This window comes from Novosphingobium sp. FG137 (assembly GCF_057809735.1).
This window is the reverse complement of sequence record NZ_JBMDKN010000012.1, coordinates 1-55,687: the sequence shown is the minus strand read 5'-3', so window position 1 is coordinate 55,687 and position 55,687 is coordinate 1. Positions and strand designations below refer to the sequence as shown.

The 55,687-nt window shown below is 65.3% G+C and carries 56 protein-coding genes (1 of these 56 cut by a window edge); 24 read left to right on the top strand and 32 right to left on the bottom strand.

Annotated features, from left to right (window positions below; translation table 11 throughout):
• The 3 genes in view from ACODS2_RS22480 to ACODS2_RS22470 are tightly spaced (at most 5 nt apart) and all read left to right on the top strand, a layout consistent with a single transcriptional unit that may run on beyond the window.
• On the top strand, positions 1-410 hold the end of the coding sequence (locus tag ACODS2_RS22480; RefSeq protein WP_489000730.1) for a serine hydrolase domain-containing protein. The gene continues 901 nt to the left of window position 1, outside the view; the window shows 410 of its 1,311 coding nt (coding positions 902-1,311); the start codon falls outside the window, past its left edge; the stop codon is at positions 408-410.
• A 5-nt stretch (positions 411-415) separates the two neighbouring features.
• Positions 416-1,321, top strand: coding sequence for an NAD(+) diphosphatase (nudC, locus tag ACODS2_RS22475; RefSeq protein ID WP_489000729.1), 906 nt, complete (start codon positions 416-418; stop codon positions 1,319-1,321).
• Complete coding sequence (locus ACODS2_RS22470; RefSeq protein ID WP_489000728.1) at positions 1,318-2,016, top strand: DsbA family oxidoreductase; 699 nt, start codon at positions 1,318-1,320, stop codon at positions 2,014-2,016. The genes nudC and ACODS2_RS22470 overlap by 4 nt, the downstream gene beginning before the upstream one ends.
• 124 nt (positions 2,017-2,140) lie before the next feature.
• On the opposite strand, the gene ACODS2_RS22465 is transcribed toward ACODS2_RS22470, so the two are convergent.
• From ACODS2_RS22465 to mgtE, 6 genes are all read right to left on the bottom strand, one after another.
• Positions 2,141-2,488 (bottom strand): hypothetical protein, encoded by a 348-nt coding sequence (locus ACODS2_RS22465; RefSeq protein WP_489000727.1) that lies wholly within the window; start codon positions 2,486-2,488, stop codon positions 2,141-2,143.
• Between the two features lie 71 nt (positions 2,489-2,559).
• Positions 2,560-2,850: a helix-turn-helix domain-containing protein gene (locus ACODS2_RS22460; RefSeq protein ID WP_489000726.1), complete on the bottom strand. Its 291-nt coding sequence runs from the start codon at positions 2,848-2,850 to the stop codon at positions 2,560-2,562.
• Positions 2,847-3,200, bottom strand: a complete 354-nt coding sequence (locus ACODS2_RS22455; protein ID WP_489000725.1) for a type II toxin-antitoxin system RelE/ParE family toxin — start codon at positions 3,198-3,200, stop codon at positions 2,847-2,849. The genes ACODS2_RS22460 and ACODS2_RS22455 overlap by 4 nt, the downstream gene beginning before the upstream one ends.
• 92 nt (positions 3,201-3,292) lie before the next feature.
• Positions 3,293-5,143 (bottom strand): glycoside hydrolase family 35 protein, encoded by a 1,851-nt coding sequence (locus tag ACODS2_RS22450; protein WP_489000724.1) that lies wholly within the window; start codon positions 5,141-5,143, stop codon positions 3,293-3,295.
• Positions 5,144-5,552: 409 nt separating this feature from the next.
• Positions 5,553-5,945 carry a DUF1489 family protein gene (locus ACODS2_RS22445; RefSeq protein WP_489000723.1) on the bottom strand — a complete coding sequence of 131 codons (393 nt, stop codon included), beginning with the start codon at positions 5,943-5,945 and terminating at the stop codon, positions 5,553-5,555.
• A 78-nt stretch (positions 5,946-6,023) separates the two neighbouring features.
• Entirely contained in the window at positions 6,024-7,430 is a 1,407-nt protein-coding gene (mgtE, locus tag ACODS2_RS22440; RefSeq protein ID WP_489000754.1) for a magnesium transporter, read from the bottom strand.
• A gap of 157 nt (positions 7,431-7,587) precedes the next feature.
• Here mgtE and ACODS2_RS22435 point away from each other — a divergent pair, with 157 nt between their 5' ends.
• The 3 genes from ACODS2_RS22435 to arsH are packed head-to-tail and all read left to right on the top strand — an operon-like array spanning position 7,588 to position 9,234.
• Complete coding sequence (locus tag ACODS2_RS22435) at positions 7,588-8,043, top strand: peptidylprolyl isomerase (protein WP_298164879.1); 456 nt, start codon at positions 7,588-7,590, stop codon at positions 8,041-8,043.
• Between the two features lie 9 nt (positions 8,044-8,052).
• A complete protein-coding gene (locus tag ACODS2_RS22430; protein WP_489000722.1) occupies positions 8,053-8,496 on the top strand; it encodes a GNAT family N-acetyltransferase in 444 nt (147 codons plus the stop codon).
• 24 nt (positions 8,497-8,520) lie between these two features.
• On the top strand, positions 8,521-9,234 hold the full coding sequence (arsH, locus tag ACODS2_RS22425) for an arsenical resistance protein ArsH (protein ID WP_489000721.1): 714 nt from the start codon (positions 8,521-8,523) through the stop codon (positions 9,232-9,234).
• A gap of 88 nt (positions 9,235-9,322) precedes the next feature.
• On the opposite strand, the gene ACODS2_RS22420 is transcribed toward arsH, so the two are convergent.
• The 8 genes from ACODS2_RS22420 to ACODS2_RS22385 all read right to left on the bottom strand — a co-directional run bounded on the left by ACODS2_RS22420 (position 9,323) and on the right by ACODS2_RS22385 (position 15,592).
• On the bottom strand, positions 9,323-10,273 hold the full coding sequence (locus ACODS2_RS22420) for an ornithine cyclodeaminase family protein (RefSeq protein WP_489000720.1): 951 nt from the start codon (positions 10,271-10,273) through the stop codon (positions 9,323-9,325).
• Positions 10,270-11,139, bottom strand: coding sequence for a PhzF family phenazine biosynthesis protein (locus ACODS2_RS22415; RefSeq protein ID WP_489000719.1), 870 nt, complete (start codon positions 11,137-11,139; stop codon positions 10,270-10,272). The genes ACODS2_RS22420 and ACODS2_RS22415 overlap by 4 nt, the downstream gene beginning before the upstream one ends.
• Before the next feature lie 8 nt (positions 11,140-11,147).
• On the bottom strand, positions 11,148-11,468 hold the full coding sequence (locus tag ACODS2_RS22410; RefSeq protein WP_489000718.1) for an ArsR/SmtB family transcription factor: 321 nt from the start codon (positions 11,466-11,468) through the stop codon (positions 11,148-11,150).
• A 122-nt stretch (positions 11,469-11,590) separates the two neighbouring features.
• Positions 11,591-12,472: a LysR substrate-binding domain-containing protein gene (locus ACODS2_RS22405; RefSeq protein WP_298164874.1), complete on the bottom strand. Its 882-nt coding sequence runs from the start codon at positions 12,470-12,472 to the stop codon at positions 11,591-11,593.
• Positions 12,473-12,480: 8 nt separating this feature from the next.
• Positions 12,481-13,419, bottom strand: a complete 939-nt coding sequence (locus tag ACODS2_RS22400) for a hemolysin family protein (protein ID WP_298164872.1) — start codon at positions 13,417-13,419, stop codon at positions 12,481-12,483.
• A gap of 20 nt (positions 13,420-13,439) precedes the next feature.
• Entirely contained in the window at positions 13,440-13,940 is a 501-nt protein-coding gene (gene ybeY, locus ACODS2_RS22395; RefSeq protein ID WP_489000717.1) for an rRNA maturation RNase YbeY, read from the bottom strand.
• A gap of 22 nt (positions 13,941-13,962) precedes the next feature.
• On the bottom strand, positions 13,963-14,454 hold the full coding sequence (locus ACODS2_RS22390; protein WP_489000716.1) for a hypothetical protein: 492 nt from the start codon (positions 14,452-14,454) through the stop codon (positions 13,963-13,965).
• 67 nt (positions 14,455-14,521) lie between these two features.
• Positions 14,522-15,592: a PhoH family protein gene (locus ACODS2_RS22385; protein WP_489000715.1), complete on the bottom strand. Its 1,071-nt coding sequence runs from the start codon at positions 15,590-15,592 to the stop codon at positions 14,522-14,524.
• Between the two features lie 233 nt (positions 15,593-15,825).
• On the opposite strand from ACODS2_RS22385, the gene ACODS2_RS22380 reads away from it, so the two are divergent.
• Positions 15,826-16,095, top strand: a complete 270-nt coding sequence (locus ACODS2_RS22380) for a hypothetical protein (RefSeq protein WP_489000714.1) — start codon at positions 15,826-15,828, stop codon at positions 16,093-16,095.
• Between the two features lie 22 nt (positions 16,096-16,117).
• Here the strand turns inward: ACODS2_RS22380 and miaB are convergent, their stop codons facing one another.
• Together miaB and ACODS2_RS22370 are read right to left on the bottom strand one after the other, a co-directional pair.
• On the bottom strand, positions 16,118-17,461 hold the full coding sequence (miaB, locus tag ACODS2_RS22375) for a tRNA (N6-isopentenyl adenosine(37)-C2)-methylthiotransferase MiaB (RefSeq protein ID WP_489000713.1): 1,344 nt from the start codon (positions 17,459-17,461) through the stop codon (positions 16,118-16,120).
• 50 nt (positions 17,462-17,511) lie between these two features.
• On the bottom strand, positions 17,512-18,102 hold the full coding sequence (locus tag ACODS2_RS22370) for a TetR/AcrR family transcriptional regulator (protein ID WP_489000712.1): 591 nt from the start codon (positions 18,100-18,102) through the stop codon (positions 17,512-17,514).
• A gap of 52 nt (positions 18,103-18,154) precedes the next feature.
• On the opposite strand from ACODS2_RS22370, the gene ACODS2_RS22365 reads away from it, so the two are divergent.
• Together ACODS2_RS22365 and ACODS2_RS22360 are read left to right on the top strand one after the other, a co-directional pair.
• A complete protein-coding gene (locus tag ACODS2_RS22365) occupies positions 18,155-19,303 on the top strand; it encodes an L-dopachrome tautomerase-related protein (protein ID WP_489000711.1) in 1,149 nt (382 codons plus the stop codon).
• Between the two features lie 195 nt (positions 19,304-19,498).
• The gene (locus ACODS2_RS22360; RefSeq protein ID WP_489000710.1) at positions 19,499-20,881 is read left to right on the top strand and encodes a vWA domain-containing protein; all 1,383 of its coding nucleotides are present in this window, start codon (positions 19,499-19,501) and stop codon (positions 20,879-20,881) included.
• Positions 20,882-20,899: 18 nt separating this feature from the next.
• Here the strand turns inward: ACODS2_RS22360 and ACODS2_RS22355 are convergent, their stop codons facing one another.
• The 8 genes from ACODS2_RS22355 to ACODS2_RS22320 all read right to left on the bottom strand — a co-directional run bounded on the left by ACODS2_RS22355 (position 20,900) and on the right by ACODS2_RS22320 (position 26,016).
• Positions 20,900-21,589: a class I SAM-dependent methyltransferase gene (locus ACODS2_RS22355; protein WP_489000709.1), complete on the bottom strand. Its 690-nt coding sequence runs from the start codon at positions 21,587-21,589 to the stop codon at positions 20,900-20,902.
• Positions 21,586-22,458: a lysophospholipid acyltransferase family protein gene (locus ACODS2_RS22350; protein WP_489000708.1), complete on the bottom strand. Its 873-nt coding sequence runs from the start codon at positions 22,456-22,458 to the stop codon at positions 21,586-21,588. The genes ACODS2_RS22355 and ACODS2_RS22350 overlap by 4 nt, the downstream gene beginning before the upstream one ends.
• Complete coding sequence (locus tag ACODS2_RS22345) at positions 22,430-22,852, bottom strand: Fur family transcriptional regulator (protein WP_054122249.1); 423 nt, start codon at positions 22,850-22,852, stop codon at positions 22,430-22,432. Before ACODS2_RS22345 ends, ACODS2_RS22350 begins: the two co-directional genes overlap by 29 nt.
• A 184-nt stretch (positions 22,853-23,036) precedes the next feature.
• Positions 23,037-23,480 carry a Ros/MucR family transcriptional regulator gene (locus ACODS2_RS22340; protein ID WP_298164849.1) on the bottom strand — a complete coding sequence of 148 codons (444 nt, stop codon included), beginning with the start codon at positions 23,478-23,480 and terminating at the stop codon, positions 23,037-23,039.
• Between the two features lie 175 nt (positions 23,481-23,655).
• Positions 23,656-24,144 carry a GNAT family N-acetyltransferase gene (locus tag ACODS2_RS22335; protein ID WP_489000707.1) on the bottom strand — a complete coding sequence of 163 codons (489 nt, stop codon included), beginning with the start codon at positions 24,142-24,144 and terminating at the stop codon, positions 23,656-23,658.
• A 27-nt stretch (positions 24,145-24,171) separates the two neighbouring features.
• Positions 24,172-24,789 (bottom strand): tRNA (adenosine(37)-N6)-threonylcarbamoyltransferase complex dimerization subunit type 1 TsaB, encoded by a 618-nt coding sequence (tsaB, locus tag ACODS2_RS22330; protein WP_489000706.1) that lies wholly within the window; start codon positions 24,787-24,789, stop codon positions 24,172-24,174.
• A 12-nt stretch (positions 24,790-24,801) separates the two neighbouring features.
• Positions 24,802-25,392, bottom strand: coding sequence for a malonic semialdehyde reductase (locus ACODS2_RS22325; protein WP_298164843.1), 591 nt, complete (start codon positions 25,390-25,392; stop codon positions 24,802-24,804).
• 42 nt (positions 25,393-25,434) lie between these two features.
• A complete protein-coding gene (locus ACODS2_RS22320; RefSeq protein ID WP_298164841.1) occupies positions 25,435-26,016 on the bottom strand; it encodes a NifU family protein in 582 nt (193 codons plus the stop codon).
• Positions 26,017-26,167: 151 nt separating this feature from the next.
• Here ACODS2_RS22320 and ACODS2_RS22315 point away from each other — a divergent pair, with 151 nt between their 5' ends.
• From ACODS2_RS22315 to ACODS2_RS22295, 5 genes are all read left to right on the top strand, one after another.
• Entirely contained in the window at positions 26,168-26,785 is a 618-nt protein-coding gene (locus tag ACODS2_RS22315; protein WP_489000705.1) for an FKBP-type peptidyl-prolyl cis-trans isomerase, read from the top strand.
• Between the two features lie 69 nt (positions 26,786-26,854).
• On the top strand, positions 26,855-29,782 hold the full coding sequence (locus ACODS2_RS22310; protein ID WP_489000704.1) for a M16 family metallopeptidase: 2,928 nt from the start codon (positions 26,855-26,857) through the stop codon (positions 29,780-29,782).
• Positions 29,779-30,177: a GFA family protein gene (locus ACODS2_RS22305; RefSeq protein ID WP_489000703.1), complete on the top strand. Its 399-nt coding sequence runs from the start codon at positions 29,779-29,781 to the stop codon at positions 30,175-30,177. The genes ACODS2_RS22310 and ACODS2_RS22305 overlap by 4 nt, the downstream gene beginning before the upstream one ends.
• An 80-nt stretch (positions 30,178-30,257) precedes the next feature.
• On the top strand, positions 30,258-32,417 hold the full coding sequence (locus ACODS2_RS22300) for a prolyl oligopeptidase family serine peptidase (protein WP_489000702.1): 2,160 nt from the start codon (positions 30,258-30,260) through the stop codon (positions 32,415-32,417).
• 14 nt (positions 32,418-32,431) lie between these two features.
• Complete coding sequence (locus ACODS2_RS22295) at positions 32,432-33,805, top strand: class II 3-deoxy-7-phosphoheptulonate synthase (RefSeq protein ID WP_298164831.1); 1,374 nt, start codon at positions 32,432-32,434, stop codon at positions 33,803-33,805.
• 10 nt (positions 33,806-33,815) lie between these two features.
• On the opposite strand, the gene ACODS2_RS22290 is transcribed toward ACODS2_RS22295, so the two are convergent.
• Positions 33,816-34,775, bottom strand: a complete 960-nt coding sequence (locus tag ACODS2_RS22290) for a TauD/TfdA family dioxygenase (protein ID WP_489000701.1) — start codon at positions 34,773-34,775, stop codon at positions 33,816-33,818.
• An 85-nt stretch (positions 34,776-34,860) separates the two neighbouring features.
• Here ACODS2_RS22290 and ACODS2_RS22285 point away from each other — a divergent pair, with 85 nt between their 5' ends.
• From ACODS2_RS22285 to ACODS2_RS22270, 4 genes are all read left to right on the top strand, one after another.
• Positions 34,861-35,817, top strand: coding sequence for a hypothetical protein (locus ACODS2_RS22285; protein ID WP_489000700.1), 957 nt, complete (start codon positions 34,861-34,863; stop codon positions 35,815-35,817).
• 98 nt (positions 35,818-35,915) lie between these two features.
• Positions 35,916-37,952: an alpha/beta hydrolase family protein gene (locus ACODS2_RS22280; RefSeq protein ID WP_489000699.1), complete on the top strand. Its 2,037-nt coding sequence runs from the start codon at positions 35,916-35,918 to the stop codon at positions 37,950-37,952.
• A 40-nt stretch (positions 37,953-37,992) separates the two neighbouring features.
• Positions 37,993-39,279 (top strand): Xaa-Pro dipeptidase, encoded by a 1,287-nt coding sequence (locus ACODS2_RS22275; RefSeq protein ID WP_489000698.1) that lies wholly within the window; start codon positions 37,993-37,995, stop codon positions 39,277-39,279.
• A gap of 72 nt (positions 39,280-39,351) precedes the next feature.
• On the top strand, positions 39,352-41,109 hold the full coding sequence (locus ACODS2_RS22270) for an N-acyl-D-amino-acid deacylase family protein (protein ID WP_489000697.1): 1,758 nt from the start codon (positions 39,352-39,354) through the stop codon (positions 41,107-41,109).
• 212 nt (positions 41,110-41,321) lie between these two features.
• Here the strand turns inward: ACODS2_RS22270 and ACODS2_RS22265 are convergent, their stop codons facing one another.
• Positions 41,322-41,858, bottom strand: coding sequence for a hypothetical protein (locus ACODS2_RS22265; RefSeq protein WP_489000696.1), 537 nt, complete (start codon positions 41,856-41,858; stop codon positions 41,322-41,324).
• A 450-nt stretch (positions 41,859-42,308) separates the two neighbouring features.
• Between ACODS2_RS22265 and ACODS2_RS22260 the strand changes: the two genes are divergently transcribed.
• Together ACODS2_RS22260 and ACODS2_RS22255 are read left to right on the top strand one after the other, a co-directional pair.
• Positions 42,309-42,851, top strand: coding sequence for a C40 family peptidase (locus ACODS2_RS22260; protein WP_489000695.1), 543 nt, complete (start codon positions 42,309-42,311; stop codon positions 42,849-42,851).
• A gap of 472 nt (positions 42,852-43,323) precedes the next feature.
• On the top strand, positions 43,324-43,920 hold the full coding sequence (locus tag ACODS2_RS22255; protein ID WP_489000694.1) for a hypothetical protein: 597 nt from the start codon (positions 43,324-43,326) through the stop codon (positions 43,918-43,920).
• Between the two features lie 143 nt (positions 43,921-44,063).
• Here ACODS2_RS22255 and ACODS2_RS22250 read toward each other — a convergent pair whose 3' ends face one another.
• Positions 44,064-44,954 carry a DUF808 domain-containing protein gene (locus ACODS2_RS22250; RefSeq protein WP_489000693.1) on the bottom strand — a complete coding sequence of 297 codons (891 nt, stop codon included), beginning with the start codon at positions 44,952-44,954 and terminating at the stop codon, positions 44,064-44,066.
• Positions 44,955-45,020: 66 nt separating this feature from the next.
• Complete coding sequence (locus ACODS2_RS22245; protein WP_489000692.1) at positions 45,021-45,821, bottom strand: GDSL-type esterase/lipase family protein; 801 nt, start codon at positions 45,819-45,821, stop codon at positions 45,021-45,023.
• A 106-nt stretch (positions 45,822-45,927) separates the two neighbouring features.
• Between ACODS2_RS22245 and ACODS2_RS22240 the strand changes: the two genes are divergently transcribed.
• Positions 45,928-47,454, top strand: coding sequence for an amidase (locus tag ACODS2_RS22240; RefSeq protein ID WP_489000691.1), 1,527 nt, complete (start codon positions 45,928-45,930; stop codon positions 47,452-47,454).
• 6 nt (positions 47,455-47,460) lie between these two features.
• Here the strand turns inward: ACODS2_RS22240 and ACODS2_RS22235 are convergent, their stop codons facing one another.
• Positions 47,461-49,380, bottom strand: a complete 1,920-nt coding sequence (locus ACODS2_RS22235; protein WP_489000690.1) for a potassium transporter Kup — start codon at positions 49,378-49,380, stop codon at positions 47,461-47,463.
• Positions 49,381-49,484: 104 nt separating this feature from the next.
• Between ACODS2_RS22235 and ACODS2_RS22230 the strand changes: the two genes are divergently transcribed.
• Positions 49,485-50,816, top strand: a complete 1,332-nt coding sequence (locus ACODS2_RS22230) for a DUF4118 domain-containing protein (protein WP_489000689.1) — start codon at positions 49,485-49,487, stop codon at positions 50,814-50,816.
• On the opposite strand, the gene ACODS2_RS22225 is transcribed toward ACODS2_RS22230, so the two are convergent.
• The 3 genes from ACODS2_RS22225 to ligK form a co-directional block, all read right to left on the bottom strand.
• Entirely contained in the window at positions 50,801-51,685 is an 885-nt protein-coding gene (locus ACODS2_RS22225; RefSeq protein WP_489000688.1) for an amidohydrolase family protein, read from the bottom strand. The two genes, ACODS2_RS22230 and ACODS2_RS22225, sit on opposite strands and share 16 nt — an antisense overlap.
• Before the next feature lie 114 nt (positions 51,686-51,799).
• On the bottom strand, positions 51,800-52,855 hold the full coding sequence (locus tag ACODS2_RS22220; protein ID WP_489000687.1) for a 4-oxalomesaconate tautomerase: 1,056 nt from the start codon (positions 52,853-52,855) through the stop codon (positions 51,800-51,802).
• A complete protein-coding gene (gene ligK / locus ACODS2_RS22215) occupies positions 52,848-53,522 on the bottom strand; it encodes a 4-carboxy-4-hydroxy-2-oxoadipate aldolase/oxaloacetate decarboxylase (protein ID WP_489000686.1) in 675 nt (224 codons plus the stop codon). The genes ACODS2_RS22220 and ligK overlap by 8 nt, the downstream gene beginning before the upstream one ends.
• Positions 53,523-53,626: 104 nt before the next feature.
• Between ligK and ligR the strand changes: the two genes are divergently transcribed.
• Both ligR and ACODS2_RS22205 read left to right on the top strand, forming a co-directional pair.
• Entirely contained in the window at positions 53,627-54,781 is a 1,155-nt protein-coding gene (gene ligR / locus ACODS2_RS22210) for an aromatic metabolism transcription factor LigR (protein WP_489000685.1), read from the top strand.
• 62 nt (positions 54,782-54,843) lie between these two features.
• The coding region (locus ACODS2_RS22205) for an NAD(P)-dependent oxidoreductase (protein WP_489000684.1) at positions 54,844-55,687 on the top strand (844 nt) is incomplete at its 3' end.

Sequence of the window (55,687 nt, the reverse complement as noted above, 5' to 3'; positions counted from 1 at the left end):
TCGATCCGCCCGCCTTTCCGTTCGGCGGCGCAGGCCTTGTCAGCAGCCCGCGCGATTATGACCGCTTCCTGATGATGCTGGCGGGTGGCGGCCAGATCGGCAGCGCGCGCGTCATGAGCGAGGCCGCAGTGCGCCTCGGCACGAGCAACCTTTTGCCCGCAAGCGTCGATCTTTCGGGGACGTGGGTCGCAGGCGCTGGCTTTGGCGCGGGCGGCCGGGTCGGCCTCGGTGCCGACGCGGGAACCTATGGCTGGTCGGGCGCGGCGGGCACGGTGGGCTTCGTCAACACCCGCGTCGGCCTGCGCGCGGGCCTGTTCGTGCAGTTCATGCCCTCCTCGGCGCTGCCGATTCCTGAGGAATTCCCCAAGTCGGTGCTCACCGATATCTCGGCCATGAAGAAGGCGGCGTGACAGGCATGCTCTATCGTCCCAATCCCCCGATTTCCTTCACCGGTGCGGTGCTCGACCGCGCCGACCACATCCGCGCCGATGCCGACAAGCTCGCCGAACTGATGAACTGGCGCGCGCGTCTGCTCCGGCTCGACGGGCTCGATCCGGTGATCGGCGATGATGGCACGCTGGTCTGGGGCACGCTGGCCGACGCGGGCGAGCAGGACGAACTCGTCTTCCTCGGCCTCGACGAAAGCGGCCGCGCCTGCTTCGCCCCCGTCGCGCCTGCCAACAAGGGCAACCCCGGCCCCGCCAACCCGCGCCTGTGGGGCGCGATGGCCTCGCTCCCCGCGGGCGATCTCGCGACCTATGGCGGCGCCCGCGCGCTGGTCGATTGGCATGCCCGCCACCGCTTCTGCGCGCGCTGCGGCTATACCACCAAGCTTGGCAAGGGCGGCTGGCAGCGCAAATGCACCAACATGGAGTGCAAGGCCGAGCATTTCCCGCGCGTCGATCCCGTCACGATCATGTCGGTCGAATGGGAAGGCCAGCTCCTCCTCGGCCGCCAGCCCCGCTTCCCGCCCCGGCGCTACTCCGCGCTCGCCGGCTTCGTCGAGCCGGGCGAATCGATCGAGGAAGCCGTGGCCCGCGAAGTGTTCGAGGAAGCCGGCGTGCGCGTGCGCGATGTGCAGTACGTCGCCTGCCAGCCCTGGCCGTTCCCGTCCTCGCTGATGATCGGCTGCCATGCCCATGCCGATGATCCCGCCATCACCATCGACAAGACCGAGCTCGACGACGCGCGCTGGTTCACGCGCGACGAGGTGGTCTATGCGATGGAAGCCCTGAAAACCGGCGCCGAAGACGGCGCCTTCATCGCCCCGCCGCCTTTCGCGGTGGCCCATCACCTCCTCAAATGGTGGATCGAGCAATGAGCAAACCGGCAAGCGTCACCGTCGATATCTGGTCCGATGTCATGTGCCCGTGGTGCGTGATCGGCCACAACCAGCTCGAAACCGCGCTGAAGGGCATGGAAGGCGAATTGGAGGCCACCATCCGCTTCCACCCCTTCGAGCTCAATCCTGACATGCCCGAACAGGGCGAGGAAAGCGCCGCCCACATCCAGCGCAAATACGGCCGCACCCCCGATCAGGCCGCCGAAGCTCGCGGCCGCATGTCACAAGCCGCCGAAGCCGCTGGCTATTCCTTCGCCTACACCGGCGAAGGCGATCCGCCCCCCGCGATGATGTGGAACACCCGCCTTGCGCACCGCCTCCTCGTCCACACCCTGCGCGAACACGGCGCCGAAATGCAGGTAAAGCTCAAGCGCGCCCTCTTCGACGCCCACTTCCAGCAGCGCCGCCGCATGAACGACCCCGCCGTGCTGACCGACATTGCCGCCTCCGTCGGCCTCTCCCGCACCGAAGCCGCCGCCGCCCTCACCGACCCCGAAATCGACGCCATCGTCGAAGCCGGCGAACAGCAAGCCTGGGACTGGAACATCAGCGGCGTCCCCGCGATGATCGTCAACGGCAAATACATGATCCCCGGCGCGCAGGACCCGGCGACTTACGCCAACATGCTGCGGCGGGTGGTGGCGAAGGAAGCGGCGCTGGCGGCTGCGGGGTAGGGGGAAGAAGAGGCCTCCGGCGGGCAAGGGCCATTGCCCTTGCATCCCGATCCTTCCTAATTAGTATCGTTATAGCGCTCGGTTGAGCGTCGTTGCTCGAGGCTAAGTAATCCCACCAAGTATATTAAGGGACTGCTTTGCTGGCCATCAGTGCATCCACCTCTGCGTCCGCCGCTTTGGCTACTTCACCAGGCGCCGGATCAATATAAGCTTGTGCGGCATCAGCCATAGCTTTTGTTATGGCTGATTCACGGGCTTCGTTCGGTATCTTGGCCCAAGCTTCAGCGCATTTTTGGTGTACGCCAAATGCTACCTGCCAGCCCAATTGGCGTGCAGGATAGGCCTTTACACATTCGTTGAACATCGCCTTTTGCAGGGCAGTCAATTTAACCGCCACCGGTTTCGACTCAGGCTCGGGGCTGCAGGCGACGATGGATAACAACGTCGCAGTTGCGATTAGTCTTTTCGACATTTGGATACTCTTCCTGAGCAGCCTATCGCCGGGTTACGCTGACGCCGAACCAAAGCTTCAAATGTCCCCACTCACCGCAACAATTCCCGCACCAGCGAGGGCCTCCGCGCAATCATCGCCAGCAGCACTTGCGCCGGGCCAGTAGGCCGGCGGCGGCCTTGTTCCCAGTTCAGCAGTGTCCCCTTGGCCACGCCGATGCTGCGCGCGAAGGCGCTTTGCGAAAGGCCGGTGCTGGCGCGGATCGCTGAAACATCGACTTCGGGCACCGCGACATGGTGAACCACGGCCCCTGTCTTCTCGCCGCGCGCAAAGGCCAACGCCTCGTTCAGTCCTTCCATCAGGCTCTCGTATGCTTCGCTCATGACGGGTCTCCTTCAAGGGTTCCGTAGGTTGCAAGCAGTTGCTTGCTAACCGCGACCGCTGCCGCTTGCTCGGCCTTGGTCAGGTTGTCTTTCTCGTTCTTGGCGAACACCGTCAGCAGGAACAGCGGCATCGTGGCGCCTCCGAACACGTAGAGCGTGCGATATCCGCCACTCTTGCCGCCACCCTCGCGGGCGATGCGGACTTTGCGAAGGCCGCCACCCAGTGGCACGCCCGCTTCCGGGTTGGCCGCCAGATAGCTGACAATCCCGGCACGCTCGTCCTCCGACATGATCGCTCTGGCGCGCTTCAGGAACGACTCAAGCTCGACGACCGTATGGAGGCTCTGCATTCCGCAGCATTTATACGCTAATGGCGTATGCGTCAATGGCGTATAATTCGCGTAGCGCTATTGCTGATATGGGGCCGGGGAGGACCGAGGAGCTAAATCACCCCCGCCCGATCCCACACCATCTCCCCCCGCCCGGTAAGCACCGTCTCGGTCGGCCCGAACAGGTCTAGCACCACCACCTCGTTCGCGCCCATCTTCAGCCATGGCGCGGGGACGAACACCCCCCGCTGCGGCCCGGCGGACCAGTAGCGCCCCAGATTGCGGCCGTTCACCCAGACGTAGCCCTTGCCCCAGCCGCGCAGGTCGAGGAAGGTGAAGCCTGCCTCGCTCGCGGTGAACGATCCGCGATAGAACGCAGGCCCCGTCTCCCCGCCGCGCCGGGCCGCAAACTGCAGCTTGGCCACATCCTCCAGCAGCACCGGGCGGTGTTCCCAGCCCTTCAGCGGCTCGCCGTCCACGCTCACCGGGCCGATCAGCCCCTTCTGGTCCTTGCCGAGGCCCATGCCGTAGTTGGCGTGGCCCATCGCATCGACCAGCACTTCGATCACCGCGCCCGCCGGTGCATCGATGGCAAAGCTCTTGTCCCCCCGGCGGCGGTCGAGCGTTGGGGCGGGCTTGCCATCGACGGTCACCAGCGCCAAATCGCGCACTTCGGTCAGGCTGAGCTGGCCCTTCACAGCCTGCGCCAGCCGGTGCCGATAGAGCATCATGCCCGCCGCCCGCCCGCAGCCTTCCAGCGTCTGCGGATCATGGGCCACCTGCGCCGCGCCCAGCAGCGGCGTCAGCGGTGCCACCTCGCCCAGCGCGAAGGGCGCCACGTTGAGCGCTTTCTCCGGCGCGGGCAGCTCGCGGAAGCTGTCTGCGGGCAGGTATTCCGCCAGCAACTTGCGCACCGCGGCATACTTCGCCGTCGGCCGCCCCGCCTCATCGAGCAGCGCGTCGTAATCGTAGCTCGAGATATCGGGCTCGTAGACATTCTTCTCCACATCGAGATTGGCGCCCGCCCAGGTCCCGAACGAGGTGCCGCCGTGGAACATGTAGAAGCTCACCGACATCTTGCGGTCGAGCATCCACTTGAGGTTGGCGACCACGTTCTCGGTGCTCGTCGTGGCATGCGTCTCGTGCCAGTGATTGAACCAGCCCGCCCAGAACTCCGAGCAGAACGCCGGCCCGGTAAAGCCCTTGTCCGCCCGCTCCTTGAACGCCTTTTCGGCCTCGCCCGCCGTGAACGTGCCGAAATTGATGCCCGATGGAATGCCGGGGATCGATCCCTTCTCCATCACCGAAGCGCCGTCGACCGTATAGAGCTGCCCGCCAAACCCGGCGGCGCGCGTTGCGTCCACCAGCGCCCGCAGATAGCGCTGGTCGCTGCCGAACGCGCCGTATTCGTTCTCGATCTGCGTCATGATGATCGGCCCGCCCCGGTCGATCTGGAGCGGCGCCAGTTCCTCGCCCAGCCGCTTCAGCCAGCGCGCGGTGGGCTTCATGAAGCGCGGATCGGCGGAGCGCACTGGCGCCCCGGCATCGGGCAGTAGCCACGCCGGAAGCCCGCCGCCGTCCCACTCCGCGCAGACATAGGGGCCGGGCCGCAGCAGCACGTGCAGCCCTTCCTCCTGCGCCATCCGCACCCACGCCGCGACATCGAGATTGTCCGCGAAATCGAACACGCCCGGCGTCTGCTCGTGGATGTTCCAGAACATGTAGGCGCTCAGCGTATTGAGCCCCAGCGCGCGCATTTTGCGCAGCCGGTCCCGCCACAGCCCGCGGGGAATGCGCGGATAGTGCATTTCGCCCGCAAGGATCTGCAGCGGCTTGCCGTCCAGCAGGAAGTCGTTGCCCTTCACCACGAAACGCGAACCGGCGGGCGCGGCAAGACCGGGCACCGCCAGTGAGGCAAGGCCCGCAGCACTGATGCTCATGGCGGTACGGCGATCGACGGTCATCAGGCAGGTCCTTTGGCGATGATGCGCAGGGGCATTGAGGCTAAAACCTGATTTATCAGACTTATTGCCGGTCATCAAACCGCGAAGCCCGGTTACCCTCGTCATCCCCGCGCAGGCGGGGAGCCAGAGCGCCCACAGCACTCCGCTCGCTATCATTACCCGCCCGCCCGATCCCGCCCGGCACCCCGTCCATAATAAATAACAGACGCGTCTGTTATTTATTAGCCACTGTCCTACAACAGCTACCTCGTGGTATGTTCTTTTAATGTTCCAAATATTCCGCGCAAATCTGCCGTTTTTGATCCTGCTGTCGGCTGCGCTGAAGGGGCTGACGGTTTTCGCTCTGGACTGTGTCAACCGTGTCAATTTGACCCGAAATCGCCGAACCCGACTCGGCGGCACGCAGACGTCAGGCCAACCCCAGCTTCGCCAGCTCGCCCGCAAGGCTCGGCGGCAGAATCTCGGCGCTTTCGCCGTCCGCCAGATCGGCGGGTGCTTCGGCCTCTTCCAGATAGCGCCAGCCCTGGTGCGCGCGCTTGGGCTTGGGGTGCACGTCGATCAGCGAGGTGGAGATCACGATTTCGGTGCGGCCATCAGCCGATTCCTCGAAGCCGAGAATTTCGCTGCGCGCGACAAGCTGGTGCTTGAGGATCCAGTAGACCGAACCGCCGATCATTTCCTCATGGCGCTTGGGCAGATAGCGCGTGGTGAGGCGCGCCTGATCGCGGCGGGTCTTGAACCAGCCATGCAGGTCCTCGAACGAGGAAGCCCCGAAGGCGACTTTGGTCATGCTGAGCGGCATGGAGGGTTTTCCGGTTGGATCATCCTGAAACCTCTAGGACCGTGCCCGGAGGGGAGTCGACCGGCCCGTTGGGGCGGCCTAGCTCGCCAGCCCGCTGAGGACGGCAAGCCCGAGGAACGAGAAGAAGCCCATCACATCGGTCGCCATCGTCACGAACACGGCGGAGGATACGGCGGGATCGACCTTGAGCCGGTCCAACGTGACGGGGACCATGATCCCGGCAAGCCCCGCGACGAGATTGTTGATCACCATCGCTGCGCCGATCACGCTGCCGAGCAAGGGGTTCTGGAACAACAGCGCGGTGCCGACGCCGATCAGCGCGCCCAGCGAGAGCCCGTTGGCGAGCGCGATGCGCAGTTCGCGAAAGATCATGCGCACGGTGTTGGAACTGGTGAGCTGGTTGGTGGCAATCGCGCGCACCACCACCGCCAGCGTCTGCGTTCCCGCATTGCCGCCCATGCCCGAGACGATTGGCATCAGCACCGCGAGCAGCGCCAGCTTGGCAATCGCGCCCTGGAACATGCCGACCACCGAAGAGGCGATGATTGCCGTGCCGAGGTTCACCACCAACCACGAAAGCCGCGTCCGCACGGTGAGGTGGATCGGCTCGTTGATGTCACCGTCGCCCGCACCGGAGAGGCGCAGGATATCCTCGCTTGCCTCTTCCTGGATGATGTGGACGACGTCGTCGACGGTGATCTGGCCAACCAGCCGCCCGCTTTCATCGACCACGGCGGCGGAAATCAGCGCGTATTTCTGGAAGCGCAGCGCGACCTCTTCCTGATCCATCGTCACCGGGATCAGCGTCTGGTCGCGCTTCATCACGTCGGTCAGCGCGATCGAGCGCGGGGTGCGCAGGATCCAGGAAAGCGCGCAGGTGCCGATCGGATGATGCTTGTGATCGACGATGAACACTTCCCAGAACTCGGTGGCGAGGTCCTGATCTTCGCGCATGTAGTCGATGAGATCGCCGACCGTCATGTGTTCGGGCACCGCGATCACGTCGCGGCTCATCATGCGGCCGGCGGAGTCTTCGGGGTAGGACAGCGCCGTCTCGATCGCGGCGCGGTCTTCCGGCTCCATCTCGGCGAGGACGGCCTGCTGGTCTTCCTCGTCGAGATCCTGGATCAGCGCGACCGCGTCGTCGGTCTCCATGTCGCCGGCGAGTTCGGCGACTTCATCGGGATCGAGCTCTTCGACGAGATCGTCGCGGACATAGTCGTTGAGCTCGGAGATCACCTCGCTGCCGAGCAGATCGTTGATCGCGCGGGCGAGATCGACGCGGTAGTCTGGCCCGATCAACTCGAACAGGTCGGCCACGTCGGCCGGGTGGAGCGGCTCGACGAGGTTGTAGACGGTCTCCTGATCGTCCGCATCGAGCGCTTCGGTCACGCGGCGGATGAAGCTGGGGCGGAGGGTATTATCCTCGTCGTCGAGGCTTTCCGAATTGCGCGCAGGCTCAGTGACCGCCGCCGTCTCCGTCATCACGGAGCCGCCATCCGCGAGAGCGGAGTCGTGCAGGTCTTCGTCGCGCGCCATGCTGGCAGGCGATACGCAAGGGGGAGGCAAAAGCAACCTCGATGGTATACTTTGGCGAACAAGGGATTATATGCCGGGACCAGACAGAAGGGATTTGGTGACCATGGCAGACGAAAAACTGGTTCTTACGCTCGATGGCGGTGATGTTGTGATCAATCTGCGCCCGGATCTGGCGCCCGGCCACGTCGAACGCATCAAGGAACTGGTGGGCGAAGGCTTCTACGACGGCGTGAAGTTCCACCGCGTGATTCCGGGCTTCATGGCGCAGGGCGGTTGCCCGCAGGGCACTGGCATGGGCGGATCGAGCAAGCCCGATCTCAAGGCCGAATTCAGCGATGCACCGCACGTGCGCGGCGTTTGCTCGATGGCCCGCACCAGCTATCCGCACTCGGCCAACAGCCAGTTCTTCATCTGCTTCGACGATGCCCGCTTCCTCGATAAGCAGTACACCGTGTGGGGCGAAGTCGAGAGCGGCATGGAACATGTCGACGCGCTGCCCAAGGGCGAGCCGCCGGCAAAGCCCGGCGCGATCCAGAAGGCGGCCATCGTCACGGCCTGAGGGCTCGCGATGAACCTGGAGCTCAGGCATCCCGCGCCGGCCGACCGCGCCGCGTGGGACCGCCTGTGGCAGGGCTACCAGCGCTTCTACAAAGTGGAGATCGCCGACGCAGTCAGCGACATAACCTGGGAGCGCCTGCACGATCCGGCCGAGCCGATGCACGCCGCGATTGCCTGGCAAGGCGCGCGTGCCATCGGGCTGGTCCACTGGATATTCCACCGCTCAACGTGGACTGCAGGGCCCTATTGCTACCTGCAGGACCTCTATGTCGAGCCCGACGTGCGCGGCGGCGGCGTGGGCCGCAAGCTCATCGCCCATGTCCGCAGCGAAGCGGAAGCCGCCGGAGCCTCGCGGCTTTACTGGCTGACGCACGAGACCAATACCGACGCGATGGTGCTCTACGACAAGGTCGCCGAACGTTCGGGCTTCGTGCAGTACCGGGTTGTGCTGTAGTAGGCAGAGGCGGCAGGGATCAGCATGACCGAATACACCCGCCTGCGCGCACTTGCCGATCCCGACCATCTTCCGGCGCTGAACCGGGACTATGTCCATGAACGGCCGGCGCTGGGGCTTGGCGATCTGGCGCATCCGCCGCGCATCCTGCTGCTCTATGGCAGCCTGCGCGAACGCTCGTTCTCGCGCCATGCGGTTGAGGAAGCCGCGCGGCTCCTGCAGTTTTTCGGCTGCGAGACGCGGATTTTCGACCCTTCCGACTTGCCGCTGCCCGATCAGGTGCCGGGCGACGATCATCCGGCGGTGCATGAACTGCGCGAGCATGCGCTGTGGTCCGAAGGGCAGGTCTGGTGCAGCCCGGAGCGGCACGGCCAGATCACCGGGATCATGAAGACGCAGATCGATCACCTGCCGCTCGCCTATCAGGGCCTCAGGCCGACACAGGGGCGCACGCTTGCGGTGATGCAGGTCAGCGCCGGGTCGCAATCGTTCAACAGCGTCAACAGCTTGCGCATTCTGGGCCGGTGGATGCGCATGTTCGTCATCCCCAACCAGTCAAGCGTGGCGAAGGCCTATATGGAATTCGACGCGCAGGGGCGGATGAAGCCTTCCGCCTACTACGAGCGCATCGTCGATGTGATGGAGGAGCTTGTCCGCTTCACCGTGCTGCTGCGCCCGCATGCCGATCGGCTGGTGGACCGCTATTCGGAGCGTGTCGAAGCTGCGCGAACAGGTTGAGAACCATACCTGACCTCAAGGCATTGCGCATGGCCGGCAGGCCCGCGCACTCGGGCAAGATCGCGCAACAGCAATTGGGGCGAGTGTCCTAGGGATTAGTCCTCAAGCGGGACAGTGCAACTTCCGCTGCAATGAGATCCTGGACGCCCAGACCCACAAGTTTGCCGACAGTAAATTCGCTATCGTCAATGCGGCCTTTCGCCCTGCCAAGATAGACCTCACCCAGTTCAACCACGCCATCGGCCGAGCCGCCATTGCGGACCGCATATGCGAGGTCACCATACTCAAGGTTCACGCGAAGGCTATCGACCACCACCTTCGCGCGGTGCAGCGTTTCCGGGTCGAGTTCGACTTTTGCGCCGCTATCTGCCCCGATCGCGGTGATGTGCTGGCCTGGGCGAAGCCATAGCCCCTCGATGATCGGCTGCGTGCTCATCGTCGTGGTCACAATGCAATCGCTCTCTTCAACGACCTGCCTGGGTGAAGCGGCGGCACGGACAGCCACGTGCGGGAGTTCTGAGGCAAGCTGCGCGACAAGCGCATCAGCCTTTGCCGGATCCCGCCCCCAAATCGCCAGATGCTCGAATGGTCGCTCGAGATAAAGGGCATGTGCTTGCAGTCTGGCCTGGATCCCTGTGCCAAGCACACCCGCCCGCAACACAGTCCTGGGCGCCAGAACGCGCGCAAGCAGCGCCCCAGCAGCGGCAGTGCGCAGGTCGGTCAGGAAACTGTCATCGCGCAGAATGGCAATGGGATCGGTCGTCAGCGCGTCGAGCACAAGCACCATGCCGGAGCCCGAAATGCCCTCTTGCTGAAGCTTGACGGCTGACCAGCCAGCGACCTTGACCACGCAGTAAGCGCTCCCAGCCAGACTTGCAGCCTTGATATGGAGTTCACTGCGAGCATCGGGATGCAGATGGGCAAGCGGGGCTTCAGCGCGGCCGTCGCTGTAGCCGGTAAAGGCCGCGATGAGCGGATCGACCAGATCCTTGAGCGCAACCACCGCTTCGATCTGCTCGCGGTTGTAGATCCTGATCATGGCAAAACCTCCAGTGTTCCCGTTCCCATGATGAACACGCCGCCACCGACGGAAACTGCGCTGATTGCCTGTGCCGCACCAGAAGTGCGCACGATGAGCTCGCTCGGTCGTCCCGCGAAGCGGCCTTGGTGCAGCGTCCAGGACACATCCGGCGTCAGTCGTCCGTGCTTTGTGAGGTATGCGCCGACTGCCCCTGCCGCGCTCCCCGTCGCGACGTCTTCAAGGATGCCGTCATTGTTCCAAGTGCGCCCTTCCGACGCCTCAACGTCCAACACATAGGCAAACTTTGCCCCCATCGATTCAAGCAATCCGGCAAAATCGTCGTGGACGATGCGGGCTTGAGCAAGGCCGCGCCGGAGCGGCACAATGACGTAGGGGAGCCCAAGCGAGACGATCTCGAGAGGTAGATCGTGGAGATCGCCGAGGCCCAGATTTAGCGCTTCCACAAGTTCAGCGTGTCGGGACTGATCGATCGAACCAAGGAACTCCGGCTTGCCCTGGGCCATTTCAGCCCACCATCCCGAGCCGCGGTGCTCGGTTGAAACCGTGACAGTCTTGCGATTCAGGATGAAGGTCCAGATCTCGCGCTCGCTTGCATTGGCGCTGTCTCGGTGGAGCACGGCGGCAGCGCCGAGCAGCGGGTGCCCTGCGAAATCGAGTTCCTCGATCAAATCGCAGATCCGCGCGCGCCAATGGCTGCGGGTTTCGGTCGGTTCGAGAAAAACGGTTTCAAAGTGACGCAATTCCTGCGTCACTGCTAGCCGCTGCCGCGCGTCAAGGCCGAGCCCGTCTTGAACAACGGCAAGGCTGTTGCCACGGTACGGCGCAGAAGCAAACACGTCGGCATGTGTGAAGTGTAACACCATCGGAGAATTCACAATCCGGATCGAAGCTGATCGGCGAAGCGCGCGATTGCGGCATCGTCGCGGCGGTAGAACGTCCACCCCTTCTTGCGTGTGGCGATAATCAGACCGGCATCTGCGAGCAGCGTCAGGTGCCGTGAGGCCGTCGCGGGCGCGATGTCGAGCTTCTCACGAAGATAGTCGGCACAAACGCCGTCGATGATCAAATCGCCGTCTACCTGCGGGGGAAAGTGTGCAACCGGGTCCTTCAGCAGCTCGAGTATGGTCAGCCGGACGGGACTGGCAACTGCCTTCACAACCGTGACGATCGAATCGATTTCGCTATTTCGCATATTTGCTAAATAGCGAATTAGAGGTGGCAGTCAACGCCTTCCGGGTTGGTTCAGATGGCCCTTGTCGGCGAGAATGTCAGATCAGGCTTTGCTGAGCCCGCGCGCTTCGCGGCTTATGGGGCCTACAAGCCCGCTTTGATCATCCAATCGTGGAACAGCCGCACCGGGCGTGATTGCAACGCGCGGGGGCGGCAGACGAACCAGTAGGAATAGGGGCTGTCGACCTCGATGTCATAGAGCCGGGCGACGCGCGGATCGTGGCTGCGCTTGTAATGGTCATCGTGCATGATCGCGATGCCAAGGCCCTGCGCGGCAGCTTCGAGGATCAGCTGGCCGGAATCGAAATGGTCGATCGCGGCAGGTTGCAGCGCTTCCAGATGAAGCGTGCGCTTCCATGCCTCGAAGCTCATCGGCAGGTCGTTGTGGACGAGGAAGGTCTGCTTGCCCAGCTTTGCAAGATCGGGCCGCGTGCCCAGTTCCGCCACGATCTCGGGCGTGGCGATGGCATAGACGCGGTTGTGATCGAGCCGCACCGAATGGAGCGAGCCGTCCGGCCCTTCGGACAGGATGATCGCGGCGTCGATTGTGTCGCCCAGCTTGGTTTCGGCAGCGGCCGAACTGTCGATATCGATGTGGAGCTGCGGGTGGAGCTTGCGCAGTTCACCCAGTCGCGGAAACAGGCGCTGGCTGCCGAACAGCGGCAGCACGCCGAGCCGGAGGCGCAGGACCTGGCCGGTATCGATCAGGCGGTCGATCCGGTCCGCCATTTCGTCGATCAGCGGCGCGACCGCATCATAGAGCTGCTGGCCTTCCTCGGTCAGCTTGAGCAACTGGTGCTTGCGTTCGAACACCGGCTTGCCGATGAACTCCTCAAGCGCGCCGAGCCGGCGCGAGAGCGCGGAGGGGCTGAGCGCGAGCTCTGCGGCCGCCGTCTTGGCCGAGCCCGCACGCACGACGCGGATGAACGCTTCGAGTGAGCGCAACGGAGGCAGGCGGCGGATCATCGAAAAGCTCAGTCGTCCTCAGGTGTTACCGGCAGGGGTGCATGGAGGCGCAGCCGGGTGAGCCTGCGCTCGTCCCCTGCCGTCACCTCGATCCGCCACCCGCTGTCATGTTCCAGCACGCGGCCGACCGGGGGGACTTCACCCGCCAGCACGACCGCGAGCCCGCCCAGAGTATCCACGTCCTCGTCCACCAGCGCAAGCCGGGGATCGATCCGCTCGCCCACATCGTCAAGCTCGGCACGCGCGTCCGCGTCCCAGGTCAGTTCGTCGATCTGGCAGAGCAGTTCCTTCGGCGCATCGTCGTGCTCATCCTCGATCTCGCCGACGATCTCCTCGACAAGGTCCTCGATGGTGATGATCCCGTCGGTGCCCGAATATTCGTCGATCACGATGGCAAGGTGGGTGCGGCTGGAGCGCATGTCGGCCAGCACGTCGAGCGCGCCGCGTGCCTGGGGCACGAACAGTGGCTGGCGCATGAGCCCGGTCCAGTCCTTGGGCGCGGCCTTGCCCGAGAGCGCCATGCCTGCGACGATCGGAAACAGGTCCTTCACGTGGAGCATGCCGACCACTTCATCGAGCGATGTGCCATAGACCGGCAGGCGGCTGTGGCCGTGCTCGGCAAAGGCGCTCACGACCTCCTCGAAGGTTGCGGCGGCGGGGATCGCCACGATCTCGCCACGCGGGATGGCGACATCGTCGGCGTCGTTCTCGCTGAAATGGAGCAGGTTCTTGAGCATCTGGCGCTCGAGCGGCAGGAGATCGCCGTCTGCACCGTTGCTGCCACCGGAATCGCCTTCGTGCTCCTCGATCGCTTCCTCGATCTGCGCGCGCAGCGATTGGTCGTGATCCGGTCCCCGGAAGAATGCCTTGAGCGCGCGCCACAACGCGCCGCTACTGTCTCCTTCGCCCGATCGGCTTTCGCCGCCGGACCCATTGCCCTCAGGCACGGCCCATCACTCCTTTGTCGCTAATGCGCCGCATATGGGTCGGCGAGGCCCATCAGCGCAAGCGCCTTTGTCTCCAGAGCCTCCATTTCCGCAGCGTCATCCTCGCCGGTCTCATGATCGTAGCCCGCCAGATGGAGCAGGCCGTGGACAATGAGGTGGGCTGCATGGGCCTCCACCGTGATGCCCTTGTCCGCCGCCTCACGCATGCAGACCCCGTGCGCGAGGATCAGATCACCCAGCATCCCCGGTGCACCCGGCGCCGCGGCTGCCGCCAGCACCTCCTCGCGCGACAGCATGGGGAACGACAGCACGTTGGTCGGCTTGTCCTTGGCCCGCCACTGCTTGTTGAGCGCGTGGACTTCCTCGTCATCGGCCATGACGAGGCTGACGAGAAGATGCTCGTGCGCGAGTTCCGGAGCAACAGCACCGGCGGCTTCCGCTGCGCGCGCGGCAAGGTCTTCCCAGTCGGTGGAACTCGGCCAGACGGGGTCGATATCGAGTTCGAGGGTGGGGGCAGCCATCGCAGTCAAGGGATGAGGGTCATCACGAGGCCGGACAGATCTTGCTCTCGAAGGGACGTCCCGCGCGCTGGGCCTTCTTCGCGTCGGACGCCTCGACCTCGCGGAACACGAACTCGAACAGCGCAACCGTGTTTTCGGCCGGGAGCGGGTCGAGGATCGTGAGGACCCTGTCCACCTTGCCGCAAACTTCAGGGGTCAGATCCTTGCCCATCGCCTTGAACAGGCCGACCTTGAGGAACACGCGAAGCTCTGCGGCCGACATGCCGGAGAGCTCCCCCTTGGTATCGAACCTTTCCACGATCGCGGGCACTGCGCTTTCGTCCCCCGGCAAGGCCTCGTAGCGCTTCAGGAGGTCAGGACCCTTGGTGGCAAGGTAGGAACTGTTGCCAAGAACGGGCACGCACTTGGTCGAGACGCCGTTGATCAGGATCGGCATGGCGAACCGCGCCGCGACACGCATTTCCGCACCGGTGATGCATTTCACCGGCGCCGCGAGCACGGGCTGGATTGTCATGGCCGCCAAGGCCAAGGTTGCTGCAAGCTTCTTTATCATGCCGGTTTTCCCCCTCGCCAGGCAGCGCTCAATCGCGGCCTTCGTAAGCCTCGACGATCCGGCCGACAATGGGATGGCGGACCACATCGGCAATATTGAAGCGCACCATGCCGATGCCGTCCACGCCGTCGAGCCGGCCCACAGCATCGTTCAGCCCGCTCGCCGCCGAGCCGCCGGGCAGGTCGGTCTGCTTGGGATCGCCGCAGATCACCATGCGGCTGTTCTGGCCGAAGCGGGTGAGGAACATCTTCATCTGCATCGGCGTGGTGTTCTGCGCTTCGTCGAGAATGACGAAGGCGTCGGCCAGCGTGCGCCCGCGCATGAAGGCGATCGGCGCGATCTCGATCTCGCCCGAGGCCAGCCGCCGCTCGACCTGTTCGGGCGGCATGCAATCGTAAAGCGCATCGTAAAGCGGGCGGAGATAGGGATCGACCTTCTCCTTCATGTCGCCGGGCAGGAAGCCGAGCCGCTCGCCTGCCTCCACCGCCGGGCGCGAGAGGATCAGGCGCTGCACGCTGCCGCTGATGAGCTGCGCGACCGCTTGTGCCACGGCGAGGTAGGTCTTGCCGGTGCCCGCTGGCCCGAGCGCGAAGATCACGTCATCGCGCACCAGCGCGCGCATGTATTCGATCTGGGTGGCTGAGCGCGGAACAATGGTCTTCTTGCGCGTGCGGATCATGATAGGCGGCGCGCCATCGGGGGCGCCGGAGATGATCCCTTCGAGCGTCGGTTCGTTCGACATCATGATCAGCGAATCGACCGCGCCCGCATCCACCTCATGCCCGGAAAGCAGGCGCTGATGCATGCCTTTGAGGACATCGCGGGCGCGTGCGACCGCATCGTCCGGCCCTTCGATCACTGCCTTGTTGCCCCGTGCGGAGATGTAGACCCCCATGCGGTTCTCGATCTGCACGAGATTCTGGTCGAACTGGCCGAACAGCGCACCGAGCACCGTCTGCTCCTCGAACGCGATCTCGATCCTGGCGCGTCGCTGGCTTTCGCTTCGTGCGGCTTCACCGCGCTGTGGATCATTGCGTAAGGCACCCTGCCAGTCGCTGCGGGCAGCCTCTTCATGCGAACGGGAGAACTTGCGGGCCATGCGCTCCTTTCAGGTTTGCTGATGCGAGATTAGGCACCGATGCGACAGGCGCAAGACACGCCGGGCCGAAATCGCATCATTTGCACCGCCTTGTGGCGGGCGGGGCCCTTCTTGCGACAAACTGCGACCAAAATGTCGCTCCCCTTAAGCCGCTGTTCCCGGCTGGTTCAGCCCGAGAAAGGCATTCTTCATCTGTGGTCGCAGGCAAGCGATCCCGTCTGAAGGAGAATCCGATGCGCAAGTTTCTGCTGGCAGCCGCGTTCCTCGCGCTGACCCCCGCTGTGGCGCCTGCCATGGCACAGGCCCATGCCGGTCCCGTGGCTGCTGATGCCCGCGCCCACGCCATCCACCGCGAAGTCGTACGCGATCGCCATGAAGTGCGTGAAGAACGCCGCGAGTTGCGCCACGACCGCCATGAACTGCGCCGCGATCAGCGCCGGCTCCACCGCGCGCGTGTCGCCCGCGCCCGGGCCTGGCATCGCCACCACCACTACCACGGCTAAGAGGTGAGGTACGCGCTGCCGTTTACGCGGCGGCGCGCGCCACCAGCTGGCCGGCCAGCGAATTGGGCCCGGCCTCGACGAGATCGACGTCCACGAGATCGCCCAGCGCCGCATCCCCGGTGAAGTGCACCGATTGCAGCCAGGGTGATTTGCCCAGCCACTGCCCGGCGTGGCGGCCCTTGCGTTCGACCAGCACCGAGCAGCGCTTGCCGACGCTCGCCGTGTTGAACGCAAGGCTGTCACGCTGGAGCGCGGCTTGCAGGCGCTGCAGGCGCTCGTCCATCACTTCGGGCGCGATCTGGCCGTCCATCGTGGCGGCGGGGGTGCCGGGGCGGGCGGAGAACTTGAAACTGAACGCCTGCGCATAGCGGGCGTCGGCGATGATCTGCAGCGTTTCGGCAAATTCCGCTTCGGTCTCGCCCGGGAAGCCGACGATGAAATCGCCGGAAAGCGCGATGTCCGGCCGCGCGGCACGCACGCGCTCCAGAATGCGCAAATAGCTCTCCGCAGTGTGGCTGCGGTTCATCGCCTTCAGCACGCGGTCGCTGCCAGATTGCACGGGCAGGTGGAGGAACGGCATCAACTTCGGATTGCTGCCATGCGCCTCGATCAGCGCATCGTCCATGTCCGCCGGGTGGCTGGTGGTGTAGCGGATGCGGCCAAGGTCCTCGATCCGCCCCAGTTCCTCGGCAAGCTCAGCAAGACCGACACGGCGGCCCTTGTCGTCCTCTCCCGCCCAGGCATTCACGTTCTGTCCCAGCAGCGTGATCTCACGTGCGCCGCCTTCAACCAGCGCGCGGGCCTCGCTGACGAGATCGGCATAAGGGCGCGAGAGTTCCGCGCCGCGCGTGTAGGGCACCACGCAGTAGGTGCAGAACTTGTCGCAGCCTTCCTGCACGGTGAGGAAGGCGCTGGCCCCGACCTTGCGGCGCTTGGGCAGTGCGGCGAACTTGGCCTCGGCGGGCATGTCGGTCTCGGTCGCGCGGCCACCGGCGGCAGCTTCGGCGACCATTGCGGGCAGGCGGTGATAGGCCTGCGGGCCGACGACGACACGCACCGACGGCGCGCGCGTCATGATTTCCTCGCCCTCCGCCTGCGCGACGCAGCCCGCGACCGCGATCAGCGGCACCGCGCCAGCCTCGCGCCCATCTTTCACGATCCGGCCGATATCGGAATAGACCTTCTCGGTCGCCTTCTCGCGGATGTGGCAGGTGTTGAGGACGACGAGATCGGCGGCTTCGCGTTCGTCTGCCGCCGTCATGCCTTCGGCGGTCAGCAGTTCGGCCATGCGCTCGCCGTCATAGACGTTCATCTGGCAGCCGAAGCTTTTCACATGGAAGGTGCGGGGGGGCTGATTGGCAGACATCTGGCGGCGCTTACGCGATTATGCCGCGTGATAGAAGGGGGCGCGCAGGGTCAGGCGCCCGGATCGACGAGCACCGCGCGCACTAGCCGCTCGATCCTCCTGACCATGACTTTGGGATCGCTCGCACGGTTCGCAATGCCGTTCGCGGCAGAAAACAGCAGCTGCGCAGTCTCGGCCGCCCATTCGCGTCCATGCCCGGCGCGCACGAGCGCTTCGGTCAGCCCGGTCAGGATCGCCGTGTCGAGCGCAGCGAAGCGCTGCGCGACATGGGCCGCCTTGGCCTGAAACAGCTCGCCGGCAAAGGTCGAGCGCTGCACACGTGCCTGCACGATGGCATGCTTTGCGACGAGGGCGGTGGCGAGCGGGGAGGGGAAGGGCGTATCTGCGGCCAGCGCAGCTTCGACCGCGTTTTCCATCATGTCTGCGATCCGCTCGGCCACAGCCGCGAAGACCGCCTCCTTGTCACGGAAATAGCCGTAGAGCGTAACTTTCGACATGCCGGCCGCTTCAGCGATTGCTTCGACCGACGTGGCGCGAAAACCCTGGGCCACGAACAGCGTTTCCGCTGCATCAAGCAGACGCTCGCGACGCGCGGCGCGGATGGGGCTGAGCTCGGCTTGCATATCTGAACGATAAGACATAAAAGCGTTCATATCGTAAGATTCGTACTCCTGCAAACAGGATTGCTGCCCGATGGTCCGGATACTCCTGCGCGTCGCTGCCGTGATCGGCTTGATCCTCGCGGTCTTCGTGCTGTGGTTCTATGCGACCTACGGCGGCACCGGGCAGCCATTCCCGCGCATCGGCGATCCCAAACCGCGCCTTCAGGCCGAACTGATCGCCACTCTGCCTGAACCGCCGGGCAACCTAGCCGTCTCCGCTAGCGGCCGCGTGTTCTTCACTTATCACGCCGAGGGGCGCCCCGCGATCAAGGTGCTTGAACTGGTGAACGGCAAGCCTGTTCCCTATCCAAACCTTGAAATGCAGCGCGGCGACCGGGACCGACCGTCCTACGGCGCGGTGTTCAATATCCGCATCGATGCCCGGAACCGCCTGTGGAGCATCGACCACGGCGAACACGGCGTGTTCGGCGCGCGGCTGGTGGCGGTCGATCTCAATACCAACACGCCGATCAAGCAGATCTGGTTGCCGCGTTCAGTGGCGGGTATCGGGTCCTATGTGCAGGACATGCAGATCGATGCCGCGGGCCGGATGATCTACCTCGCCGATATCGGCGTGTTCAGCGGCCATCCGGGGCTGATCGTGGTCGACAGCGAGACGGGCAAGGCACGGCGCCTGCTCGACAACCATCCGGCGATCATGCCCGGGCCTTATGCGGTGCGTGCGCAGGCGCGGCTGATGCAGCCGCTGGGCAACAGCCTGTTCTGGTTCCACCCCGCCTTCGATCCCATCGCGCTCGATCGGCAGGGCACCTGGCTCTATATCGGACCGATGGCGGGCAAGATGCTCTCGCGCGTGCGGGTGGCGGACCTCAACAACGTAAGCCTGTCGCCGGCCGAACTGGCCGCCCGTGTCGAGCCATATGCCGAGCGTCCGCAGGCCGATGGCCTGACGATCGACAACGAGGGGAACATCTACCTGACCGGTATCGAGGACGGGATCGTGTGGAAACTGGGTCCCGACCGCAAGCTGACCGCGCTGGCTGGCCATCCCAAGATGCGCTGGCCCGATGGCCTCAGCTTCGGGCCGAACAACATGGTCTACGTGGCAGACAGCGACATCCCCGATGTGATGATGCAATCGAAGGCCCATATGCGCGAAAAGGCACCCTACTACCTCTTCCGCTTCCCGGCAGACGGGACAGCACTTGCCGGGCAATAAGCAGTGCAAGATACCAAGACAAAAGCACTTTTATCCTGTTGTGCGCAACTGCAGCAACCGGAGCGGATGCGAATTGCAGCCTAGATGCAAGATCGCTCTTGTAATCCAAATTAAATCAGTAGAGATTTAACGGACCCCTCAAGGAGGTCCGCCATGCGCTCTTGCGTTGTTGTTAGCAGGGTTTCCACTTTCATCATGGGGGGCAGCCTGCTTGCCCTCGCCGCCTGCAGTGAAAAGGCGCCGGAGGCGTCCGGTAAAAGCTACAGCAAGCCCAAGGAAGCCGCCGCTGCCGTCGATATCGCGGAGGACGCGCCGCCTCCGGCCATGGCCCGCGCGGTCACCAGGAAGTCCGAATGGACCATTGGCGGGCTTGTCAGCGGCAAGACCGAGACGACCATGCTCGATCCCGTGGCGCCGCCGCCGGTGGTCATCGAACCGCCCGCGATGCCGACCAATCCGGTCCAGCCGCAATCGGGTCTGCTGACGGCAGGCGATGTCGATGATCTGCTCAATCCCGGACAATATGCCGCCTATGCCGGGCGCTTCCTCCAGGCGAGCGGGCAGTCGCTGCCGTTCTACGATACGCGCGGCCGGGTGGTGATCCGCGTGGTCGATGCACGCGGGCGGCCGGTGCCGTTTGCACAGACCGATGTCGGCCGCTCCGGCGCGCCGCTCCACCTCGTGACCGCTGCCGACGGGACTGCCTCGTTCTATCCGCGGGCCGACCGCATCCCCCAGAAGACCACCGTGGCCGTGACCGGGACCGCCGGCTCTGCGCGCAAGTCCGTCGCGCTTTCGGCAGGCCGGCTGGTCGAGATCGCGCTTCCCGGCCTGGCCGCTGCGCCGCGCGCCATGGACCTTGCGCTGGTGATCGACACCACCGGCAGCATGGGCGACGAGATGGAGTACATCCAGGCCGAGCTCGATACGATCGTCGCGCGGCTCAAGCGCAATGCCGGACAGATCGACTTGCGCATCGGCGTGGTGCTCTACCGCGATGAGGGCGATGACTATGTCGTCCAGTCGACACCGCTGACCGGGAACATCGGTTCGATCCGCACGCTGCTGGCCCGTCAGGATGCCGATGGCGGCGGCGATACGCCGGAGGCAATGGACCGGGCGGTGGCGGAGGCTGGCCGCCTGCAATGGCGCCCGGATGCCGCGAAGGCCGTGCTGCTCGTGACCGATGCGCCGCCGCACGAGGATGCGATCGGCGCCACGCTTGACGCGACGCAGCAGCTGCGCAGCCGCGGCGTGCAGATCGTTCCCGTTGCGGCGAGCGGGGTGGAGGACAGTGCCCAATATGTCCTGCGCTCGATGGCCGCGTTGACGCAGGGGCGGTACATCTTCCTGACCGATGACAGCGGCGTAGGTGATAGCCATGCCGAACCGGATGTGGCGTGCTATCTGGTTACCCGGCTCGATACGATGGTGGCGCGCGTGCTGGCAGGTATTGCCACGGGGAAGCGCGTCGAGCCGCGTCAGGGCGATGTCATTCGCGCGGTTGGTGGTTATGATCGTGGACGCTGCAGCATCGCGCAGCAACGCGGGCAGGATCAGCGGCGGCAGCAGGGCTGACCGCCGATCTGCACGGGATCAGTTGCGGGTGATGCAGTAAACCGATGCCGGTGGCACGTTTCGCCACACGCGCGCGGTGCGGTGCGCGGAGAGGCCCAGCCGGGCCATGATCTCTTCGCGTACCGGGCACTTCGGGCCATAGGTGAACTGGTAAAGCGCGGCATCCGGCGTGCAGAAGCCGAACGCGGTGGCGACGATGCTCTCCACCTCGCGGCTGGGAAAGTTGAGCAGCGGCAGGCCGCTCACCACTGCGGCCGGGCGGCGGCCCTGGAGCATGTCTTCCGTTACGCTGGCCGCCTTGTGGGCCAGCACGAGCGCCTGCGGAAAGGCCGTGCGCAGCCGTGCGGCGAGCAGATGGTCTGCCTCGACCAGGATCAGATTGCTCTCGGGAACACCGCGCGCGATGAGGGCGCGCGTGAACACGCCGGTGCCGGGGCCGAGTTCGAGCACGGGGCCGGCCGCCGGATCGATTTCGGCAGTGATGGCCGCCGCCAGCGCAGGACCACTGACGAAGCCGCCGAACCGCCGCGGATTGGCAACAAGGCGGCGCAGGCCAAGCAAAGCCTCAGGCGGGCCATTGGCCTCTCTGGCCGGGGTGCTGCGATGGCGGGCTTTCTGGAGATTGATCTTGCGGCGCACCGCGCTGGCCAGCTTGTGCACCACCTGGCGCGGACGGCGCGCCATGCCGGGCTTGAGCTTCAGCTTCACGCCGCGTTCTTTGCCGCTTCGTAGCGCACGGGCGCGACATCGAAAGCGAAGGGCCGGAGCGGTTCACCCAATGCGGCTTCCAGCGCGGGTTCGATGCGGCGGCGCGCTTCGGCGGCGATCGCCTTGCGCCCGGCCAGCCCCTGCGGATCGAACGGTTCGAGGAAGTGAACCTCGAGCCGGAACGAGCCACGACGTGAGAGAATGCGCTTGCCGTTGGAAACACCGTCTTCCGTGCCGATCCAGCCAATCCATTCGGCGACGCGGCCATAATCGAGCACCACTGGCTGCACCATCACGCCCGGCGGCGGCGGCTCCAGCACGCGCAGCATCGAGGTCTTGAAGGGGAGCAGCGATTTGCCATCGGTGCAGGTGCCTTCAGGGAACACGGTGATCGACCAGTTGTCGGCCAGCGCTTCCTTGAGGCGGTTGATCTGGTCCGCCACGCCCATGCGGTCCTCGCGGCTCACGAACACGGTGCGGTTGATCCGCGCGAGCCAGCCGACGATCGGCGCTTGCGACAATTCGGCCTTGGCGACGAAGGCCGTGCCGCTGGCCCCGCCAAGCGCAAGGATATCCACCCACGAAAGATGGTTCGAAATATAGAACACATCGCGCTTCAGCGGCACGCCGTGGACCCGCACACGCGCGCCGATGATGCGCGCCGCCAGAAACAGGAACAGCTTGGGAAACGGCGAGCCATAATGCACGACGCGGTAGAGGTAGTGCAGCGGCACGCAGAGCAGCATGGCCAGCACCAGCGCCACACCGCGCAGCACGATCCGCATCCAGCCCATCCAGGTGATGGCTGCGCCGCGTTCCGGGCCGACCTGGCGGCGGGCCTTACGCCTCGCGATCAGACTTGACACCATATAGCTCCATGCGGTGGTCGACGAGGCGGTAGCCAAGCCGTTCGGCAATCTGGCGCTGCAGCGCCTCAAGCTCCGGATCGACGAATTCGATGACCTTTCCGGTCTCGACATCGATCAGATGGTCGTGGTGCGCCTCGGGCGTCGCCTCATAACGGGCGCGGCCATCGCCGAAATCGTGGCGATCAAGGATCCCCGCCTCCTCGAAGAGGCGGACGGTGCGGTAGACCGTGGCGATGGAAATGCGCGGATCGCGCGCCGATGCGCGCTCATGCAGCTTCTCGACATCGGGATGGTCGTCGCTCTCCGACAGCACCTGCGCGATCACGCGGCGTTGTTCGGTGATCCTGAGACCCCGTTCCGCGCAAAGCGCTTCGATGTCGATTGCCTGGTGCAAGCTTGCGGCCCATCCGGTTAGATTGCGTGCAGCATAGTTTGCTGCGCCAATTCTTCAACCGGCGCGCTGTCGATTTGCGGGCAGTATCAGGCCCGGATCGGGGAAAAGTGAACACGGCGAGGCCACGCGCAAAAGAATGGAGGCCTCGCCGGTTCCGGGCCGGCCTTGGCCGGCATCAGGCAGCTCAGCCGGCAGCCTTGGCGCTGCGGCCACGCTTGGGCGCAGGCTTGCGGCCGAGGCCGATCTTCTTGGCCAATTCGCGGCGCTTTTCAGCATAAGCCGGAGCGACCATCGGGTAGTCTGCCGGCAGGTTCCAGCGGGCGCGATATTGATCCGGGGTCATGTTGTAGCGCGTCATCAGATGGCGCTTGAGCATCTTGAGCTTCTTGCCGTCTTCAAGGCAGACAATGTGATCGTTCTTCACCGAAGCGCGGATCGAAACCGCGGGTTCAGGAGCCGGTTCTGCTGCCGGTTGCGTGGGATTGAGGCCAGCCAGCGCGGCATAGACATTGCTGATCAGCATCGGCAGGTCGTTAACAGCGACGCTGTTGTTGCTGACGTGGGCTGAGACGATGTCTGATGTGAGCGTGATCAGCGTTTCCCGCATATCGTTTTCGATTTCACTCATTGTACCCGTACCTTTTGCGGTTGTTATCTTCTTTTTGCCCAGTCAAGGCTCAGTGAGTCCAGAGTAGACTTCACCGCATATACGCCTGCGCAACAGAGTTACAACCATTGCGGGTCAATCAGCTCATTTTTCCGCCAGAATTCTCCCAAACATAGGTCTATGCAGGTAATTTTGCTTAATTGTTCGCAATATACAGTTCCTGACTGAGCGCATCCAGCCGCTCGCCGCTGACTGTGCGGTAGTATCCGGGCCTTATGCCGACAGTCCGGAAGCCAAAGCCTGTGTATAACTTGCCGGCGGGATTGTTCCGCCGCATTTCGAGAAAAAGCCGCCGGATGCCCCGCAAACGCGCCCGTGCGATGACTTCGGTCAGAAGTGCAGCCCCCAGACCCTTGCCGCGATACTGGGGAAGTATGGCAAAGAGCAGCAGTTCTTCCTCGTCGAAGATCGACCGGGTAAGGGCAAACCCTGCCACGGGTTCTGCGAGGTTCGGATCGAATGATCCCTCTGCGCCAATCAGGCAGTAACCGGTGCCGGTAAGCAGAAGCGAGTCCGAAACCTGACGGCGGTTCCATGCCTCCCCGTACTCAGGCGCGAAGGCGCCGGTCATGACTTCCATGATCCGGTCGATATCATCGGCGCTGCCTGGCGTGTTGTAGTTCATGGCAAAGCTGCCTTCACGCGGCCGCCATCACGCAATCGGAAGCCGCGCATCGGGTGCGCGGCCATAGCGGGGCGTGGGATCGGGGCGCAGGGCATCGCGGCCGAGCAGCGCAAAGGCGCGTGCATCGGGCCAGAGCGGATAGGCGGCAGGCGTGCCGCCGCGCCGCGCGGCCAGCGCCTCGGCCTGGCTGCCGACCACGACCAGCGCCTGCGAGCGCTCCGTCGCCGCATCCGGTAGCAATGATGCCGGTTCGGCCAGCGCGGTGCCGTCTGCCGCGAAGGGCTGGAAGAACCACTCGCCGTGTCCGCCGCTCATCACCACGTCGATGGCGTTCCCGCCATGTGCGGCGCGGGCCATCGCACCGACGAGCGCGAGGCAGGCATAGCCTTCGAGCGGTACGCCCCACGCCAGCACCAGCGCGCGCGCGGCGGCAAGGCCCACGCGAATACCGGTGAAGCTGCCAGGACCGGCGTTGACGGCGATGCGGTCGGCACGGCCCTTGCCGGGCAAAGCGGCGATCATCGGCACAAGCTGTTCGGCATGGCCACGCCCGAGCATGGCGTGCGTGCCCGCCACCAGTTCTCCATTGTCGAACAAGGCCACCGAACAGGCTTCGGTGGCGCTGTCGATCACCAGCCGGCGCAAGTGCGTGCCGCCTCAGGCCAGCGTGTTGAAGGTGGCGAAATCAGGCCGGGGGCTGCGCGCGAAGATCGTGGCCGGATCGCCGTAGCCTAGCGTCGAAATGAAATTGGACTTCACGCGCGTGCCGGCGAAGAACGCCGCGTCCACCGCTGCATTGTTGAAGCCCGACATCGGCCCGGTATCAAGCCCTACCATGCGCGCGGCAATGATGAAGTAGGCGCCCTGCAGCGTCGAGTTGCGCATGGCGGAAACCTCGCGCAGCGCTTCGTTGCCCTCGAACCAGCTCTTTGCATCGGCATGGGGGAACAGCCAGGGCAGCTGCTCGTGGAAATCGATGTCCATGCCGATGATCACGCTGACAGGTGCCTTGCGGATCTTGTCAGGGTTCGTGCCCCCGGCGCAGGCGGCGAGCTTTTCCTTCGCCTCATCGCTCACGCACCAGACGAGCCGCGCGGGCATCTGGTTGGCCGAGGTCGGCCCCATCTTCATCAGGTCCCAGATCGCGTGCAGCTGCTCCTCGCTCACCGGCTTGTCGAGATAGCCATTGTAGGTGCGGGCGGTGCGGAACACCTGATCAAGCGCGGTGTCATCAAGCGGTAGGGACATCGGGGCAAACCTTCGGGGGATCGGGCCTTCGGGGGATCGGGATCAGGCGGCGCGCACTTCGCTGACTTCGGGCACGTAGTGCTTGAGCAACGATTCGATGCCGTGCTTGAGCGTGGCGGTGGACGAGGGGCAGCCCGAGCAGGCGCCCTGCATCTTGAGGTAGACCACGCCTTCGCGGAAGCCGCGATAGATGATGTCGCCGCCATCGTTCGCCACGGCCGGGCGCACGCGGGTTTCGATCAGGTCCTTGATCTGCTCGACGATCTCGGCGTCGGCCGGATCATCGCCGTAGTGCGTGTCATCCTCCGCCTCACCGGGAACCACGAAGTCCGCGCCGGCCGAGGTGAACAGCGGCGCCTGCGCCACGAAATGATCGAGCAGCAGGGCGAGCACCTGCGGCTTGAGCGGCGCCCATTCGGAGCCCGGCGCGATCGTCACCGCGATGAAGTCGCGCCCGTAAAGTACGCCCGTCACATCGCCCATCGAGAAGAGCGCTTCCGCCAGCGGAGATGCCGCTGCCGCCTCGGGCGAGGTGAACTCGCGCGTGCCGGTGGCCATGACGATCTCGCCCGGAAGAAACTTCAGCGTGGCGGGGTTCGGGGTGGTTTCGGTTTCAATGAACATGTCTCAGCATGTAGGCCCCCATCGATGGGGGTCAAGGGGCGAATGCGCCCGAAAATCAGGCCCCGAACATCAGGCCTTGGCCTCACCCATCGGTGTGCGGGGCGGTGTTCTGCGCTGGCAGGTGCAGGCAGGCTGGTTTAAGGGGCCGCGCATGAGCACCACGCACTGCGGCCTTCGCCGAATCGCCCTTACCCTTTCACTTATCGCCTGCGCCGCGATGCCGGTCTCGGCTCTGGCGCAGGCCGCCAAGCCCGCACCCGCGCCGGCTGCCGTGGCCGAGATCCTGCCGGTGCCGCTGAACCCGGTCGTCCCCGCAGCGCAGCGCGTGTGCAGCGCGAAGACCGCCTCGGGCCTCGGCACCCGCATGCTGCGCGATGCGGCTGGCGCAAAGCCCGGTGCGTCCGACTATGTGCTCGTCAACTACATCGGTTACCTTGCCGCCGATGGCACCGTGTTCGATCAGAACGTCAGCCAGGCCTTCCCCGCCGGCGGCGTGATCAAGGGCTTTTCCGAAGGCCTCCAGCTGATGAACAAGGGCAGCGTCTGGCGCTTCTGCATCCCGGCGGCGCTGGGTTATGGCGAAAAGGCTGCCGGGCCGATCCCGGCGAATGCCGATCTCGTCTTCCAGGTGGAGCTGGTCGATTTCAAGACCGAAGCCGAAATCGCGGCGATGCGTGCCGAAGCGCAGAAGCAGGCGGCCCAGCCGTCGCAGGGCGCGGATGCGGATGCACCGGCCCCGGCACCGGCTCCGGCAAAGCCGAAGAAGTGATCTGAACGCGGCAGGGGGTGAGGGACCAATTCACTGGTCCTTCATTTCTTGCCGCCCTATACAGCGGATATGGCTTTTCTGTCCCGGTTCGCCCCGCGTACGCCCCGCGCTCTCGCTCCCGTACTTTCCGCCGTTCTTGTCGGCCTGCTTGGAGCACCCTCACCGGTCCTTGCCAAAGCACCGGCCAAGCCGGCGGTAGTGGCCCCCAAGACGGCAAGCGGTTCAGGCCCCTGGCTCTATCGCGGCAGCGATGTGCCGCAGGACAAGGCGTGGATCTTCGGTGTCCTGCCCAATGGCCTGCGCTATGCCGTGCGCCGCAACGGCGTGCCGCCAGGCCAGGTTTCGGTGCGCATGCTGATCGATGCGGGCTCGCTTTATGAAACCGATCCGCAGCGCGGCTATGCGCACCTGATCGAGCACCTGACCTTCCGCGATTCGAAATACCTCAAGGCGGGTGAGGCGATCCCCGCCTGGCAGCGGCTCGGCGCCACCTTCGGCAGCGATACCAATGCCGAGACGAGCCCGACGCAGACCGTCTACAAGCTCGACATTCCCGACGTTTCCCCCGCCAAGCTCGACGAGACGTTCCGCCTTCTTTCCGGCATGATCACCGCGCCGATCTTCACCGATGTGGGCGTGAAGACCGAAGTGCCGATCGTGCTTGCCGAAATGCGCGAGCGCTCGGGCCCGCAGACGCGCATCCTCGATGGTACGCGCGCCATTTTCTTCGCAGGCCAGCCGCTCGGCAGCCGTTCGCCCATCGGGACCGAGGAAACGCTGAACGCGGCAACCCCGGCCAAGGTCAAGGCGTTCCACGATGCATGGTACCGGCCTGACAATGCGGTCATCGTTGTCGCCGGCGATGCCGATCCGGAGGCGCTGATCGCCCGCATCAAGCAGTGGTTCGGCACCTGGAAGGGCGCGAGCTTTGCCAAGGGCAAGCGCCCGCCGCTCCCTGATTTCGGTGCGCCAAAGCCGCCCGTCGGCGGTGATCCCGCAAATCCGGTGGGCGATGCCAAAGTCATGGTTGAGCCCGATCTGCCGCGCGTATTCAATTATGCCGTGCTGCGGCCGTGGCACAAAGTGCAGGATACGATCGTCTACAATCAGGGCCTGATGATCGATCGGCTGGGCATCGCGATCATCAATCGCCGGCTCGAAGGCCGGGCGCGCGCTGGGGGCAGCTTCCTCGCTGCCTCGGTCGAGCAGCAGCGCATCAGTCGTTCCGCCGACGCCACGCTGGTGACGGTGACCCCGCTGACCGACGACTGGAAGGCCGCGGTCAAAGATGTCCGCGCAGTTATCGCCGATGCGCTGGCAACGCCGCCGACCGAAGAGGAAATCGCCCGCGAGGTGGCCGAGTTCGACGTGGCCTTCAAGGTGCCGGTCGAAACGCAGGAGACGCTCGCCGGATCGAAGCTGGCGGACGACATCACCGATGCGGTCGACATTCGCGAGACGGTGGCCAATCCCGATACGGTCTACAGCATCTTCCGCTCGTCGATCCCGCTGTTTACCCCGGCAGCAGTGCTCGATCACACCCGCGCGTTGTTCAAGGGAACCGTGATCCGTCCCGTGCTGATCACTCCCAAGGCGACCGATGGCACCGAAGCGGACTTGCGCGCCGCGCTGCAGGCGCCGGTGGCGCCGTCTTCGGGCAGCCGCCTTGCCGCCAGTTCCTTGAGCTTCAAGGACCTGCCGCCGATCGGCCAGCCCGGCAAGCTCGCCAACGCAGAAGGCACCGGCCTGCTCGGGATCGAGCGGATCGAGCTTTCGAACGGCGTGAAGGCGCTGCTCTGGTCGAACGAGGCCGAACCGGGCCGGGTGATCGTGCGCGTCCACTTCGGCGGCGGCTATGCGGTGATCGATCCCAAGGATGCGGTCTACGCCTCGCTGGGCGAAACGGCGCTGATGGACAGTGGCTTCGGAACTGTCGGGCGCGAGGATCTCGACCGGCTGGCGACGGGCCGCAAGCTCAGCCTAGATTTCGATATCGACGATACGACCTTCAAGTTCTCGGCCGATACGCGGCCCGCAGACCTGGCCGACCAGCTCTACCTTTTCGCGGCCAAGCTGGCGATGCCGCGCTGGGAAGCCAATCCGGTGATCCGCGCGCAGGCCGCCGCGCGGCTGGCCTATGAATCGACCAATGCCTCAGCCTCCTCGGTGCTTGGACGTGATGTTGGCTGGCTGCTCAAGGATGGCGATCCGCGCTATGCCGTGCCTAATCCGGCGGAAATTGCGCGGGCGAACCCCGATGGGTTCCGCCGTGTCTGGTCGGCGCTCCTCAAGCAGGGGCCGATCGAGGTCGATATCTTCGGCGATTTCAACCGCGACGAGACCGTCGCCGCGCTCGAGCGCACGTTCGGTGCGCTGCCCGCGCGCGATCCGCTGCCCACGACCGGTTTTGCGCCCAAGGTGCCCGAACCGGTCGGCGATCCGCTCACGCTCAACCACCATGGCGACGCCAACACGGCGGCAGCGCTGGTCGCCTGGCCCACCGGCGGCGGCAACGCGGGCGTCCACGAATCGCGCCAGCTCGAACTCCTCGCGCAGGTCTTCAACAACCGTCTGTTCGATGCGATGCGCGAGAAGATCGGGGCAAGCTATGCGCCGCAGGTATCCTCCAACTGGCCGCTCGATCTGCCCTCGGGCGGCTACCTCGCGGCGATGAGCCAGCTGCGCCCCGGCGATCTCCCGGCTTTCTTCGGTGCGACCGACAAGATTGCCGCCGATCTGGCCGCTGCACCCGCAACGCCGGACGAGATCGCCCGCGTGACCGAGCCGATGAAGCAGCTCATCACCCGTGCCAGCACCGGCAACGGGTTCTACATGTACCAGCTCGAAGGCGGTGCGCTCGATCCGGACAAGTTCACCCAGATCCGCTCGATCCTCTCGGACTACAGCGCGATCACGCCGGAGCGACTGCAGACGCTGGCCAAGCGCTATCTGGTGCCGGGCAAGGCGTGGCGGCTCAGGGTCGTGCCGGGGAAATGACCCGGCGCATCGCCACGTGCCGGTGCGGCGGGCTGACCGCGACCTGCACGGGCGAACCGGTGCGCGTCTCGGTCTGCCACTGCCTTGAATGCCAGAAGCGCAGCGGCAGCGCGTTTGCAGTGCAGGCGCGCTGGCCGCTGGATCAGGTCGAGCTCAGCGGCGCATTCCACGAATGGGTGCGCGTGGGGGAAAGCGGCAAGCCCGCAACCTTCCGCTTCTGCCCGACCTGCGGCGCGACCGTGGCGTTCATTTCTGCCTCCATGCCCGATCTCACCGCCGTTCCCGTCGGCGCCTTTGCCGACCCGACATTCCCGCCGCCGCGCTTCTCGGTGTTCGAGACGCGGATGCACCCCTGGGTCAGCGTCTCGGGCGGGGATATGGAACACTGGGACTAGCGGACCTTGCCCCAAGGCTGCCTTGAACCGCGTGGCAGGCGCCGATAGGCTCAATGCCATGATCTTCAGGGAGTATTCTCATGCGGCGTCTCGCCCTTCTCGCGGCCTTGGCCTTGTCAGCCTCGGCACATCCGGCGCTGGCGCAAACCGTGGCTGAGCCGAGTGATCCCTATATCTGGCTCGAGGACGTCAGTTCTCCCCGCGCCATGGCCTGGGTCGAGGGGGAGAACGCGCGTTCACTGGCGGTGCTCAAGGCCGATCCGCATTTTGCCGGCTTCTATGCCGATGCGCTCAAGATTGCCGAGGCGACCGACCGGATCGCCATGCCGCGCCTGATCGGCGGGCAGATCGCCAATCTCTGGCAGGATGCCGCCCACGTCCACGGCTTGTGGCGCATGACCACGCAGACTGAGTACGAGAAGCCGGAGCCCAACTGGCAGACTTTGCTCGATCTCGATGCGCTTTCCGCAGCGGAGAAGGCCAACTGGGTCTGGGCGGGCGCAGACTGCGAACCCAGTTCCGAAAAGCGCTGCCTCGTCGCGCTCTCCGATGGCGGCGAGGATGCCAATACCCTGCGCGAGTTCGATCTCGCCAGCCGCAGCTTCGTTTCCGGCGGGTTCACGCTGCCCAAATCGAAGCAGTGGGTCAGCTGGGAAACGCCGGACAGCCTGATCGCCGCGCGCGATTGGGGTGCGGGCACGATGACCGCCAGCGGCTATCCCTTCGTGGTCAAGCGGGTCCTGCGCGGCGCACCACTGACAGCGGCGACCGAGGTGTTTCGCGGCAAGCCGGACGATGTGTTCGTCATTCCGGCGAGCTTCACGGACGGCGCTGGCCATACCGAAGTGGTCATCACGCGCGGGATCACCTTTTTCGAGGCGGAGTTTGTACGCGTCACGGCGCAGGGCACCACGCCCATTGCGGTGCCGCGCAAGAGCACGGTCAAGGGCCTGCTGCAGGGCCGCCTGATCTTTCAGGTCAACGAGGACTGGACGCCGAAGGGCGGCCAGCCGATCCCCGCCGGCGCTCTCGTCGCGGTCGATCCCGAAGGCAAGGCCGCGCCGGAACTGATCTTCGCGCCGGGCCCGCGCCAGTCGGTCGATGCGGACGAAGTCACGCTAACCCGCGACCACGTGCTCGCGGCGGTCTATGACAACGTGCGCGGGCGGGCGATGCGCTTCACCCGCAGCGCGGGCGGCTGGCAGCAGAGCGTGCTGCCCTTGCCCGACAACGCGGCGGTGAGCATGGTTTCCAGCGACCACGCCTCCAACACCGCCTATGTCTCGGTGCAGAGCTACCTCTTGCCCACAGCGCTCTGGAAGGTCGATGTTGCCAGCGGCAACGCGGTCCAGATCAAGCAGACTCCGGCGCGTTTCGCAGCCGATGGGCTGGTGACCGAACAGTTCGAGGCGACTTCGAAGGACGGGACGAAGGTCCCCTATTTCATCACTCACCGCGCCGATATGCCGCTGACCGGCGCGACGCCCACGCTGATGACGGCCTACGGCGGCTTTCAGGTCTCCTACACGCCCCACTATAGCGCGATCACCGGCAAGCTCTGGCTTGAGCGCGGCGGTGCCTTCGTGGTGGCAAACATCCGCGGCGGCGGCGAGTTCGGCCCGGCGTGGCACGAGGCGGGGCTCAAGACCAAGCGTCAGGTGATCTACGACGATTTCGCCGCGGTTGCCGAAGACCTCACGGCACGCAAGATCACCAGCGCGAAGAAGCTGGGCATCTATGGCGGCTCGAACGGCGGGCTGCTCATGGGCGTAGAACTTACCCAGCGGCCCGAGCTGTTCGGTGCGGTCAGCATCCAGATCCCGCTGCTCGACATGCTGCGCTATGAAAAGCTCTCCGCCGGGGCCTCGTGGGTCGGGGAATATGGCACCATGGCAAACCCGGACGAGAAGGCGTTCTGGCTGAAGACCTCGCCCTATTCGAACCTCAAGCGCGGCGCGCCCTACCCCGAGACGCTGATCTGGACGACGACCAAGGACGACCGCGTCGGCCCGGTGCAGGCGCGCAAGTTTGCCGCGCGGATGAAGGAGTATGGCCTGCCCTACCTCTACTACGAGACAACGGCGGGCGGGCATGGCGCCGGGGCCAATCTCAAGGAAAGCGCAATGACCACCGCGCTCGAGATGGTCTACTTCCAGCGCCGCCTGATGGACGCGAACCAGCGCGCCGCCGCCAAACCTTTGCATTTCCGCTACGGTACCGCTAAACGCGCGCGTCCTTGAGGAAAGCGAGTACCGTGGCAAGCAACTGGAATGCGAACAGCTGGCGAGGCGCAGAAGCAAAGCACCTGCCCACCTACCCCGATGCGGCGAAGCTCGCTGCGGTCGAGGAAACGCTGACCCGGTTTCCCCCGCTGGTCTTCGCGGGAGAGGCGCGCGCGCTGAAGGCTGATCTTGCGCAAGTCGCTGCCGGCAAGGGTTTTCTGCTCCAGGGCGGCGACTGCGCCGAAAGCTTTGCCGAGTTCCACCCGAACAACATCCGCGACACCTTCCGCGTGCTGCTGCAGATGGCGGTGGTGCTGACTTTCGCCGGCAAGCAGCCGGTGGTGAAGGTGGGCCGCATGGCCGGCCAGTTCGCCAAGCCGCGCTCCTCGCCGGTCGAAAGCATCGGCGGTGTCGAGCTGCCGAGCTATCTGGGCGATAACATCAACGGCATCGAGTTCACGCCCGAGAGCCGCATCCCCGATCCAGACCGCATGCTGCGCGCCTATTCGCAGGCCGCCGCCACCCTCAATCTGCTGCGTGCGTTCTCCACCGGCGGCTATGCCAATCTGCGGCAGGTCCACCAGTGGACGCTCGACCATATCGGCAAGAGCCCGTGGGCGTCCAAGTTCAGCGAAATGGCCGACAAGATTGGCGAAGCGCTCGATTTCATGGAGGCCTGCGGGGTCAACCCCAGCACCGTGCCGCAGCTGCAGGGCACCACGTTCTACACCAGCCACGAAGCGCTGCTCCTGCAATACGAGCAGGCGATGACGCGGCAGGATTCGCTCACCGGCCAGTGGTATGACACCAGTGCGCACATGTTGTGGATCGGTGATCGCACACGCTTCGAAGGCTCGGCGCATGTCGAGTTCCTGCGCGGCGTGGGCAATCCCATCGGCATGAAGTGCGGGCCGAGCCTGACGCCGGATGCGCTGCTGCGCATGCTCGATACGCTGAACCCGGGCCGCGAGCCGGGCCGCATGACGCTCATCAGCCGCTTCGGGCATGACAAGGTCGAGGCCGGGCTCCCCGCGCTTGTCCGCGCCGTGGCGCGCGAAGGGCACCCGGTGGTGTGGTCGTGCGATCCGATGCACGGCAACGTGATCAAGGCGGACAACGGCTACAAGACGCGCCCGTTCGATCGCATCCTCAGCGAAGTGAAGGGCTTCTTCGCCGTCCACCGCGCAGAGGGCACGCATGCCGGCGGTATCCACATCGAGATGACCGGGCAGGACGTCACCGAATGCACCGGCGGTGCGATCGCGATCACGCAGGAGGGGCTGGCGGATCGCTACCACACCCACTGCGATCCGCGCCTCAATGCGGCGCAGTCGATCGAGCTCGCGTTCCTGCTGGCCGATGCGCTCAACGCCGAACGCGCCGAACGCAAGGCCGAAGCGGCCTGACCGGTTATCGCTAAAGCGGCGGCAGCGGAGGCCTGAAATCCCCCTGCCGCCACGGCGCATTTGCCATTTCCTCGGCATCGGGCACGGCAAAGCGCACATAGCCGAAGAAGGTCGCGATGGTCCGCTGGGCCGCGTCGATGATCGCGCGCCGTCCATGCAGGAAGCGGGTGTTGTCGAGCACCAGCACGTCGCCGGCCTGCCAGCGCACTTCGGCGGTCAGCGCCTCGCCGGTTGCCTGGATTGCCTGTAGCCAGTCCTCCGGCACCGGGGTCAGATCATCAAGCAGCGGGAAGTTGCCGCGCCCGTTGTTGAACCGCGCGAAGAGCAGGAAATTCCCGAAAGCCGGGCCTTCGGCGAACATCGGGCGGTGCAGCGCAGGCCTTGAAAACTCGCGCGCGATGCGGCCATCGGGCATGCGGAAGAAGCGATAGGGCAGGGGGCGCGGCGGATTTGCCAGCTCGGCATCGCCGGGTGCTTCGGTGCCGAACCAGAAGCGTAGCAATGCGGGCCAGACGCCCATCACGTGCACGAGCCGTCGGCCTTCCAGCCCTGCGCGCACATGCGCCGGCAGCGCAGCGGCCAGCGCGATGCCGTCGCACAGCGTCGTCTCTCCCCCGGTGCCCGGCGGGCTGAGGCAGCCGAACAGCGCGGCATCGGGTTTCCACGGCTCCCGCGCGAGTTCCGGGTGGAGCGCGAAAGCATTCGTCCCGCCATCGACGCCCTGGATGGCCTGCGCCGCATCGAGCACCGCGCGGCCCGGCGTTTCGTTGATCACGGCAGTGGCGCAAAGGCTGCGAGCAAAGCGGCGGAAAGCATCGAGATCGGCCCCGAAGCCGCGCAGCAGCAGCGCACCATGCGCCTTGTAGACGGCCTCTACTTGCGCCGGATCAGTCGCGCCGAGCGTCTCCGAGCCGGTCGGCGTCAGCACCGCATAGGGGCGTCCGGGCGCGGGGGGATCGATCTGGGCCATGGCTCTTGCGGCCTAACCCACCCCCGGCCCCTCCCGCAAGCGGGAGGGGAGTGCGGCTCCAGACAATTCCCGCTATGCTCGCGCAATGCCGCTGACACCTGCCGTAATTGCCGCCTCGCCCGATCACTTTCTCCATTCCTTCGAAGGAGCGGACGCGGTGATCGTGCCGATGGACAGGGCGGCCTATGCACGCTCGATCTTTCTCGATGCGCGGATTTCTCCGGCGCGAGACGGCGCGGCACGCGTCGGCGCGGCAAAGCTGGCCGAGGCAGCGCCCCCACCGCGCACCACCGCGTGGATCTTTCATGTCGCACACTGCGGCTCCACCCTGCTGGCGCGCGCGCTGGAGGCGATCTCGCCCGGCCTCGTGCTGCGTGAACCGATGGCGCTGCGCCAGCTGGCCTTTGCGCCTGATGCGGCGCGGCTGGGGCTGGTGCTTGCCATGCTTTCCCGGCGTTATGGCGGGGACGAGCCGACGCTGATCAAGGCGAACGTCCCGGTCAATGCGCTGCTGCCAGCCATTGCCGCCGCCGATCCGGCTGCGCCCGCAGTCTTGCTCTACCTCGGCCTTGATGACTATGCGCTCGCGGTCCTGCGCAGTCCGCAGCATCGCGGCTGGGTGCGCGATATCGCGGCGCGGTTTGCCGGCGTGGCGCCAGGGGCGAACGATGCGGAGTGCCTCGCCGCGCTCTGGCTGTGGCAGATGCGCGCCTTTGCCGCCACGCTCGCCGCGCTGCCGCAGGCCTGCACGCTCGATGCCGAACGGTTCTATGCGGATCCCGCCTCGACGCTGGCGGCGCTGGCTCCCCGGCTTGGCAGGGAGGCAGAACCGGCGCGGATTGCCGAAGTGGCGGGCGGGGCGCGGTTCAGCACGTATTCTAAGCGGCCCGGGCTCGCGTTCAGCAATGCGGCGCGGCTTGAACGGCGCGCGACCTTGCTGCGCGAACTCGCGGGCGAACTGGCGCAAGTCCGCATGGCGGCCCAGCGCGCCGCGCCCGATCTGGCCGATCTTGAAGCACGTATGGGTGCCGCGGAGGTCTGACGAAACAAGTCGTCCTGCCAGTTTGGATCCCGTCCGGGCTTGAGCCTCCCGCGCACTCAGCCTAGCCTCCCGCTTCGATTCAGGTACGCGGGGGCGTCATGAAAAAGGTATTGGGTGACGGCAGGTTGAGGCTGCGTGCGGCACGCGCGCTGTTCGCCATAACGGCGGCACTCGCGCCTGTTGCGGCATTGGCTGCCGATCCCCCCGCTGCTGCCGCACCTGCTCCCACACCTTCAGCCGCGCCAGCCACCGCAATGGCTCCGGCTGGCCCATCGGAGAAGATTCCGACCGCGATCCTTTCGGCGCTTCCGTTCCTTTCCTCCCCGCGCCTTTCGCCGGATGGCAAGCGGATCGCGGCCTATGTCACGATGAAAGGGCAGAAGCTGCTGGGCTTCTTCACGCCCGAGACCGGTGAGACGAAGCTCCTCAATCCTGGTGCCTCGCTCGATTTCAACTGGTTCCGCTGGGCCGGCAATGGCCGGGTGCTGTTCAGCGTGGGCAAGACGGTCGACTGGGAAGGCGATGATGCCTGGCAGACGCGGCTGGTCGTCTACGATGTCGCGACAAGTGAACAGCGCTTTATCGGCGGCAAGACCGAAGGCCTGATCGGCGATGACGTGCTCTGGGTCGATCCCGAAGGCAAGTCGATCCTCCTCGCCTTCCAGCAGACCATTTACGACTACCCGAGCGTTTCCACGATCGATCTCGCCACGAACAAGGCAAAGCAGGTCGTGGCCCCGCGTGACGGGCTGTGGGACTGGTACGCCGATGACAAGGGCGTGGTGCGCGCGGGCTTCGTCTTCGGCGACAGTAGCTGGAAGATGATCTACCGCGCCAAGGACGGCGAGGGCTTCCGCACCGTGGTGCGCGCCGGCAACGATGACGACGAGGCCGGGTTCGATGCGTTCCGCATCTACCAGGGCAGCGACGATGGCTACCGGATCATGCTCAACGAGGCGACCGGCCGCTACGCGCTGTGGCGCTTCAATTTCGCCACCCGCAAGCGTGGTGAAATAGTGTTCGAGGCGCCGGGCGTCGATATCGACGATTTCGATACGCAGTACGATGGTGCCAATCTCTATGCCGCGTGGTTCACCGATGATCGCCCGCGCGCGCACTGGTTCGATGCCGAACTTGCCAAAGTGCAGGACGCTATCGACCAGGCCGTGACCGGCGCGGTGGGCGACCGCATGGCGACGATTGTCAGCTATTCGCGGGACCGCGCGCGCATGCTCGTGCATATCGGCGGGTCCAACGATCCGGGCCGCTATTATGTGTTCGATCAGGCCGCCGGGATCATGCAGCTCTTCGCGCAGGCCAACGAGAAGCTGAAGCCTTCGCAGCTCAGCCCGACGCGCTACACGTCCTACAAGACGCGCGACGGGCTCGCTGTTCCAGCCTACCTCACCCTGCCGAAAGGCCGCGAGGCGAAGAACCTTCCGCTGGTCATCCTGCCGCACGGTGGGCCTTATGATGTGCGCGATGATGGCACCTTCGATGTCGATGTGCAGTTCCTCGCCAACCGGGGGTATGCGGTGCTGCAGCCCGAATTTCGCGGCTCGGGCGGCTATGGCAAGGCGTTCTACGAAAAGGGCGAGGGCCAGTGGGGCCGCGCCATGCAGGACGATCTCGACGACGGGATGGACTGGCTGGCAAAGCAGGGCACGATCGATCCCAAGCGGGTGTGCATCGTCGGCAGTTCCTACGGCGGCTACGCAGCGCTGTGGGGTGCGGTGCGCAATCCGGAGCGCTATCGCTGCGCGGCCAGCTTTGCGGGGATTTCCGACCTCAAACGGCAGCTCAAGTACCAGATCACGTTCAAGATCTCGAAGCGGTACCGCAAGGATTGGCGCAAGACGGTGCAGGGTGACGAAACGTTCGACCTCACCACCGTCTCGCCGCTCTATGCGATCGACAAGCTCAAGGTGCCGCTGCTGATCGTGCACGGCGACGCGGACCAGCGCGTGCCCTACAAACAATCGAAGCTCTACGCGGATGCGCTGGCTAAGGCGGGCAAATCCTATGAGTTCGTCACGATGAAGGGGGAGGGCCACGGGTTCTCGAGCGATGCCAACCAGCAGCTCTGGCTCGATAAGCTCGAAGCCTTCCTCGCGAAGTACAACCCGGCGTCCTGAGCACTCGCCAAGTCGGTGCGGATGGGGCAGGATGCCGTGCATGATCCGCGTTCTTCTCGCCGCCGCAATCGGCCTCGTCGCCACCGCCCCTGCCGCCACACCTGTCCATGCCGAAACGCTCTATGTCCGGGCCGGGCACCTCGTTGATCCGGAAGCCGGTGCGGTGCTGGGCGCGCGGCTGCTGCGAGTGGAGGATGGCCGCGTGGCTGCGGTGCTGCCCGATGGCCCCGCACCGAACGGCGCGAAGGTGGTTGATTGGTCGGCGTTCACCGTCCTGCCGGGCCTCATAGATTGTCACGTCCACCTTGCCGATACCGGGCAGACCGCCAACGTGGCGGAACCGCTGCTCCATTCGCCGATGGAGATCGCCTATATCGGCGCGCGCAATGCCCGCACCACGCTGATGGCGGGCTTCACCACGGTGCACGATGTCGGGTCTTTCCGCGCCTTCGCCGATGTCGAACTGCGCGAAGCGATCAATCGCGGCGATGTGATCGGGCCGCGCATGCAGGCTGTCGGTGCCTATGTCACCGTGCCCGGCGGCGGCGGGGAAGTGACCGGCTTCTCGCCCGAGGTGCGCATTCCGGAGGATATGCGGGCCGGCGTAATCACCGATGCGGCGGACGCGCGGGCCAAGGTCAACTACCTCTTCCAGCACGGCGCTGACTCGATCAAGCTCATCGCCACCGGCGCGGTGCTGGCGAGCGGCACCGAGGCGGGCCAGCAGGAGCTGACCGAGGACGAGATGCGCGCAGCGGTCGAAGTTGCCGCCGCACGCAAGTCGTGGGTTACTGCCCATGCCCACGGCGCGGCCGGGATCAAGGCCGCGATCCGCGCCGGGGTGCGCGCGATCGAACACGCCAGCCTGATCGATGATGAAGGCATCGCGCTCGCCAAGGCCAAGGGTGTCTGGCTCGACATGGATATCTACAACGGCGACTACATCGCCGATGTCGGGCGCAAGGAGCACTGGCCAGAGAACTACCTGCGCAAGAACGACGAGACGACCGAGGCGCAGCGCCTGGCCTTCCGCAAGGCGGTGAAGGCTGGCGTGAAGCTCTCGTTCGGCACCGACGCCGGGGTCTATCCGCACGGCGAGAACGCGCGCCAGTTTGCCTATATGGTGCGCTACGGGATGACGCCGATGCAGGCGATCCAGTCTGCCACCACCAGCGCGGCGGAGCTGATGGGGTGGAGCAAGGACGTCGGCGCGCTTTCGGCCGGGCATTTTGCCGACATGATCGCGGTGCCGCGCGATCCCACCGCCGATATCACCGTGCTGGCCCGCGTCGCCCATGTGATGAAGGGCGGCGAGGTGGTGCGCTGAGCACTTTTGCTGGGGGCGCGCCCACTCGCTTTGCCGTATCCTCTGCTCCGATGAAGATGGAGGGGAAGCCAGATGCATGACGTGATCATCCGCGGCGGCAAGATCGTCGATGGCTCGGGCGGCGCGCCGTTCATCGGTGACCTTGCGTTCAAGGACGGTGTGATCACCGAAATCGGCGCAACGATCTCCGGCACGGCGGCGCGCGAGATCGATGCCGAGGGCCATATCGTCACGCCCGGCTGGGTGGACATCCACACGCACTATGATGGCCAGGTCAGCTGGGATGATGAGCTTGCGCCCTCCTCGCACAATGGCGTGACGACGGTGGTGATGGGCAACTGCGGCGTGGGCTTCGCACCGGTGCGCCCTGGGCAGGTGAAGGAACTGATCGAGCTCATGGAGGGGGTGGAGGACATCCCCGGCACCGCGCTCTACGAAGGGATCGAGTGGGGCCGCTGGGAGAGCTTCCCCGAATACATGGACTACATCGCCTCGCGCCAATACGCGATCGACGTGGGCGCGCAGATCGCGCATGGCGCAGTGCGCTACTACGCGATGGGTGAGCGCGGGCGGACCAACGAGGATGCGACGCCGGACGAAATCGAACGGATGGCCGATCTCGTCGAGGAAGCGGTGGCGGCGGGCGCAGTGGGCTTTTCCACTTCGCGCACCATCGGCCACCGCGCGCTGTGGGGCGAGCCGGTGCCGGGGACTTTCGCGCCGGAGGAAGAACTGCTCGCCATTGCCCGCCGCTTCAAGAAGCTCGGCAAGGGGGTGATCGAGGCGATCCCGGCGGGCACGGTCGGCAAGCTGGAAGCGCTCGGCGGGGAACGCAGTGAGCCGCTGGCGGAGCTTGAGCTGTTCCGCCTCATCTCGGAGGAAAGCGGGCGGCCGCTGACCTTCACGCTGGTGGAAATCCGCGAATATGCGCCCGACCTGTGGCGGCAGATGTTGGACCGCTGCCGCGAAGCCAACGAAGGCGGCGCGCATCTGTTTCCGCAGGTGCCCTCGCGGATCATCGGGTTCATCCACGGTCTCAGCAGCTATCACGCCTTCATGCGCCGGCCGACCTACCTCGAGAAGCTCGCGCATTTGCCGCTGGCCGAACGGGTGCAAGCGATGCGTGATCCGACCATCAAGGAGCAGATCCTTTCGGAGCGCGATGTGCCGCATGAGGCGCCGGGTTCGATGCAGAACGTCTACGGCCTGTTCCGCCGGGGCGCTGCGAGCCTCTATCCGCTGACCGAGCCGATCAATCTGGAGGCCGAAAAGTCCGCCTCGATCGGCGCGAGGGCGAAGGCCGAAGGGCGCGATGCGTTGGAGTATCTCTACGATGCGATGCTCGAGGACGAGGGCCGCAGCTTTCAGGCACTGACGCGGGACAACCAGCCCAAGAGCCTTGCGGTGCTGGAGGAAATGCTGCGCCATCCGGATACGGTGACCGGGCTCAGCGATGCGGGCGCGCATGTCACGCTGATCTGCGATGCGACGATGCCGACGACCCAGCTCAGCTACTGGACGCGAGACCGCAAGTGTGGCCCGGTGCTGCCGCTGGAATTCCTCGTCCACAAGCAGACCGCCCGCAATGCCGCGCTCTATGGCTTCAAGGATCGCGGGCTGCTGCAGCCGGGCAAGCGCGCGGACATCAACGTGATCGACTACGCGGGGTTGACCGTTTCCCCCCACGTGGCCCACCACGATCTGCCGGCGGGGGGCACGCGGCTGATGCAGCCGGTGAAGGGCTACCGCGCGACGTTCTGCAACGGCGTGATGATCCGCGAGAACGATGCCGATACCGGCGCGCGGCCGGGGCGGCTGGTGCGCAGCTAGGCAGTCTTGGCGCGGGACAAGTTGACACGGTTGACACTGTCCTGAGCAGAAACTTTCAACCCCGGGGCAGTGCTTCCGTTTTGCTGCTTCGGGGCAGGAATGGCTGATTCGCGGGGCATTCGGGGATCATGCCGCAAGGCGATGGCTGTAGGACAGCGCTTTATAAATAACAGACGCGTCTGTTATTTATAAAGCGCGCTATCGTGTGCTTATCAGCCTTGAAGCGGTTCGATATCCTGACACACGAAATCGGTATTTCTGTATTGGCCGTTGCCGGTGTAGGATTCGATCCTGAAAATCCCCTGCCGCAGATCGAACAGATATCGCCCCAGATCGCCTGCACCATACCGCAGGATGCGTCCGTCATTATCGAGCGCGAGATGGCCGTTCGGAAATAGTCTATGGGCCTGGCTGGTCGTTGGCCGCGCATAAGGGCCGAATCCGCCGGTATCCTGATCCTGATAATCGTAGACGGCGATCACTGTGGCATCGCTTCCCCGCTCAATGCGGAAGGTCATGTTGTGGCCGACATTGCAGACGCTTTTCCCGCAATTGGCATAGTCTTCCCCGCCGCTGTGGCATCCCCACCACAAGGTATCGGCCGAGGCAGGAGATGCACTCAGCGCAAGCGCGATCAGACTGCAGCAGGCGATTTTCATTCTGATAACCTCGACAAGAAACAACAGTTGGGCGAGTGTAATGGCCGTCTGCGCACGCTCGCAAGGGTTATGGATAACAATTGCATCCAAATTGGCTCGTTATACGTCTCGCCATTTTATGATTTTGATTTCTTTGTTTAGATATGTCTCGCAAGACAGAATCAGAATCTATTTGATGGCGGCATTGCCATTTGTACAATTGGCCAGAACTACCCTGCTCAAATCGCTTCTCTCAGGGGCGGCGGAGCATTCGTGGCATCTGTTCTCGCTGGGTGACAGACGCGGTGTGAATTGAATTCTCGGGGGTTATCTCCGGTGGCGGAGCGCACTTTCATATGTCCACTTAAGTCTATTATACTTAACATTTCCTTAAGTAATGATAGTAACTTTGGATTTGTCGTAGATCATCCGGCATGGAACTATATTGCAATTGACACCTGAAGGGATTTCATGATCATCAAGTGAGCAATTGAATTGGGAGGGGGTGTCATGTTTCCGCAAAGTTTCCCAAATGAATACTCCTGGCTCAAGGATGTCGGCGTGTTGCCGAGGGTTCTGCAGGAAGCCATTCCGCTATACGGCACTGCCGAAGTGATCGGGACCGGGAGCAGCAAGACTATTCTTTCATGGCGTGACACGCTGAATCAGAATGGGGTCAAGATTTCCGGCTATTCGGATGACGGCGTGCCCTGGTGCGGGCTTTTCGCCGCCTACGTTGCCTTCAAGGCTGGCAAGGCCGTGGTCGATGATCCGCTCTGGGCGCTCAACTGGGCCAAGTTCGGTGATCCGGTCGCGCGGCGCGGCAATGATGGCAAACTTTCCGGCGTGGATGGGCGCAAGCCGTCGCTGGGCGACGTGCTGGCCTACAAGCGGCCGGGCGGCGGGCATGTGAACTTCTACATCGGCGAGACGGCCACCCACTTTGTCGGGCTGGGCGGAAATCAGGGCGATCAGGTCAACATCAAGGCCATTCCGAAGGCGCAATGCGTTGCGGTGCGGCGGCCGCTGATGACCAGCCCGCCTGCATCGATGAAGCCGATCCAGCTTGCCAGATCCGGTGAGATCGCGGGCAACCTCGCCTGACAGGAACTGGAGCGGTTTGCTCGCGCAGCGGAGCGGGTCATGTCTGCCATTCCAGGCCGTAAACTCATGAACCGCGTAATCGAGGCGACCAAACGGCTTCCATCTCGGCCAAACCGGCCCTTGCAAAGGCAACCAGCCTTCGCGGCGGGCCGCTTCGGCCGATATGTTCGCCATTTGGGCGCCTCGAACGCGCCCTGATTGAGTTTGGACCCTAGGCTGGGATTGAGATTACGCGGGCTGCGGCGATCTGGCCCGAGATCCCGACAGCGAGGGCCATGACGGGTTTTGTGTGCTTTGCAGGCGCTGGCCGGGTGGATACTTGAAGTGCTGCGTTCGATTCCGCACAGCAAATATCGGTCGGGATGCGAGTTAACGATCCAATTGTAACCCAAAACTATTTGGGAGAATCTGCATTCATCGTGATAGGTATTAGTCCCGTAGCCGATTCGAAGCTCTGCATGCAGGAGGTTTTATGGCATTCTGGAGCGACTTGGGCAGCTTTAGCGGCGTAACCACCATGGATCTCGATCTGGATGGCGCGCTTGGCAACGCTCAGAATCGGCAAAGTGCTCACCGCGGGAAGCAACAGATGATTGCTGTGACGAACGGCAATCAGACAAGAATTTATACAAAGAACGAGGCGCCTGCTGGCGGGATTCGAAGTGAGGCGACGGTCTATTGGCTGCCATGGTCTGGTGAGCCCGGCAAAGGCGCGATCACCGAAGCAACCTGGGAAGCGATCGAGAAAAGTGAAGCGCAGTATATTCTCACTTCCAAGTTTACGGGCTGCCGCCTTGTTGTCGATGATATCGGGGTAAGCCACGTTGCTTACGGTGCAGGCAATGCCGTTCCTGCAGCCACCACTTCGGCTGATCGCGATCGCGCCGAGGGCGCTTCAAGGTTGGCAAGAGGACATCGTCGAACCATGTCCTTTTCGGCGGGGGCAGCGGTCGTTTATGATATAAATGGCTATGCGATTGCCATTGGATATCGGGATGCAAGTCATAGATGGAAATTTCGTGTCTATCGCGTTGATGGTCTTGGGGCAAAGAGATGGGACTTGTTCTGACAACCGATGAGAGTTGTCAGCAAAACCAAGCGCAATGATGACGTGTTGAAGTTTCAACTGCTGGCGAAGGCTGCAACCCGCTTGTCCTCGCGACTGTAAGGCGCACGCCTCCTTCTCGCATTCCGAGCCGGGCCGCGCGTACCTCAGCCCGCCTTGGCGCCCTTCACCAAGTGCACCGCGCCGACGATGACGCTGCCGAGCGCGAGCCCGATGAGGCCGCAGATGGCGACGTCTGCCAGCCAGGCGGCAGCGCCTTCGTGCAGGCCGACCCATTCGGCAGGGTGGGCGCCAGCGGAATGGACGATGATCTGGCCGCCGACCCAGAGCATGGCGGCCGTGCCGATGGTGGCGAGCGCGGTGAGGACCTTGGGCATGGCCTGCACCAGCGCGCGGCCCAGCGCGCGGGTTACCCCGTATCTGCGCTTGGCGAGATTGAGGCCGATATCGTCCATCTTCACGATCAGGCCCACGACCCCGTAGACCATGGCGGTGATCGCGATGGCCACGACCACCAGCGCAGCGGCGCGCAAGGGCAGTCCCTCGGCAGCGACTTCATTGAGCGCGATGACCATGATCTCGCCCGAAAGGATGAAATCGGTGCGGATCGCGCCCTTGACCATGGTTTCCTCATGGCCGGGCTCGACGAGTTCCTCGGCCTCGGCGGCGAGGTCTTCCTTGTGGGTGAGCGCGTGGATCACCTTTTCCGCGCCTTCGAAGCAAAGGAACGCGCCGCCCGCCATCAGGATGGGGGTGATCGCCCAGGGCAGCAGCACCGAGAGCGCGAGGATGACCGGGGTGATGATGGCCAGCTTGTTGAACAGCGATCCACGCGCGATGCGCCAGATGATCGGCAGTTCGCGGTCTGCGGTGAAGCCGGTGACATAGCGCGGGGTGACGGCGGTATCATCGACCACCACGCCGGCGGACTTGACCGCCGCTTTGCCCGCCGCCGCGCCGACATCATCGAGCGAGGCGGCGGCGATCTTTGCGATGGTGGCGATGTCGTCGAGAAGGGCTGCTAGTCCGCCGGGCATGGAATTTCCTGTTGGTGCTCGGCGGCAGGGTAGCGGGCGGGCGGGGGCAAGGGCAAGCGGTGGATGCTACCCCGCGCGCATGAAAGCGACGACCCGATCGCGCCATACGCGGTAGCCGGCCTGGCTGGGGTGCAAGCTGTCGTTGAACAGTTCGCGGCGCTGGGCGCCGGCTTCGTCCACGAAGCCGGGGTAGAGATCGAGGTAGCGCATGTTGGTGCCCTGCCGCGCCATGGCCGCCAGCGCCGCATTGACCGGCTGGACGAGATCGCGGTTCTTGGCCGGATCGTCGGTGGGGAGCAGCGATTGCACCACGATCTGGGCTGACGGTTTGCGCTCGCGGATCCGGGCCACAGTTGCGGTGACGCCGCGCACGATGCTCTCCACCGCAGGCTTTTCGGCATCGAACGAATTGTTGATCCCAAGCAGCAGGAACACCCGGTCGGGCTGCAGATCGGCGCGGTCGAGCCAGCCTTCACCGCCGGCGGACGCGGGCTGGAGGCGGTGGAGCACATGCTCGATCCGATCACCCGAGACGCCGAGATTGAGCGCGGTCCAGGCAGGGTTGGCACCGCCAAAGGTCTCATCCCACACCGCGCGCCCGCAGAACTTGCCGGGGAACCAGGGGTTGGCATCGAGATGCCAGAAATCGGTGATGGAATCGCCGACGAAGACGAGGCGGATGGGCCTCAGGCTTTCGGGCGCGGCGACTTGGCGGGCGATATCGGCGGCGCGGACCTGCCAGTAATCGACCCGTGCTGCGGGGGTTTCGGAGACGAAGCGCTGCGGGCCTTGCGCAAGGGCGCCGCCGGCAAGCGAGAGCGCAAGGCTGGCTGCGATGCCAGCGGTCAGGATGGAACGGCGGTTCATCGGGCGGCTCTCCGGTGGTTTTGCGCAGCCTAGCTTACTGCCCGGCCTGCGCAATGCGATAGCGGCGGCCTTGCCATCGGGCGTGGCAGCGGTTTCTATGGGGGCCATGATCGACACTCCGCGCCTCACACGGCGGTCCGCACTGGCGCTGGGCGCCGCTTCCGCTGCCATTCTGGCGGAGGCGCGGGCGGCGCCGGTGCCTGCGGGGCCGATCACGGCGCTGCCCGCACACCGGCTGGCGGCGATGATCGCGGGGCGGGAGGTGTCGTCCGCCGAAGTGACCGGGGCTTTTCTGGACCGGATCGAACGGCTCAATCCCGCGGTGAACGCCATTATAGGCATGCCGGAGCGCGCCGGGCTGATGGCGCAGGCAGCGGCGGCGGATGCGGCGGTGAAGGCGGGCGGGCCGCTCGGCGCGCTGCACGGGCTGCCGCATGCGGTGAAGGATCTGTCAGCTGTGGCGGGGCTGCCCTGGACCATGGGTTCGCCGATCTTCCGCGATCAGGTGGCGAAGGCCGATGGGCTGATGGTGGAGCGGCTGCGGCGGGCGGGCGTGGTCTTTATCGGCAAGACCAATTCGCCCGAGTTCGGGCTTGGCAGCCATACCTACAATCCGGTGTGGGGGACGACGCGAAATCCCTGGGACCTGACGCGGTCCGCAGGCGGGAGCACCGGGGGCGGGGCGGTGGCGCTGGCGCTCGATCTGGTCCCGCTGGCCGATGGCAGCGACTATGGCGGATCGCTCCGCAATCCGGCGGGGTGGAACAGCGTGTTCGGCTTGCGGCCAAGCCTTGGGCGCGTGCCGGGGGATGGGCCGGATGACTGGCTGACCTCGATGGGGGTGGCCGGGCCGATGGCGCGGTCAGTGGCCGATCTGGCGCTGCTGCTTTCGGTGCAGGCGGGATACGATGCGCGCAAGCCGATGATGCTGGAGGGCAGCGGCGAGGTCTTCCGCAGCGTGCAGGGCGAGGGGATGAAGGGCAAGCGCATCGGCTGGGCGGGCGATCTGGGCGGCGCGGTGCCCTATGAGCCGGGGGTGCTGGAGACTTGCCGCAAGGCGCTCGCGCGGTTCGAGGCGATGGGCGCGGTGGTGGAGGATGCCGTGCCCGATTTCCCGGTGGAGCAGGCGTGGCAGGCCTTCGTGAAATTGCGGCACTGGCAGCAGGGCGGCAATCTGCTGGCACTCTATCGCGATCCGGCGAAGCGCGCGCTGCTGAAGGAGGCGGCGGTGTGGGAAGTGGAGGGGGGCCTTGCGCTATCGGCCTTCGATGTGAACGCGTGGAGCACGGTGCGCAGCGGGTGGAGCCGGGCGGTGCACAAGCTGTTTCAGCGCCATGATTACTGGGTCATGCCGACTTCGCAGCTGTTCCCGTTTCCGGCGGACTGGGTTTACCCCAAGGCCATCGCCGGGCAGGAGATGCGGACCTATCACGAGTGGATGAAGGCGACCTGCCTCGTGACGCTTTCGGGCTGCCCGGTGGTGGCGGTGCCGGCGGGATTCGGCCCTCAGGGCTTGCCAATGGGCCTCCAGATCGTCGCGCCGGTGCATGAGGATGCGGCGTGTCTGGCGGCAGCGGCGGCGTGGGAGGCGGTAAGCGGCGACATCCTCTCGCGGAGGCCGCCGCTCGCCTGAGGGTGCCTAGATCCTCAGCTGACTGCCGAGTTCGACCACGCGGTTGGTGGGGAGCTTGAAGAAGTCCATCGCGCTTTCGGAAACCTTGAGCATCCACGCGAAGAGGCGTTCGCGCCACAGCGCCATGCCGGGGACTGCGCAGGATGCGATGAGCTTCTGGCGGCTGAGGAAATAGCTGGTGTGGAGCGGCTCGAAGGCAAGGTCGGTGCCGGTGCAGGCATCGGCAAGGTCGCGCGGGATGTCCGGATCTTCCATGAAGCCATAGTGGAGGATGGCCCGGTAGAAGCCGTGGCCTTCGGCATGGAATTCCGCGCGGCGGGCGGAATTGACCTGCGGCACGTCTTCCACCTGCACGGTGAGCAGCACGACGCGTTCGTGAAGCACCTGATTGTGCTTGAGGTTGTGGAGGAGAGCAGCGGGCAGCGCTTCGGGCGAGGCGGAGAGGAACACCGCGGTGCCGCGCACGCGGTGGACCGTGGTGGCGACCGACTGGATGAAGACGGCGAGGGGCAGGCTGTCCTCCAGCATGCTGGCGCGCATCAGGCGGCGGCCGGTCGACCAGGTGGTGAGCACGGTGAAGATGATCAGGCCGACGAGGAGCGGGAACCACGCGCCCTCGAACAGCTTGGCGAGGCCCGAGGCGAGCAGCACCGAATCGACCGCGACGAACGTGACAAAGCCCAGCACGCCCTGCCAGCGCGGGGTGTGCCAGATGCGGAAGACGACGACATATTGCATCAAGGTGGTGATCAGCATGGTGCCGACCACGGCGAGTCCATAGGCGGGCAGCATCGCGGCGGAGGCCTGGAAGCCGATGACGAGCACGGCGACCATGAACGCGAGCGCCCAGTTGATCGCGGGCACATAGATCTGGCCCTGCGCGTGCGAGGACGTGTGGAGGATGCGCAGACGCGGCAGGAAGCCGAGCTGGACGGCCTGCTGGGTGACCGAGAACGCGCCCGAGATGACCGCCTGGCTGGCGATGATCGTGGCGAGCGTGGCGATCACCAGCAGCGGGATGGTGAGCGAGGGCGGGACCATGTGGAAGAACGGATTGTCGATGAATTCGGGGTGCTGGATGAGCATCGCGGCCTGCCCCATGTAGTTGATCATGAGCGCCGGCACGCAGATCACGAGCCATGCCGTGGTGATCGGGATGCGGCCGAAATGGCCCATGTCCGCATAGAGCGCCTCGGTGCCGGTGATCGCGTAGACGATCGCGCCCAGCGAGAGGAACGAGAACAGGGGGTGGGCCTGAAAGTAGCTGACCATGTAGAGCGGATTGAGCGCAGTGAGCACGGCAGGGTGCTGGGCGATATGGTAGCCGCCCATCGCCGCGATCACCGCGAAGTAGATCAGCATAATGGGGCCGAACAGGCGGCCGACGTTCTCGGTACCGCGCCGCTGGATGGCAAAGAGGCCGGTGAGGATGGCCAGCGCGATCCACACGATCCACGGCTTGAACGCAGAACTGACGACGCCGAGACCCTCGACCGCGGAGATGACCGAGATGGCGGGCGTGAGCATGGCATCAGCGAAGAACAACGCGGTGGCGAACAGCGCGCCGGTGAGCAGCCAGCGCTTGGGCGCCTTTTCGCCCAGTTGGCGGTGGATCAGCGCATAGAGCGCAAGGCTGCCGCCTTCGCCCTTGTTGTCGCAGCGCATGACGATGAAGACATACTTGATCGTGACGACGAAGACGAAGAGCCAGAAGATCAGGCTGACGATTCCGTAAAGATCGGTGATCGATGTGGTCAGCCGGTAGCGCGGATCGAGCGTGGCCTGCAGCGCATAGAGCGGGCTGGTCCCGATATCGCCGAACACCACGCCGAGCGCACCGAGGGTGAGCGCGGCGCGGCTGGTGCCTCGGGGTGGATTTTCGGAGTCGGATGAGGCCATCTGGACGGCCGGTTCTGGCTGTGTCATGCCGCTGCAAATGCGCCCGAGGGGCATTAAGTTTCCATGTGGATTACTGGCGAGCAGCAAGACCGGGGCACGACTTTGCGGCAAGCAGCGCGTAGTATGGCGCAATGAGCCCGCTGGCCACCCAACTCGTTGCCGCGCCGCGCCCGGGTCCCCGCCTGTCCTTGCTGGGGCTGGGTGTGCTGCTCGCGATGTTCGTGCTTGTCACGGGCATCGGGCTTGCCATGGTGGCGTACTGGGGGCGGGCACCGGTAGTGCTGCTCTACCTTCCGCCGGTGCTTGCAGCGGCCGCCTTTGCCGGGCGCTGGCAGGCCCTGATGGCGGCGGTGGCGGCGACGCTGGCCTACAATTTCTTCTTCACTGCGCCGACCTACACCCTGCTGATCCACGATCCGGGCGATCTGCTGACGGTGGCCATGCTGCTGATGGTGGGGCTGGTGACTAGCCATCTGGTGACCTCGCTGCGGGTGCAGGGCGAGCTGGCGGCTTTCCACGCGAGCCGCAACGCCACGATTGCCGGGTTCGCGCGGCGGCTGCTTTCCTGCGCCGACGAGGCCGCGATTGCCGCAGTGACGGCGGGCGAACTGGCGCGGATCCTCGATTGCCATGTCTGTGTGGTGGCGGGGCGGCCAGAGGCGCGACTGCTGGCGGGAGCGGACCGGCTGACCGAAGCAGACCTCGCCGTGGCCGAGCAGGCCTTGGGTAGCGGCGCGCCGACCGGTCGGCACATTGCCGGTGGCAGCCTGACCGACTGGCAGTTCCATCCGGTCCGTGCGGCGGACGATACCTTGGCCGCAGCGGGCCTTGCGCGCAGCGATGGCATGCCGCCGGTGGAAGGGGAGGCGCTATCGCTGCTGGGGAACCTGCTCGATCAGGTGGCGCTGGCGCTGGAGCGAGCGCGATTGGAAAGCGTGGGGCGCGAGAATGTGGCGCTGCGCGAACGCGATGACTTGCGCTCGGCGCTGCTCGGTTCGATCGGGAGCGATATCCGGCCGCGCCTGCACGGGATCGCTGCCGGCCTGCGCAAGCTGCAGCGTGCGGGCGAGGCGGATAGCGAGGTGCTGCACGAGATTGCGGGAGAGACCGCACGGCTCACCGGCTTCATCGACAATCTGGCCGATCTCGATCTGGCGCAGAATCCGGACCCGGTGGTTGTTGGCGAGGTTGCCATCGATCTCTACCGGCGGACAGTGACGCTGGGCGGCGAGGTGGTGCATCTGACACCCAAGGAATTCGCGGTCCTGGCCGAGCTGGCGCGCAATGCCGGGCGTGTGCTGACGCACCGCTATCTGCTGCGCGCGGTGTGGGGGCCGGCACATGAAGACCATGTCGATTACCTGCGCGTCGCGGTCAGCGCGCTGCGCAGGAAGCTGGGCGATCAGGTGATCCTCAACGAGCCGGCGGTGGGCTATCGCCTTGCCGTTCAGTCCGCCCAGTAGAGCCGCATCGGGTTGTCGATGAGGAGTTTGCGCTGCAATTCCTCGGTCGGCGCGATGCGCGGGATCATGTCGACGAGGTGGCCGTCGTCCGGGATCTCGGTATCCATGTTGGGATGCGGCCAATCGGTGCCCCATAGGCAGCGGTCGGGATAGTCTGCCACGAGCGGGGCGACTGCATGTGCGAAGGCATCCCACGGATCGCCCGCGCCGCCTTCCTTGATGGCGTCCAAACGGTCCGGGCAGGTGGCCTTGAACCAGATATCCTCGCGGCTGTTCAGAAAGGCGCGGAAGGCCTTCATGTCTGCGCCAGCAGGCCCTTGGCGCACATCGGGGCGGCCCATGTGGTCGATGACCAGGGGGGCGCGGATCGCATCCATGAAGGGGCGCAGTTCCTCGAGGATATCGGCCTCGAAATAGATCACCACGTGCCAGCCTGCGGGCAGGCGCCGGGCGACTTCGAGGAACTTGTCCTTCGGAGCATCATCGACGAGGCGCTTGAGGAAATTGAAGCGGATGCCGCGAATGCCGCCTGCGTGGAGGGCGTGAAGCTCGACCTCCGAGATGGCGGGATCGACGACGGCGACGCCTCTTGCGCGGCCATTGGACTTCGCGATGGCATCGAGCGTGGCGGCGTTGTCCGTGCCGTGGCAGCTGGCCTGGACGATCACGTTCCTCTCGAATCCGAGGTGGTCGCGCAGGGCGAACAGCATGTCTGGCCCGGCGTCTTCGGGGAGGTACTTGGCCTTGGCGCTGAAGGGGAACTGGGCCATCGGACCGAACACGTGGCAATGCGCATCGACTGCGCCGGGGGGCGGGGTGTAGCGCGGCTTGCTCGGGCTTGCGTGCCAGCTGGTGATGCGGTTGGTCATTGTATTCCTTCCGTCGCGCTGTGGTCCTTCGACAGGCTCAGGACGAGCGGATGTTGTTCTGGTTTTGCTTCAACCCCGCTCATGCTGAGCTTGTCGAAGCATGCTTGCGCGACATCAGCCGTAAACAATTCCATCCATCAGTTTGCGCGCCGTGCGCAGGAGGGCGGCGGTGCGGACGGCACCGGTCTCATCGGTTTCGAGGACGCAGCTCATTTCGCCGGTGGGGTGCTCAACCGAGAGGAGCTTGCGCGCGCCATCGGAGATTTGCGCCACTTCGGCGGCGGGGGAGCCGGGGATAAGGCACGCCGTCGCCACGCTGACCGCGCCGAGGACGCCGATGGTGGCGTGGGCGCGGTGCGGGATGAAGCTGCGCACGGTGATCGCGCCGCCGTGCCGGGGCGGGGCGACGAGCATCATCTTGGGGACGGACTTGGCGGTGACGTCGCCGAGGTTCATCATGGGGCCGACGATGAGGCGGATGGCTTCGATTTTCGCCTTGAGGTCTGCGGCGTTGTCGAGCCAGTCGCGGTCTTCGTAGCCGGTGATCCCGACATCTTCCGCCTTCATCACGACGCAGGGCATGCCGTTGTCGATGAGGGTGACGGGCACGCCATTGATCACGTCGACCGCGTTGCCAGTCGGGAGGAGCGCGCCGCAGGAGGAACCGGCGGTATCGCGGAATTCGAGCGGGACCGGTGCGTGGCTGCCGGGGACGCCGTCGATTTTGGCGTCGCCGTTGTAGGTGACCTGCCCGCCGGGGGTGCAGACCGTGGCGACGGCGACTTGCCCGGTGTTTTCCATGTAGATCGCAACGCGGGTTTCATCGCCGGTGGCCGCTACGAGGCCGCGTTCGATGGCAAAGGGGCCGATCCCGGCGAGGATATTGCCGCAGTTTTGCGCATCGGTGACGATGGCTTTGTCGACGAAGACCTGCAGGAACAGGTAATCGACGTCGATGCCTTCGCGGGTGGATTTCGAGGCGACCGCAACCTTGCTGGTGAGCGGATCGGCGCCGCCCATGCCGTCGATCTGGACGGGGTCGGGGCTGCCCATCATTGCGAGGAGGAAGGCGTCGCGGGTCGCGGTGTCTTGCGGCAGGTCTTCCTTCAGGAAGTAGCCGCCCTTCGAAGTGCCGCCGCGCATCCACATGCAGCGTATGCCCTCAGACATACTTGAGGCCTTCCCTTTCAAGGCGTTCGCGCATCTTGTACATGTCTAGGCCGAGGATACCGGCAGCGAGCTTTTCGCGCTTTTCGCCCTCGTTGGCTTCGCGGGCCTGCGCGGCTTTGAGGACGGCTTCGGCATTGGCGCGGGGGACGATGCAGACGCCGTCGTCATCCGCCACGATGACATCGCCGGGGTTCACGAACTGGCTCGCACAGACGACGGGGACGTTGACGCTGCCGAGCGTGTTCTTGACCGTGCCCTGCGCATAGATCGCCTTGGACCAGACGGGGAAGTTCATTTCGGTGAGATCCCGCACATCGCGCACGCCCGCATCGATGACAAGGCCGCGGCAGCCGCGTGCGATGGCCGAGGTGGCGAGGAGATCGCCGAAGTAACCATCTTCGCAAGGGCTGGTGGGGGCGAGCAGCATGATATCGCCGGCCTGAAGCTGCTCGATGGCGACATGGACCATCCAGTTGTCACCCGGGGGCGAACTGATCGTGACGGCGCTGCCCGCGATGCGCGCGCCGCGATAGATGGGCCGCATGTAGCTGGCGAGGAGGCCGGTGCGGCCCTGCGCTTCGTGGACGGTGGCGACACCGCAGGCGGCGAGGCCGTCGATCACCGCCGGATCGGCGCGTTCGATGTGCTGGACGACGATACCGGACATGCGCTGGCTCCCGCTGAAATGGTTCGGGCTTCCTTCGGCCCGGTCCGCGCGCGGGGCCAATGCAATGTTTGGCGCGGGGCATAAGGAAATGCTAAGGGAGTGTGGTGACTGAACCAGCCTACAATATCCGGCACTATGCCGCCTTTGCCGCGACAGTCCGGCATGGCAGCGTGACGCGCGCGGCGCGGGCGGTGAACCTGACACAGCCGGCGCTCACGCAGGCCATCGCGCGGCTGGAGGCGGAGCTGGGCTGCGCGTTGTTCGAGCGCGGTTCGGGCGGGATGACGCCGACGGAGCCGGCGCGGCTGCTGGCGCCGCGCGCGGAAGCGGCGATTGCGCAGATCGGCTCGCCAAGGGTGACGGGGACGCAAGTGCGGGCATTTCTGGCCCTGGCGCGCAGCGGTTCCTATGCCGGGGCGGCGGAGGCGACGGGGCTTTCGGCGGCATCGCTGCACCGCGCGGTGGCCGATCTGGCCGTGGCGCTGGGGCAGCGGCTGGTGGACAAGCGCGGGCGATCCATCTTGCTGACCCCGCAAGGTGAGCGGCGTGCGCGCGGGTTCGGTCTGGCGATGGCGGAGCTGCGCAGTGGCCTCGCTGAAGTGGCGGCGTGGCAGGGCAAGGCGGCGGGGCGGATCGTGGTGGGGGCGATGCCGCTCAGCCGCGCGCGCTGGCTACCGGAGACGATCCTGCGGTATCATGCGGCGCATCCGGGGGTGGGAATCGCGGTGGTGGAAGGAAGCCACGCGGAGCTGGCGGGGCCGCTGCGCGATGGCGAGATCGATCTGATGCTGGGCGCGCTGCGCGAGGCGGGTTTGCTGGAGGATCTGCAGCAGGAGCCGGTGTTTGAAGATCGCCCCCAACTGGTGATGCGCGCGGGCCATCCCTTGGTGGGCGAGGCGCAGCCGATGGGGCAGAGGTTGGCCGACTTCCCGTGGGTGCTGCCCGCGCGCGATACGCCGCTGCGCCAGTACTGGGAGGCGATGATGCGCAGCGCCGTGGCCGAGCCGCCGCCCGTTGAGATCGAGTGCGGATCGGTGTTGACGGTGCGACAATTGCTGCTGGGATCGGATGCGTTGACGCTGCTGAGTCCCGCGCAGTTGGCGGTGGAACTGGAGGCGGGGGTGCTGGCGACTTTGCCGACGCCCGCGCCGGTGCTGCGCCGGATCGGAATCACCACGCGAGAGGATTGGCGGCCCACCGCGCCGCAGGCAGCCTTCGTCGATCTGCTGCGTGCAGTCGCAGGTGGAGGTTTCGCATAATCTTATAGGCTCGCCAAGAATTGCATTTGTTTGGCCCGCCCGCGCGCCGCAGGAGGGCGCGCATGGAGAGCGCAATCGCCCTGATCGGCTTTGGTGAGGCCGGATCGACCTTTGCCGAGGCAGCGGGCTGGGAAGCCGGGGCTGCGGCCTACGACGTGCTGCCTGCGCGCCGCGCGGCGATGGAGGCGGCGGGCGTGCTGGTCTGCGCCACTGCGGAATGCGCGCTGGGCGATGCCGATATGGTGCTCTCGCTCGTCACGGCGGATGCGGCGCTTTCTGCTGCCAAGGACTATGCCGCGCTGCTGAAGCCGGGCGCGCTGTGGTGCGACATGAATTCGGTGGCGCCCGATACCAAGCGCGCGGCGGCGCGCGCGGTGGAAGCGGCAGGCGGGCGCTATGTGGATGTGGCGGTGCTGGCCCCGGTGAACCCCGCGCGGATGAATGTGCCGCTGCTGGTGGCGGGCGCGGCGGCGGACGAGGCTGCCGAAGCTCTGCGCGCGGTGGGTTTTGCCCATGTGCGTGTGGTGGGCAGCGAAGTGGGCCGGGCCAGCGCGATCAAGATGATCCGTTCGGTGATGGTCAAGGGGATCGAGGCGCTGACGGCGGAGATGATGCTGGCGGCGGACGCGGCGGGTGTGACCGACGAAGTGCTTGCTTCGCTTGATGCGAGCGAAAAGGCGCAGGGCTGGGCTACGCGCGCGGCCTATAATCTGGAGCGTATGACGACGCATGGGGCGCGGCGTGCGGCCGAGATGGAAGAGAGCGCCAAGACGCTGATCGGGCTCGGCGTGGAGCCGGTGATGACCAGCGGCACCGTGCGCCGCCAGCGTGAGATGGCGGCATCCCATTCCCATTCATATCCCCTCCCGTTCGTGTCGAGCGAAGTCGAGACACCAGACGCCGCGC

Bases quoted from the DNA above. Each gene is read 5' to 3' on its own strand.
- nudC (WP_489000729.1), top strand. From the start codon at position 416: ATGCTCTATCGTCCCAATCCCCCGATTTCCTTCACCGGTGCGGTGCTC.
- ACODS2_RS22470 (WP_489000728.1), top strand. From the start codon at position 1,318: ATGAGCAAACCGGCAAGCGTCACCGTCGATATCTGGTCCGATGTCATG.
- ACODS2_RS22465 (WP_489000727.1), bottom strand. From the start codon at position 2,488: ATGTCGAAAAGACTAATCGCAACTGCGACGTTGTTATCCATCGTCGCC.
- ACODS2_RS22460 (WP_489000726.1), bottom strand. From the start codon at position 2,850: ATGAGCGAAGCATACGAGAGCCTGATGGAAGGACTGAACGAGGCGTTG.
- ACODS2_RS22455 (WP_489000725.1), bottom strand. From the start codon at position 3,200: ATGCAGAGCCTCCATACGGTCGTCGAGCTTGAGTCGTTCCTGAAGCGC.
- ACODS2_RS22450 (WP_489000724.1), bottom strand. From the start codon at position 5,143: ATGACCGTCGATCGCCGTACCGCCATGAGCATCAGTGCTGCGGGCCTT.
- ACODS2_RS22445 (WP_489000723.1), bottom strand. From the start codon at position 5,945: ATGCCGCTCAGCATGACCAAAGTCGCCTTCGGGGCTTCCTCGTTCGAG.
- mgtE (WP_489000754.1), bottom strand. From the start codon at position 7,430: ATGACGGAGACGGCGGCGGTCACTGAGCCTGCGCGCAATTCGGAAAGC.
- ACODS2_RS22435 (WP_298164879.1), top strand. From the start codon at position 7,588: ATGGCAGACGAAAAACTGGTTCTTACGCTCGATGGCGGTGATGTTGTG.
- ACODS2_RS22430 (WP_489000722.1), top strand. From the start codon at position 8,053: ATGAACCTGGAGCTCAGGCATCCCGCGCCGGCCGACCGCGCCGCGTGG.
- arsH (WP_489000721.1), top strand. From the start codon at position 8,521: ATGACCGAATACACCCGCCTGCGCGCACTTGCCGATCCCGACCATCTT.
- ACODS2_RS22420 (WP_489000720.1), bottom strand. From the start codon at position 10,273: ATGATCAGGATCTACAACCGCGAGCAGATCGAAGCGGTGGTTGCGCTC.
- ACODS2_RS22415 (WP_489000719.1), bottom strand. From the start codon at position 11,139: ATGGTGTTACACTTCACACATGCCGACGTGTTTGCTTCTGCGCCGTAC.
- ACODS2_RS22410 (WP_489000718.1), bottom strand. From the start codon at position 11,468: ATGCGAAATAGCGAAATCGATTCGATCGTCACGGTTGTGAAGGCAGTT.
- ACODS2_RS22405 (WP_298164874.1), bottom strand. From the start codon at position 12,472: ATGATCCGCCGCCTGCCTCCGTTGCGCTCACTCGAAGCGTTCATCCGC.
- ybeY (WP_489000717.1), bottom strand. From the start codon at position 13,940: ATGGCTGCCCCCACCCTCGAACTCGATATCGACCCCGTCTGGCCGAGT.
- ACODS2_RS22390 (WP_489000716.1), bottom strand. From the start codon at position 14,454: ATGACAATCCAGCCCGTGCTCGCGGCGCCGGTGAAATGCATCACCGGT.
- ACODS2_RS22385 (WP_489000715.1), bottom strand. From the start codon at position 15,592: ATGGCCCGCAAGTTCTCCCGTTCGCATGAAGAGGCTGCCCGCAGCGAC.
- ACODS2_RS22380 (WP_489000714.1), top strand. From the start codon at position 15,826: ATGCGCAAGTTTCTGCTGGCAGCCGCGTTCCTCGCGCTGACCCCCGCT.
- miaB (WP_489000713.1), bottom strand. From the start codon at position 17,461: ATGTCTGCCAATCAGCCCCCCCGCACCTTCCATGTGAAAAGCTTCGGC.
- ACODS2_RS22370 (WP_489000712.1), bottom strand. From the start codon at position 18,102: ATGTCTTATCGTTCAGATATGCAAGCCGAGCTCAGCCCCATCCGCGCC.
- ACODS2_RS22365 (WP_489000711.1), top strand. From the start codon at position 18,155: ATGGTCCGGATACTCCTGCGCGTCGCTGCCGTGATCGGCTTGATCCTC.
- ACODS2_RS22360 (WP_489000710.1), top strand. From the start codon at position 19,499: ATGGGGGGCAGCCTGCTTGCCCTCGCCGCCTGCAGTGAAAAGGCGCCG.
- ACODS2_RS22350 (WP_489000708.1), bottom strand. From the start codon at position 22,458: ATGGTGTCAAGTCTGATCGCGAGGCGTAAGGCCCGCCGCCAGGTCGGC.
- ACODS2_RS22340 (WP_298164849.1), bottom strand. From the start codon at position 23,480: ATGAGTGAAATCGAAAACGATATGCGGGAAACGCTGATCACGCTCACA.
- ACODS2_RS22335 (WP_489000707.1), bottom strand. From the start codon at position 24,144: ATGAACTACAACACGCCAGGCAGCGCCGATGATATCGACCGGATCATG.
- ACODS2_RS22325 (WP_298164843.1), bottom strand. From the start codon at position 25,392: ATGTCCCTACCGCTTGATGACACCGCGCTTGATCAGGTGTTCCGCACC.
- ACODS2_RS22320 (WP_298164841.1), bottom strand. From the start codon at position 26,016: ATGTTCATTGAAACCGAAACCACCCCGAACCCCGCCACGCTGAAGTTT.
- ACODS2_RS22315 (WP_489000705.1), top strand. From the start codon at position 26,168: ATGAGCACCACGCACTGCGGCCTTCGCCGAATCGCCCTTACCCTTTCA.
- ACODS2_RS22310 (WP_489000704.1), top strand. From the start codon at position 26,855: ATGGCTTTTCTGTCCCGGTTCGCCCCGCGTACGCCCCGCGCTCTCGCT.
- ACODS2_RS22305 (WP_489000703.1), top strand. From the start codon at position 29,779: ATGACCCGGCGCATCGCCACGTGCCGGTGCGGCGGGCTGACCGCGACC.
- ACODS2_RS22300 (WP_489000702.1), top strand. From the start codon at position 30,258: ATGCGGCGTCTCGCCCTTCTCGCGGCCTTGGCCTTGTCAGCCTCGGCA.
- ACODS2_RS22290 (WP_489000701.1), bottom strand. From the start codon at position 34,775: ATGGCCCAGATCGATCCCCCCGCGCCCGGACGCCCCTATGCGGTGCTG.
- ACODS2_RS22285 (WP_489000700.1), top strand. From the start codon at position 34,861: ATGCCGCTGACACCTGCCGTAATTGCCGCCTCGCCCGATCACTTTCTC.
- ACODS2_RS22280 (WP_489000699.1), top strand. From the start codon at position 35,916: ATGAAAAAGGTATTGGGTGACGGCAGGTTGAGGCTGCGTGCGGCACGC.
- ACODS2_RS22275 (WP_489000698.1), top strand. From the start codon at position 37,993: ATGATCCGCGTTCTTCTCGCCGCCGCAATCGGCCTCGTCGCCACCGCC.
- ACODS2_RS22270 (WP_489000697.1), top strand. From the start codon at position 39,352: ATGCATGACGTGATCATCCGCGGCGGCAAGATCGTCGATGGCTCGGGC.
- ACODS2_RS22255 (WP_489000694.1), top strand. From the start codon at position 43,324: ATGGCATTCTGGAGCGACTTGGGCAGCTTTAGCGGCGTAACCACCATG.
- ACODS2_RS22250 (WP_489000693.1), bottom strand. From the start codon at position 44,954: ATGCCCGGCGGACTAGCAGCCCTTCTCGACGACATCGCCACCATCGCA.
- ACODS2_RS22245 (WP_489000692.1), bottom strand. From the start codon at position 45,821: ATGAACCGCCGTTCCATCCTGACCGCTGGCATCGCAGCCAGCCTTGCG.
- ACODS2_RS22240 (WP_489000691.1), top strand. From the start codon at position 45,928: ATGATCGACACTCCGCGCCTCACACGGCGGTCCGCACTGGCGCTGGGC.
- ACODS2_RS22235 (WP_489000690.1), bottom strand. From the start codon at position 49,380: ATGACACAGCCAGAACCGGCCGTCCAGATGGCCTCATCCGACTCCGAA.
- ACODS2_RS22230 (WP_489000689.1), top strand. From the start codon at position 49,485: ATGAGCCCGCTGGCCACCCAACTCGTTGCCGCGCCGCGCCCGGGTCCC.
- ACODS2_RS22225 (WP_489000688.1), bottom strand. From the start codon at position 51,685: ATGACCAACCGCATCACCAGCTGGCACGCAAGCCCGAGCAAGCCGCGC.
- ACODS2_RS22220 (WP_489000687.1), bottom strand. From the start codon at position 52,855: ATGTCTGAGGGCATACGCTGCATGTGGATGCGCGGCGGCACTTCGAAG.
- ligK (WP_489000686.1), bottom strand. From the start codon at position 53,522: ATGTCCGGTATCGTCGTCCAGCACATCGAACGCGCCGATCCGGCGGTG.